Source organism: Agrobacterium tumefaciens (assembly GCF_031801495.1).
Taxonomy (GTDB): Bacteria; Pseudomonadota; Alphaproteobacteria; order Rhizobiales; family Rhizobiaceae; genus Agrobacterium; species Agrobacterium tumefaciens_K.
Genome location: NZ_JAOEGC010000002.1, coordinates 1697637 through 1752370 on the forward strand (window position 1 = coordinate 1697637; position 54734 = coordinate 1752370).

Below are 54734 nucleotides of genomic sequence, written 5' to 3' on the forward strand. Positions count from 1 at the left end.
CAAGGGGCAGCCGTCCTGCGAATTGGTCACGACATCGTAGCCGAACGGGTCGCCGGTCGTGCCGCTTTCAGCCTCATAAGCCGGCTTCTTGGATGCTTCACGGTATTGTGCGACGAATTCCTTGCTGAAAAGGCCAGCGAGCATGTCTTCGTCAAAAATGTATTTCCAGTCCTCCGCTTCTCCGGACCAGTTCTTGACGGTGATGTCCATGATCTTCTGCACCGGTTCGGTGGGGCTGGCCGCGAAAGCGCTGCTGGACATGAAAATTGCGGCGGTGGCGATGAAAGTGGTCCGCATGATGTGATCCCGGAATAGGCCCGTGTCGGGCGAAGCGATTCGCCTGACTGTATTGCGGCAATATGGTTTGGCAATGCTCAAAGCAGCAAAGGCGTTGCGCCAAAAAAGCGCTTCTCATGGCTTTGCCTAACGCGTGTGCGATGCTATAGCCGCACCGGATATTTTTTCCATATATCGGCGGCTTAATGCCGCAGCTTCGAAGGTGAGGAATTCATGGCAAAGATCAAGGTAGCCAATCCGGTCGTCGATCTCGACGGCGACGAAATGACCCGTATCATCTGGCAGCTCATCAAGGACAAGCTGATCCTGCCGTACCTCGATCTCGATATCGAATACTATGACCTCTCGGTTGAAAACCGCGACGCCACCAACGACCAGGTTACCGTCGATGCGGCACACGCGATCAAGAAGCATGGCGTCGGCATCAAGTGCGCGACGATCACGCCGGATGAAGCACGCGTCGAGGAATTCGGCCTGAAGCAGATGTGGAAGAGCCCGAACGGCACGATCCGCAACATTCTCGGCGGCGTCATTTTCCGCGAGCCGATCATCTGCAAGAACGTTCCGCGCCTCGTTCCCGGCTGGACGAAGCCGATCGTTGTCGGTCGTCACGCCTTCGGCGACCAGTACAAGGCAACCGATTTCAAATTCCCCGGCAAGGGCAAGCTGACGATCAAGTTCGTTGGTGAAGACGGTCAGGTCATCGAAAAGGACGTCTTCGACGCCCCGAGCGCCGGAGTTGCCCTGGCGATGTACAACCTCGACGAATCCATCCGCGAATTCGCCCGCGCCTCCATGAACTATGGTCTGATGCGCAAGTGGCCGGTTTACCTCTCCACGAAGAACACCATCCTGAAGGCTTACGACGGCCGCTTCAAGGATATCTTCGAGGAAGTCTACCAGACCGAGTTCAAGGCGAAGTTCGACGAGATCGGCATCATCTACGAACACCGCCTGATTGACGACATGGTTGCCTCCGCACTGAAGTGGTCCGGTGGCTACATCTGGGCCTGCAAGAACTACGACGGCGACGTGCAGTCCGACACGGTTGCTCAGGGCTTTGGTTCGCTCGGCCTAATGACCTCCGTTCTTCTGTCTCCGGATGGCCGCACGGTCGAAGCAGAAGCTGCACACGGCACGGTCACGCGCCACTACCGCCAGCACCAGAAGGGTCAGGAAACCTCCACGAACTCGATCGCTTCGATCTTCGCCTGGACCCGTGGCCTCGCGCATCGCGCCAAGCTGGACGATAACGCCGAACTGGCGAAGTTTGCAGCCACGCTGGAAGAAGTCTGCGTTGCAACCGTTGAGAGCGGCTTCATGACCAAGGACCTCGCGCTCCTCATCGGTCCGGATCAGCCGTGGCTCTCGACCACTGCCTTCCTCGACAAGATCGACGAAAATCTTCAGAAGGCCATGGCTGCCTGATCTGCCTGATCGCAAAGCATGAAAACCCGGCCTATGGCCGGGTTTTTTTATGTCTTCCGTGGTGCTTTACCCTTGGATATCCCAGCACGGAACACTGGTTACAACGCCGGGTTTCTTTTTCAATCACCATATCTTGATTAGACGTGACACTAGGCGCACACTCCGCAACCGATCGCGGCCGTATGCGAAGCTGACCACGAAAACAACAATAACCATCTGAATTCGAACTTCACCCAACTGGCCCGGTCAATAATGCCACCGCTATATCGGCCCCCGACACAAGTGCCGGTTGCCGAATTGCATGCTGCGTGGCTGAACGAGCTGGAGCGTCCATGCCTCCATCCGAGCCAATGGCGCTCTGAAGTGCGCTTCAGGAGGAGGAGCCATGAGCGAACTGATATTTTATACAAACCCCATGTCGCGCGGCCGCATTGCCCGCTGGATGCTTGAAGAAGTGGGGGTACCCTACAAGACGGAAATCCTCGGCTTCGAAACATCCATGAAATCGCCCGCCTATCGCCTGATAAATCCGATGACCAAGGTTCCGGCCATCAAACACGGTGATACGATCGTGACCGAAGCCGCCGCCATCTGTGCCTATCTGGCAGACGCCTTCCCCGGCGCCAATCTTGCGCCGACGCCGAAATCGCGCGGACTTTATTATCGCTGGCTTTTCTTCGCGGCAGGCCCGCTTGAAATGGCCGTCAGCATGAAAGCGCTGGGTTACGACGTGCCAAAAGAGAAAGTGCGGATGGTTGGCTGCGGCAACTATGACGACGTGATAAACACGCTCGAAAGAGCCGTCAGCGAAAACCGCTATGTGGCCGGTGACCATTTCTCCGCCGCGGATGTCTATGTCGGCTCACTCATCGCATGGGGCATGCAGTTCGGCTCCATCGAAAAACGTCCGCACTTCCTCGAGTATATCAGCCACCTCGGCGAACGGACGGCCTACAAACGCGCCCACCAGCTTGACGACGAGGCCGCCAGGGATTTGCAGACGGCGGGCTGACGCCTTTTCGGGAAAAACGAAGAGTTCTGAAAAACAAAAAAAGGCGGGTTTTCCCCGCCTTTTTCAATGAATGCGTCCCGATCAGGCCGCGAGGGCTGCCGCAACAGCCTCGATGGCTTCACCGGCCTTGGCGCCATCCGGGCCGCCAGCCTGCGCCATGTCCGGACGGCCACCGCCGCCCTTGCCGCCGAGAGCGGCTGACGCGGTGCGCACCAGATCAACCGCGCTGAAGCGCGACGTCAGATCTTCCGTGACGGCTGCGACCGCGCTTGCCTTGCCATCTTCAGAAACAGCAATCAACAGCACGACTCCGGAGCCAAGACCGCCCTTGGCTTCGTCAGCCAGACCCTTGAGATCCTTCGCATCGATGCCCGAAAGCGACTTGGCGAGGAACTTCACGCCACCGATTTCCTTCACATCGCCAGCCGAACCTTCCGCGGAGCCGCCACCCATGGCAAGCTTGCGGCGGGCTTCCGCCAGCTCACGCTCCAGCTTCTTGCGCTCATCCAGAAGGCCTTCGACACGCGACAGAACGTCCGCAGGCTGAACCTTGAGAGACGAAGCAAGCGCCTTCACGCGCTCATCCTGCTCCGCAAGATACGCCAGAGCGCCAGCCCCGGTCACGGCCTCGACACGGCGAACACCCGCACCGACCGCGCTTTCGCCCAGAACGCGCACCAGGCCAATCTGGCCGGTTGCCGAAACATGCGTGCCGCCGCAAAGCTCCACCGAATAAGGGCGGTTGGCCTTCGCGCCATGAATGCCGGTACCCATGGACACGACGCGGACCTCATCGCCATACTTTTCGCCGAACAAAGCCATCGCGCCCTCGGCAATCGCATCGTCAACACTCATCAGACGTGTAACGACCGGCGAGTTCTGAAGAATGATCTCGTTCGCCATGTCCTCAACGATCTTCAGTTCCTCAGCCGTCATCGGCTTCGGATGAGAGACGTCGAAGCGCAGACGCTCGGGCGCAACCAGCGAACCCTTCTGGGCAACGTGGGTGCCGAGAACTTCGCGCAGTGCCTCATGCAGAAGGTGGGTTGCAGAATGGTTTGCACGCAGGCGAGAACGGCGATCGTGATCAACCGTCAGCTGCACTGCGTCGCCGACCTTGAGGCCACCCTTGGAAACCGTGCCGACATGCACGAACAGACCCTCGCCCTTCTTCTGCGTATCGGAAACCGTGACAGCGCCGTTATCGGACGCGATAATGCCGGTATCGCCCATCTGGCCACCGGATTCACCGTAGAAAGGCGTCTGGTTGACGACGATCTGAACGCTTTCGCCTTCACCAGCAGCATCCACCGACTTGCCGTCCTTGACGATCGCCTGAACGACGCCTTCTGCCGTTTCGGTGTCGTAGCCGAGGAATTCGGTGGCGCCGTGCTTTTCCTTGAGTTCGAACCAGACGGTTTCGGTCGCCTTGTCGCCGGAGCCAGCCCAATGCGAGCGGGCTTCCGCCTTCTGGCGCTCCATGGCATCGGTAAAGCCGGCGATATCGACGCCGATTTCACGGGCGCGCAGGGCGTCCTGGGTCAGGTCGAGCGGGAAGCCATAGGTGTCGTAGAGCTTGAAGGCGGTCTCGCCGTCAAGCATACCACCCTTGGAAAGATCGGCCGTCGCATCGGAAAGCAGCGAGAGGCCGCGTTCCAGCGTCTTGCGGAACCGGGTTTCTTCCAGCTTCAGCGTCTCGGAAATCAGCGCTTCGGCGCGGACCAGCTCCGGATAGGCGCGGCCCATCTGCTGCACGAGCGCAGGCAACAGCTTCCAGATCAGCGGCTCACCCGAACCGAGCAGTTCCGCATGGCGCATGGCGCGGCGCATGATGCGGCGCAGAACGTAACCGCGACCTTCGTTCGACGGAAGAACACCATCGGCGATGAGGAAGGCGGACGAACGCAGGTGGTCAGCGATGACGCGGTGGCTGGCGCGCTTTTCGCCTTCCGCCGGAACACCAGTCGCCTCGACCGAAGCGGAAATCAGCGCACGGAACAGGTCGGTGTCATAGTTGTCATGCTTGCCCTGCAGCAGAGCGGAAATACGCTCCAGACCCATGCCGGTATCGATGGAGGGACGCGGCAGGTCGATACGTTCTTCCTTCGTCACCTGCTCGTACTGCATGAAGACGAGATTCCAGATTTCGATGAAACGGTCGCCATCCTCGTCCGGCGATCCGGGAGGCCCACCCCAGATGTGATCGCCGTGGTCGTAGAAGATTTCCGAACAGGGACCGCAGGGACCAGTATCGCCCATGGCCCAGAAATTGTCGCTGGTCGCTATGCGAATGATGCGATCATCGGAGAAACCGGCAATCTTCTTCCAGAGATTAAAGGCTTCGTCATCGGTGTGGTAGACCGTCACGAGAAGGCGGTTCTTGTCGATACCGAATTCGCCGGTGATCAGGTTCCAGGCGTGGCTGATAGCCTCTTCCTTGAAATAATCGCCGAAAGAGAAGTTGCCGAGCATCTCGAAGAAGGTGTGGTGACGCGCCGTGTAACCGACGTTGTCGAGGTCGTTATGCTTGCCGCCGGCACGAACGCACTTCTGCGAAGATGCAGCGGTCGAATAGGGACGGCTTTCAAGTCCGGTGAAGACGTTCTTGAACTGTACCATGCCCGCATTGGTGAACATCAGCGTGGGATCGTTGCGCGGCACCAGCGGACTGGATGGCACGATTTCGTGTCCATTCTTCTTGAAGTAGTCGAGAAACGTCGACCGAATTTCATTCACACCGCTCATGCCCACACACCGCTATAGCTGGAGTCCATCGTCGCCATCCATGGGGACGGCCATATTATAAAATCACTGGCTTTTATCGCCCGCTTTCCGCGCTGTCCAGCCGTTGAGCGGTGCCTTACGGCATCGAAGCGAAAAGTGTATCGGGTTTTCGGTCTATCCGAGGCTCGTGCCGCAGATAATGGAGGCATTTCCAACCGCCCAAAAAAACAGGGGCCACACGAAACATATCGCATGACCCCTGCTCTCAAAAGGAAATGAGAGGCCGAAATGATATCCGGCCGCCGTGCCTCATGCGTCCGGTTCTTCCCCGTCCGCATCCGCTTCAGGTCCGCCATTCTCAAGGAACCGATCCGCGATAAGGCCTGCGTTCTGACGCAGCGCCATCTCGATCTCGTTGGCAACCGCCGGATTGTCACGCAGGTAAGTCTTGGCGTTTTCGCGGCCCTGACCGAGACGCTGGCTGTTATAGGAGAACCAGGCGCCGGACTTTTCGACGATACCGGCTTTCACGCCGAGATCGACAAGCTCGCCGGTCTTGGACACGCCTTCGCCGTACATGATGTCGAATTCGACCTGCTTGAAGGGCGGCGCCATCTTGTTCTTGACGACCTTGACGCGGGTCTGGTTGCCGACGACCTCCTCGCGCTCCTTGACAGAGCCGATACGGCGGATGTCGAGACGAACAGATGCATAGAATTTCAGTGCGTTACCACCCGTCGTCGTTTCCGGCGAACCGAACATGACGCCGATCTTCATACGGATCTGGTTGATGAAGATCACCATGGTCTTCGACTTCGAAATGGAAGCCGTCAACTTGCGCAGCGCCTGGCTCATCAGACGCGCCTGAAGGCCCGGCAGGCTGTCGCCCATCTCACCTTCGATTTCCGCACGCGGCGTCAAAGCAGCAACGGAATCGACGACGAGAACGTCTACGGCACCGGAGCGCACCAGCGTATCGGTGATTTCAAGCGCCTGTTCGCCAGTATCCGGCTGCGAGATCAGAAGGTTTTGCAGATCGACGCCCAGCTTGCGGGCATAGACCGGATCGAGCGCATGCTCAGCGTCCACAAAGGCGCAGATGCCGCCCTTCTTCTGGGCTTCCGCGATGGTCTGCAACGCCAGCGTTGTCTTGCCCGAGCTTTCAGGCCCGTAAATTTCAATGATGCGCCCCTTCGGCAGACCGCCGATTCCGAGCGCGATATCCAGACTGAGCGAACCCGTCGAAACGGTTTCGACCTCAATCACATTTTCATTGGAACCGAGCTTCATGATCGATCCCTTGCCGAACGACCGTTCGATCTGGGAGAGCGCCGCTTCCAGTGCCTTGCTTTTATCCACCGATTTATCCTCTACGAGACGCAAAGAATTTTGTGCCATCTGAAACACCTTTAGGTTATTGAAGCCACGCAGGCAATGAAGCAGTATGGAAACGATATGTACCCTTTTTGTTCTCATCTTGCAAGATGACGTCAGCACATTGAAAACAAATAACGATAAGTCATTTGTTCTACCTTTGTTTTTCCGGAGGTTTCTCAGGTCGCGTTTCGGGGAAAATGATCCGGGAGACGATTTTTTCAGCCGAATCGGAGAAAGACTTCCGGTCTCCAGAGAAGGAAAGAAAAGTTGAAGAAAATACTGGTTCTGGGCGGCGCGCACATCGACAGGCGCGGCATGATCGAGGCGGAGACGACGCCCGGCGCAAGCAATCCCGGACACTGGATGGAAGAGGCGGGCGGCGGCGGCTTCAATGCGGCACGAAACCTGTCCCGCCTCGGCTTTGCGGTCCGTATCATCTCGCCGCGCGGTGGAGACGTGACCGGCGAGGCAGTGGCGGAAGCTGCGCGGCAGGCGGGTGTGAACGATACGCCCTTCGTTTTTCTCGATCGCCGCACGCCGAGCTACACCGCCATTCTGGAGCGAGACGGCAATCTGGTCATCGCCCTTGCCGACATGGACCTCTACAGGCTGTTCACCCCACGCCGCCTGCGCGTGCGCTCGGTGCGCGAAGCGATCCGCAACACCGACATCATCCTGTGCGACGCCAACCTGCCCGAAGACACGCTGACCGCAATCGGCCTTGCCGCCCGCGTCTGCGGCAAGATGCTCGCGGCCATCGCCATCTCGCCGGCCAAGGCGGTGAAGCTCAAACCCGCCTTCGCGGATATCGACATCCTGTTCATGAACGAGGCGGAAGCCCGCGCGCTGACCGGTGAAACGCCAGCGGATATTCGCGATTGGCCCGATATCCTCAGAAAGACTGGACTTCGCGGCGGCGTCGTCACCTGCGGCGCGAAGGAGGCCGTCGCCTTTGACCGGGATCATGTTGCCGTCCTCAAGCCTCCCCGCGTCGACGGCGTAAAGGACGTGACAGGCGCAGGCGATGCCATGGCATCCGGTTATCTATCCGCCATCGCCGAGGGTGCAACCCTTGGGGAAGCGCTGCGGTTTGGCGCAGCGGCTGCCGCCATCACCGTACAATCGCCCTTTGCCACCGCTCCGGACCTGTCAAAAGATGGCGTCGAGGCCATGTCGGGCCTTGTATCCGAAGCCGAAATACTGGCATGAACCCGCTTTTAAAGCATCAGGCCGAAACGTGTAATGGGTTTTGGGTCAATCCGATGCTCGAAAAGAGAGAGTAACGGAACCGATCCCGTTTTCTTTCCAACGCCCTAAAACCTGGAAGAGATCAACATGACCCGTCCAATCTCCCCGCTCCTTCCCATCGTCTATTCACAGGAAGTCGCTGCTGCCAAGCAACGCGGCGCGCCGATCGTGGCGCTCGAATCGACCATCATCACCCACGGCATGCCATACCCCGGCAATATCGAGATGGCTGAAAGCGTCGAGCAGCTCATCCGCGATCAGGGTGCCGTTCCGGCGACTATCGCCGTTATTCACGGTACGCTTCACATCGGGCTTGAGAAAGACCAGCTTGAAGCGCTTGCGAAAACAACAGATGCCATGAAGGTTTCGCGTGCCGATATCGCCTTTGCGATTGCCGAGCGACGCACCGGCGCAACCACGGTCGCCGCAACGATGATCGCCGCCGCTCGCGCCGGTATCAAGGTCTTTGCCACCGGCGGAATCGGCGGCGTGCACAAGGGTGCTGAGGAAAGCTTCGATATTTCCGCCGACCTGACCGAACTTGCGAAAACCGGCGTCATCGTTGTTTGCGCTGGCGCAAAGGCCATTCTCGACGTGCCGAAAACGCTGGAAGTTCTGGAAACCCAAGGCGTTCCGGTCGTGACGTTCGGTTCGGAAGAATTCCCGGCCTTCTGGTCGCGCTCTTCGGGTCTGAAAAGCCCGCTGTCGCTGAACAGCCCCGCAGCCATCGCGAACTTTCAGGCGACCCGCGAACAGCTGGGCATCGATGGCGGCATGCTGGTGGCAAATCCCGTTCCGGAAGAAGACGAAATCCCGGCCGAAGAGATGGAAATCTATATCAACCGCGCCATTTCCAACGCGGAACGCGAGGAAATTACCGGCAAGGAGGTCACGCCGTTCCTGCTGGGTGACATCTTCAAGATCACCGAAGGCCGCAGCCTCGTCACCAACATCGCGCTGGTGAAGAACAACGCCCGCCTCGCGGCTGAAATCGCCGTAGCGCTGAACTGAACTCCTCTCCGCAGTCATGCCCGGGCTCGACCCGGGCATCCCCCATAAGCAACGGCAATGGATCCTCGGCTCAAGGCCGAGGATAACGTCGAGATTGACGAACGACGACCAACCGAAAAGGCCCGGAAACATTTCGTTTCCGGGCCTTTTTCTGCTCTGGGGTCAGATCAGTTCTGCGCGACCGGCCTTACCAGCGGCGTAACGCGCCGAATGGTCACGCGACGGTTCTGCTGCTCGGCGCTGAGCGTCTGGACCTTCAGGAACCGTTCGCCATACCCCTGCGTCGCAAGGTTTTCCGGCGGGATGCCGTAAACATCGGTCAGCACGTTGGCGACGGAAGCCGCACGCTCGTCGGAAAGCACGAGGTTGCTTTCGTCCGAACCGACAGCATCCGTATGGCCTTCGATCAGGAAGGTTTCCGCCGGGTTCTTGTCCAGCGCCTTGTTGATCGCATCCGCCACCTTTCGCAGCGAACGGGCCTGCGCCATCGGAATTTCCGCACTGCCTGTCGCGAAGGTGATCGTATCGAGGTCGATACGACGCACCTTGTCACGGATACGGGCCGAATAGCGAACCTCATCCAGAGAATAGACACGCTCGACAGGCTCGACGGGCGGCTGTTCCAGGAAGCGATAATAATCGCGGTCCGGATCGCTGGACGTATCGATGATGTAATCGCGAACCGGAATGCGCAGGCGCATCGGCGGCAGATCGAGGCCCGGATCGCGGTAGACGTAATCGCGGTCGGGATCTTCCATCAGGTCCGGCGCGTAGAACAGCACATATTCGCGACCGCGGTCATCGATGCGCGAGCGCTGGATGACATCGCCGTAACGGTTGCGGATCGTCACCACCTGCGTTCCATCGCGACGCTCGACGGTTTCGCGAACACGGCCACCCGGCAGGCGTTCGTAATACGGCTCCCCGCCGTCGCGGATGAAGCGCTGGTTATCGTCACCACGCACCACGACACGATCACCGAATTGCAGGATGATCGGCGCATCGCGGTCACGGTCACGGCGACCGCCTTCGCGGGGCTGCCATTCCCGAACGCCATCCGGCCGCTCATATTGCGGGCGTTGATCGATGCGCTCACCCCGTTGCGAGGTGATTGCCTCCATGCGCACCGGCGGCGGCGGTGCGCCACCTTCAGGTCTGGCGGCGCGCTGCGCTTCGGCATCCGAAGTCGGAACCTTGTAATCGCCAGCCTGTTCGCGCTCGCGGCGGCGCTCCTCGCGGGCCTGGCGGTTGCCGGAACGCTCGACTTCCTTGTCGCTGTCGAGAACGGCGGCACCCTTGTCGACCGGCAGGATGACCGTATCGGCCGTCTTGGCCGGATCCTGAGCAATCGCCTTGGCCTTGTCGAGCTGCTCCTTGCTCATCGGCGGCGCTTCCGTCTGCGGTGTCGCCACCTGATCGGGAACAGTCTCACCCGCAGGCGCCTGTCCGGTCGTTGCACCATCCTGCGGCGCAGGCGTCTGCGCTTCGGGAGCCGGCGCTACAGGCCGGGCGTTGCCCTGACCTTCCGGCAGCGGCTGTTCCGAAGGCTGCTGGCCGGGTGCGGGATTTGGCTGGGCTTCCGGAGGACGCGGACGTGCAGGTGTCGGCGCTTCCGTCGGCACGGGTGCTTCCTTGGCTTCGGGCTCAGGAGCCGCTGGCTTTTCAGCCGGTTGCGCCTTCTGCTCCGGAACCTGTTCTTCTACAGGCGGCTTGCGGCGCTCCGCCGGTCTCTGTCGTGGCTCGGCATTTTCGGCGGCGGGCGCTGCAGGCTGTTCGGCGGCGGGCTCCTGTGCCCGTTCCTGTCTGCGTGGCCGCTGCTGTTCACCCTCGCCTTCGGGCTGCTGGGCGCGCTCGGGACGACGCGGACGTTCCTGCGGTTGCTGCCCTTCTGCAGGTGCCGCCTCCTGTGCCGGTTCACGGCGCGGGCGCTGTGGTCGCTGTTCGCCTTCACCATCCTGCTGCTGCGCACGTTCAGGACGGCGTGGGCGCTCCTGCTGCTGCTCAGCTGGCTGAGCCTCAGGCTGCGCTTCCCGCTGCCTCGGTTCAGGGCGCTGCTCTGCCTGCGGTTCCGGTGCGGGCTCGGCCTGACGCTGCTCCTGCTGTTGCGGCTGGGCTTCCTCAGCCTGCTGCCGCTTCTTGCGGATGATCTCTTCCGGGTTCTGCTCTTCGGCAGGCGCCTGCCCTTCCGCCTGCGCCAGAATGACTGGGCGGGCATTGACGGCCACACCCGAATGAGCATCGGCTCTTGCAACCCCGGCAAAACCGGCTGCCGCCGGCTCTACCGCGATTGCCAGCGACATCAGGGGAAAGACAACCCCGGTCAGCAGTTTGTTCTTGGTCAGCATAGGTGTTTCCTCATCTGCCTTCATTTTTAACGTCAGCTGTGCCGCGACGTTCTGGATCTGCTTGCCACGCAGGCGATTGACAACGCCATGGACGCGCTTCGGTTCCCATGATGGAGAAAGCCTTCTGTACCGGAAATGAACAGAACAAGGCGTTTTCGTGGAAGCACTGCGGCAGAAAAGGCGGCATAATTATTGCAGTTGCATTTTTTGACCAACCGGATGAATAATTGCCGGCGCGTTCGAGGCCGCAAACGAGATATCCCGTTCCGCCGCACCCGCGCGCAAAGGCGTCTGCAACTGAAGATAAAAAAACAGCCCGCAGATGAACGACCAAAAGAGAGGATCTAAATGCCTATTTCCACCCGTCTGCTCGCAGCCGCATCGATTGCCGCCATCTCGCTGTTTTCCGGCGCAGCACTGGCGCAGGACAAACTCGTCATCGGCACCGAAGGCGCTTACCCGCCCTTCAACAATCTTGAAGCCGACGGCACGCTGACCGGCTTCGACATCGACATCGCCAAAGCGCTGTGCGAGGAGATGAAGACCGAGTGCACCTTCGTGACCAACGACTGGGATGGCATCATCCCGGCCCTGCAGGCCAAGAAATTCGACGCCATCATCGCTTCGATGTCGATCACGCCCGAACGTCTCCAGAAGGTCGACTTCTCGAAGAAATACTACAACACCCCGCCGGCAATCGCCGTACCGAAGGATTCTGCCATCAAGTCCATCGAAGATCTGAAGGGCAAGTCGCTCGGTGCACAGGGATCCACCACGCACTCCAACTACGCTGAGAAGCATTTTCCGGACTCCGACCTGAAAATGTATCCGACTGCCGACGAGTACAAGCTCGACATCGCCAATGGCCGTATCGACGCCGTTATCGACGATATCGTCGTTCTCTCTGAGTGGCTGAAATCCGACGCAGGCACCTGCTGCAAGATCATGACGCCTCTGACGGTTGATCCTGAAATCAACGGCAACGGTGCAGGCATTGCCGTCCGCAAGGGTGAAACCGCTCTCGCCGACAAGTTCACGGCTGCCATTGCCGCGATCCGCGCCAACGGCAAATACCAGGAAATCAACAAAAAATACTTCGATTTCGACGTTTACGGCGAATAAGCCTCACGCGATGTGTTGAAATCTGATGGCGGAAGGCTTGCCCTTCCGCCATTTTTGTTTGAAAACGGGAGGATAACAATCACGGCGGCTTCAGACCGCAGGGGAAAATTGGCATGAGCGGAGCATTTTCCGCCATAGGTGTTTTCTGGACCTATGTCTCGACACTTCTCGACCCATTCTGCGGACCGGTCGGTATCTTTTCGCTTCTCGGAAACGGCACTCTCGTTGCATGTGGCGATGCTGGCTGGGGCGATGAAATTGCCTTCGGCGTCAAGGTTACGATTTCACTGGCGCTTGCCACCCTGCCGGTAGGCCTTGTCATCGGTTTCTTGATAGCACTTGCCGCACAGTCGGAAGAGAAGTCGCTACGTCTTGCAGCAGGCATCTACACCACGATTTTCCGCGGACTGCCCGAACTGCTGACGCTGTTCATCGTCTATTACGGCATCCAGATCCTGCTGCAGTCGCTTGCCGGCTATGTCGGCATCAGCGGCCCGGTCGAGATCAATGCCTTCATCGCCGGCATGATCGCGCTTTCCGTGGTCTTTTCGTCATACGCCTCGGAAGTTCTGCTGTCTGCCTTCAAGGCAATCCCAAAAGGCCAGTATGAGGCCGGGGCTGCGCTCGGCCTGTCACGGGGCCAGACCATGGTTCTCGTCATCATCCCGCAGCTTGTCAGGATCGCCCTGCCCGGCATGACCAACCTTTGGGTCATTCTGCTCAAGGATACCTCCTACGTGTCGATCATCGGCCTTGCCGATATCGTGCGCCAGACCGGCATTGCTGCCCGTGTCAGCAAGGAAGCCTTCTTCTTCTACGGCATCGCCTGCCTGCTTTATCTGACGCTCGCGCTGCTTTCCTCCTTCGGGATCGGCTTCATCGACCGCTGGTCGAAAAAGTCGGAGGTACGCCGATGAGCCATATTCAGGAACTCATTCCGCCGCGCCCCGCACCGCCAGCTGCCGAGAAGCCATTCAACCTGTCGCGCATCGTCGGCATCGCCGTTGTCGTCCTCTGGTTCCTGCTTGCCGTCGGCCTGATCCTCGCCATGATCGAAGGCTGGGACTGGGACAAGTTCCAACGCTACGGGCCACGCTACATCGACGGCCTCATCACGACCATCACGCTCGTCGGCAGCTCGGTCGTTCTCGGTGCGATCGTATCTGTGCCTATCGCCTTCGGCCGCTTGTCGGAAAACCGTGTCATCGGGGCAATCGCCTATGCCTATGTCTATGTTTTCCGCAGCACGCCTCTCTTGGCGCAGCTGTTCCTGATCTATTACGGCCTCGGCAGCTTCCGTCCGGAACTGGAAAGTGTCGGGTTGTGGTGGTTCTTCCGGGAAGCATGGTATTGCGGCCTGCTTTCGCTCACCCTCAACACGGCTGCCTACCAGGCAGAAATCCTGCGCGGTGCGATCCAGAGCGTACCGCGCGGCCAGCATGAAGGTGCAGACTCCCTCGGGCTTTCGAAATTCGTCACCTTCCGCAAGGTCATTCTTCCACAGGCGCTCATCGTGGCGTTGCGTCCCTACGGCAACGAAATCATCCTGATGATCAAGGGGTCCGCGGTTGTGTCCATCGTGACCGTCTTCGACCTGATGGGACAGACACGTTACGCCTTTTCGCGCACCTTCGACTATCAGACCTATCTCTGGGCCGCGATCTTCTATCTGGCGATCGTGGAAACGCTGCGCCACATCTGGGCATGGCTGGAAGCACGTCTGACACGCCACCTGAAACGCTAGGAAAGACGTTGGCAGCACTCACTGAGAAACGCTGCTAACATTATGAAAAATATAAATAATTTTTGATAGACCCTGCCATTGGTAAGGTTGGGTTAACCATGTCATGCTCCCATATCCGATACAGCGCGAATGCTGCAAATCGGCAATAACAAGAATGGGAACAGCTTTCATGAACAAAGACATGGAAATGATGCTGAAAGGCTATGGGATGACCACCGCCCAGATCCTCTATCGCATGCCGGATCATCCGCTGGTTCTCCAGAGCTACGTCTGGCAGCATTATGATCTGGCACCGGATTTCCCCGAAATGCGCGGCTTCCTGAGGTTCTGGCAGGAAAAGCTCGACGGCCCACTTCATTCGGTCCGCTACGTGCATCGCCAGCTCATTTCAGCGCAGGAATGGCGCGCGCTCAAAGGCGAGTTCATCATTCACTGAAGCGAGGCGCGCAAAAGTTTTGCGGTAACGACATGCGGCACGACGAACAACAAAGCGCGGGCCGCGCAACTCAAAGCGTGTCGCGTGCGGCACATTCATATTGCGCCCGCCACCGTTGCGGCTTACAGCAAACGTAAACCGAATACGTTGATGGATGCCGCACGATGACCAAGAACCAGAAAATTGACGAAGAGGCACTTGCCGAAGCCTACAATCGCGCCCTTGCGCTCGAAAAGGCCGGCGACGTGGACGCCGCCGTCAAGGCCTATGAAGAGGTTCTGGCAATCGACCCCGAGGATCACGGCGGCGCAGCAGTTCGCATCGCCGCCATGGGCCGTGGAGACGTTCCGCCAAAAGCGCCCGACGCCTATGTCGAAACGCTTTTCGACCAGCACGCGGAGGCTTTCGAGGATATTCTCGTCGAGCAACTCGGTTACGCCGTACCGATGATGGTGCGTCAGCGGCTCCAGACCCTCGAACTCGGCCCATTCAAGCGCCTTCTCGATCTGGGCTGCGGCACCGGCCTCACCGGCGAGGCGCTGCGCGACATGGCGGACGACATCACCGGGATCGACATTTCCGAGAACATGGTCGAGATCGCCCATGAAAAGGATGTCTACGAAACGCTCTATGTTGCGGAAGTTGAAGACTTCCTTGAAGACAACGACGACGAACCTTTCGACCTCATCACCGCCACTGATGTGCTGCCCTATCTTGGCGCACTCGAGCCGCTTTTCTTCGGCGCAGCCGAAAACATGACGCCGGGTGGCATCCTGGTATTTTCGTCCGAAACGCTCCCCGAAGCTGACCTCGCCGGCCGTCCCTATATGGTCGGCCCGAACCAGCGTTTTGCCCATGCCGAGAGCTACGTTCGCGAGAGACTGACGGCCACCGGCTTCGAGGTTGTCGAAGTAACCGACATCAACGTCCGCATGCAGGATGGAAACCCGACACCCGGCCATCTGGTCGTGGCAAAACTCAAGGGTTGAGAACAAAAAAAGCGCTCCCGAAACGGGAGCGCCACACCGGAATCGATATCTCAGCAAAACATCACAGCCCGCTGAATAGATTCCGCTTTTGTTAACGCCACATCAACTAGCCTTCGGACGCCAGACGATATCGGCGACATTCAGCTTCTTCGGCACGATCCTCAGATCGTAAAATTCATCGGCAAGCGCCTGCTGATAGGCAACCGCCTCATCCGGCACAGTTGAAACGCGGCCAAGGTCGGCACCCGGACGGGTCAGCGATACCTTGGTGACGTCTTCGGGTACGCCGGTAATGGCCGAAAGCGATTTCGCGGTCGCGCCGATATCGGCCTGCGCCTTGGCACCGACACTCGCCAGCTCCTTCAGAAGGGCCGGGATCAGATCCGGGTTCTGCTCCACGAAATCACCATTCGCGAGGAAATAACTCCACGGATCGACAATCCCTTCCGCTGTGGAAAGAACACGCGTCGTCGGCTCTTTTTCGGCAACGGCAAAATAGGGATCCCAGATTGACCACGCATCAATGCTGCCCGAGCGGAAAGCCGCTGCCGCATCCGGTGGAGCGAGATCGGCAGGCGTTATGTCAGCGAGTGTCAGCCCCGCCTTTCTGAGAGCCTTGACGGTGACGTTATGGGCGCTGGAGCCGCGCTTGAAGGCCACTTTCTTGCCCTTCAGGTCTTCCAGCGTCTTGATGGGCGAATCCTTCTGCACGAGGATGGCCGAGCCCCCGGCGGCCGCCTTGTAGGTGCCGACATACCGCAGGTTTCCGCCTGCCGCCTGCGCGAAGAGTGGCGGCACATCACCGGTCGGACCGATATCCAGCGCACCTGCGCCAAGCGCCTCCAGAAGCGGCGGCCCCGAGGAGAACTCGGACCATTTCACCTCGATACCCCGATCCTTCAGCAGCGCCTCCAGCGCGCCCTGGCTTTTCGCCAGTGCAATTACACCGTTTTTCTGCCAGCCGATCCTGAGCGTCGTTGTTGCCGCTGCCGCCCGCCTCACGTGAGGCATGAAGACCGCGCCGGTTGCACCTGCAATCAATCCCAATGTTCCGCGTCGTGTCAGCATAACGGATATCCTTCACAGTTAGAGCCATCACTGCTCAAAAGCGTAGATATTCGGGTGATTTTATCAAATTAGTGCTTTGCGCGGACGGCGCCCACAGAGAATTGAATGTGCGAATTTTGCAAAGTCGGAAGAATGGCGTTTCCTGTCTTTCACCACCTTGTTTTCCGCAGGCTGCGTTTGGAGCCGATTCACTCTCAAAAAAGTGGCCGGAACAAAAAATGCCCTCCCCGGAAAACCGGAAAGGGCATCGTAATTCGGCACTGATCCGCTCGTATCGGGATTTACTCTTCGCCGGACTTGGGATTGTCAAGAAGCATGTAGTCTAGCGGCAGTTCCGTTGTGTACTTGATCTGCTCCATGGCGAAGGCCGAGGAAACGTCACGGATTTCGATCTTGGCGATCATGCGCTTGTAGAACGCATCATAGGCACCGATGTCTGGCACGACGACACGCAGCAGATAGTCCACATCACCGCTCATGCGGTAGAACTCCACAACTTCTGGAAACTCGGAAACCACCTCGGAAAAGCGCTTCAGCCATTCGATGGAGTGGGACGCGGTACGGATGGAAACGAAAACGGTGACCTTGGTATTAACCTTGGCAGGGTCAAGCAGTGCCACACGACGTCGAATGACGCCGTCCTCTTCCATCTTCTGGATGCGCCGCCAACAGGGCGTCGTAGAAAGGCCGACCTTCTTCGCCAGATCGGCGACAGCCAACGTGGAATCTTCTTGCAAAATGCGCAAAATCTTACGGTCAAGGCGATCCAATGCGTCAATCCTCCTGAATTAATTTCCTTTCAATACACGATTTCAGAGATAAAAACAGAAAATTGTTTCACTCAATCAGGATTTTCACATTCCGTCGCAGAACCGGCAACAATTCCTGTTCGAACCAGGGATTCTTCTTCAACCAGCCCGTATTGCGCCAGCTTGGGTGCGGTAGAGCGAGGACGCTCGGACCGTCATTGGCGTGATAGTAAGTTCGCCAGGAACGAACGGTCTCCGTCATGGTCTTCATGCGTCGCGGTCCCAGATGCCAGCCTTGAGCATATTGGCCGACGGCCAGAACAAGCTCTATTTGCGGCATCGCGGCCATGACCTCGTTTCGCCATTGCAGCGCGCATTCGCGCCGTGGTGGCAGATCGCTTCCCTTGTCGTCATACCCCGGAAAACAGAACCCCATCGGCACGATGGCGAAATGCTGAGGATTGTAGAACGTCTCACGATCCACATTCAGCCATTGCCGCAGGCGATCACCCGATGCATCGTTGAACGGCAGTCCGCTTTCATGCACCCGCAGTCCCGGCGCCTGCCCTGCGATCAGAATACGCGCTGTCGCCGATATCACAGCAACCGGCCTCGGCTCATGCGGCAGGAGATCCGCCTCGCCTTTCATCGGGTTGTCGCGACAGATGCGACACGCGGCAATGCGACTGCGCAGATGCGTCAGCGTTTGCCTGTCGGGACAACCGGAAAACGCACCTTCAGCCATTTGTCCATCCAAGAAGATGCCGGATGATCGTCAGCATTCCGGCAGCAGGCGTATCGAGTTCGGCAGCGCGATGGTCGCGCCGCCAGTCCGCGGGCCTCTGAAAATCACCGGACCATATCCCCGCCCGCTCGTCCTGCGCCTTCCTCTGTTCGTCGGAAAACTGGAAGTACCCGGTCGCAACGGCATAACCAGCTTCCACCATCGCGGACGACACATCCCGGCCATCTGACGTACAGTAGACGAGAAGCCGCTCGTAGCGATCACGCGATCCGCCGGAACAACGCACCGTGGCGCCGTCGATGAGACTTTGCATGAAACGGCGCGCCTCGACGCCGCACGACCACACCTTTCCATCCCTTTCGCAGGATTGACGCAGTTCCGGCGCATCGATACCGAGCAAGCGGAAGCGTTCGCCACCACGCGACAACGTATCGCCATCGATTGCGAAAAAACGGCCGGAGTATGTCTCGCTGTTGATCTGATCGAGCCGCGCGGCAATCAGGATGCCGAGGATCATGGCCAGCAGGAAAAGTCCGCCGTCCCGGATAAGAGAGAAGCCTTTGCCTCCATTTCGTCTCATATAACAACAAACCCTTGTCAGAAATGGCAAACAAATCCTTTCACGGCAGCATCTTCTTAAGATTTTCCTCTTAGGCTGCAAGCGTTCATGTCACTTGCGTAGTCACAATGAGTAGAAGCGTCAGCACGTCCACCGACAAGATCATCGTCGACCGGTCGAAGAAGCACCGCAACAAGGCGGTGTTCGACACCGTGAAGGCGACGCGTGAGCGCCTGCAACAGGGCGCAGCGCCGGCCGACGCCTATGAGCGTGAAATGCTGACCATGCACGTCGCCGAGACCCTTCAGGGCGCGACGATCATGCCGCTGTTCATCGTGCTGGCCTCGATCATAGGCGTCTACATCACCCGCGACATCGGCCTCATCGCCTGGTCGCTTCTGGCGCTCAGCGCCCATGCCGTATCGCTGATACTGGTGAAAAGAGCGTCCCGGCAGGAAATCACCACGGAAAATCTGCCTCGCTGGCGCAACCTTTTCCTCGGCTCGCAGATCGTCATCGGCTGCGTATGGGCGATGTTCTCCCTCGTCGAACCGGAATCGAGCGATCCGAGCCTCATGCTGTTCTACAAGGGATCGACCCTGCTGATCGCGCTTTCGCTCACGGCAATGGTCGGCTTCATGTTGCGCCGCGCAACCTTCATGACCTTCCTGCCTGTCCTGGCCGCGCTGTCGGTAACGGCGGCAATATCGCGCAATCCGTTCGATCTCGGCCTCGCACTGATGTTCGGCATGGCCATCCTGTTTTGCCACCGCATCACCAGCAGACTCTACAAATCGAGCGTCAAGCTGCTCTCCTTCCAGACGGAAAAGGACGATCTGATAGCCGAACTGGAAGTGGCCAATTCGGTTTCCGACGAAGCCCGTCGCCGCGCCGAAGAGGCCAATCTCGCCAAGTCGCGTTTTCTTGCATCCATGTCGCATGAACTGCGCACGCCACTGAACGCCATCCTCGGCTTCTCGGAGGTCATGGCGTCGGAAGTGCTCGGTCCGCTCAACAACCCGCTCTATAAGGAATATTCCGGCGATATTCATCGCTCCGGTCAGCACCTGCTGAACCTCATCAACGAAATCCTAGACCTGTCGCGGATCGAAGCGGGCCGTTACGACCTCAACGAGGAATCAGTTTCGCTGCTCGAAATCGCCGAGGATTGCATCGGTATGATCCAGCTGCGCGCCCGTACCAAGAACATCAAGATTGCGCAGCAGTTCGAAAACAGCATGCCACAGGTGTGGGTCGACGAAAAATCGATACGGCAGGTGGTGCTGAATCTCTTGTCCAACGCCGTGAAATTCACGCCGCAGGGCGGCGAGATTCTCGTCAAGGCGGGCTGGACGGCGGGCGGCGGGCAATATGTCTCGATCAGGGATAACGGCCCCGGGATTCCCGAGGATGAAATCCCGGTCGTGCTCTCCGCCTTCGGCCAGGGATCGATCGCGATCAAGAGCGCCGAACAGGGTACCGGTCTCGGCCTACCGATCGTTCAGGCGATCCTGGCCAAGCACGATGGCCAGTTCATCCTGAAATCGAAACTGCGCGAAGGAACGGAAGGCATTGCCATCCTGCCGGCAAAACGCGTGCTGCAGAGCCTGCCCGCAGTCGAGGAAACCCATGCGGTTCAGCCGCGCAGGCGCTCGTTCGCGTAAATAGTAAGATTAGAAGAACAGCGAAACCGTCAGCGAATAGAGCATGAAAAGCCCGTTCGCGACCAGAAGGCAGAACACCGCGAAGGAGCCGAGATCCTTCGCATGCCGCCCGACGGACGAGCGCTCGGGAGAAATACGGTCGATGACCTCTTCGATGGCCGTATTCAGTGCTTCCACGGCAAATAGCAGAAGCATCAGAAGAGCGAAAACGAGGTAGTGGACCAACGGTGCTCCGACAAGCGCAAGCAGCACCAGACCCGCGCCGAACGCAAGAACCTCATGCCGGAAGGCCGCTTCCTGCCACAGGCGCTGAAGGCCCTGCGCCGAGTAACGGGCGGCTGCAAACAGATGCCGCAAGCCTTTTTCCTTGCGGAAAACCGGCCCCTGCTCCGGCGGTTGCGACATCGCGTCCATGCTCATCCTCAGTGGTTGACGCGGGTATCGACGCCCGCAGCCTCGAAGGTTGCCATGCCGGAGTGGCAGGCGGCGGCGGACTTAACGATGCCTGCAGCAAGGGCTGCCCCCGTTCCTTCGCCAAGCCGCATGCCAAGCGCCAGAAGCGGCGTCTTACCCAGTTTTTCGATGGCGGCGAGATGACCCGGCTCGCCCGAAACATGGCCGATCAGGCAATGATCAAGGGCGGACGGATTGGCAGCCTTGAGAAGAGCGGCAGCCGCCGTTGCGACGTAACCGTCGATCAGCACGGGAATGCGCTGCACGCGCGCGGCAAGGATCGCACCGGCAATCGCCGCAATCTCGCGACCACCGAGGCGGCGCATGATTTCGAGCGGATCGGAAAGATGATCCTTGTGGAATTCGACAGCGGCCTTCACAGCGGCAATCTTGCGGGCCAGCACGTCACCTTCGGAACCCGTGCCGGGGCCGGTCCACTCTTCCGCCGTGCCGCCGTAAAGCGCCAGATTGATGGCGGCCGCGACCGTTGTGTTGCCAATACCCATTTCACCGACGCAGAGCAGATCCGTACCACCTGCGATCGCTTCCATGCCGAAAGCCATGGTCGCAGCGCAGTCACGCTCGGAAAGTGCTGCCTCGCAGGTAATGTCGCCGGTCGGATAATCGAGCGCGAGGTCGAAGATCTTCAGCCCGAGATCGTTGGTGACACAGATCTGGTTGATCGCCGCGCCACCCGCTGCAAAGTTTTCCACCATCTGCTGCGTAACGGAGGTCGGATAAGGCGAGATGCCGTGGCGCGTGACGCCATGGTTGCCAGCGAAGATCGCGACGAGCGGACGGGTGACTGCCGGGGCGCGACCGGACCAGGCGGCCAGCCACATGGCGATTTCTTCCAGACGGCCGAGAGAGCCCGCAGGCTTCGTCAGCTGCGCGTTGCGCTCCTTGGCAGCGACCAGCGCATGCGTATCGGGTCCAGGAAGCTCGCGCAGCAGCGCGCGGAAATCATCGAAGGGCATTCCGCTCATGCTCATGATATCGGTCTCTTTCGTGCATCGTGCTCGTGCGCCAGAGAACTTGTGTTTTCCGGCAAATCGGTCTTTGTTGCGCCTCTCATAATCGCGGACGCGTTGCGGAACAACCGGAAATGCGCGCGAAACAGCGGAGATAGCATGAAGGCCGGGGATTTTATTACAGATGTCATGCGCTCCGTGGCCTTTCTCAGCCGTCTGCCGGTTTCCTCCCGTTTTTTCGAGGATGACGATGGCTCGATGCGCCGGACGGCGCGCGCCTTTCCAGCTGCGGGTCTGCTGATCGCCCTTCCCTCCGCCGCAATCATCGCCGTACTCGGACATTTCAACGCCGATCCGGATATGACGGGATGGATCGCCGTCGCCATGATGGCGCTTGTCACCGGGGCGCTGCATGAGGATGGACTGGCCGACACGGCCGATGGATTCGGCAGCGGCAAACCAGCGGAGAAGACGCTGGAAATCATGAAAGACAGCCGCATCGGCACCTATGGCGCCATCGCGCTGATCCTCTCCTTCGCCGTGCGTGCGACTGCTCTCAGCGCGCTTATTGCTGTTCTGCCCGCCAAAACCGCAGCCGCATGCCTGATTGCCGCTGCGGTTGCAAGCCGAGCTCTCATGGTCTGGCACTGGCAGGCAGTGCCTCCTGCCCGAACGTGCGGTGTTGCCGCATCCGTTGGTCAACCGCATGCGATCGAACGCAACGTCGCGCTCGCCACCGGTCTTTTCCTGACGGCGATGTTTACGCTTCACACTCTGCCGCTGCTGCCATTAGTCATTGTGATTGCGGCGGCCTGCGGCGCCGTATGGGGGCTTAACCGGCTATGCCTCCGGAAAATCGGCGGCCATACCGGCGATACCATCGGGGCCTGCCAGCAGATCACGGAGATCGTGATTCTGGTCACCCTTGCCATCGCAATCTGATCTTCTGATATAGACCTCATGGAAACACCGTGTCGCCATATCTGTCTTCTGGATGCAACAGGCCAACTCTGCGTTGGTTGCGGACGCACGCTTGCGGAAATAGGCGGCTGGGCGAGTTACAGCGACGCGGAGCGCGATGCGGTAATGTCAGCACTTCCCACCCGGCTGGCCGCTCTTGAAACCATTGCTACCGAGGAGAACGGAACCGCATGAACAGGCTCACATTCATTCTTCTCGTACTTGCGGTGGGCCTTGGTCTTCTTCTCATCAATCACGACAGCGGCAGAACCTTCGGCATCAGCAACGAGCAGTTCGGCCAGATGGTCTATCTAGTACCGATAGCGGCACTTCTCTCTGCCGGTATTCTTGCGGGGCGCAGAGGAAGCGTAGCGTCAGTCATCCGGCAACTGGCGGTTTGGCTCGTCATCATTCTCGGCTTCGCAGCGGTATACCTTTACCGCTACGACCTTCAGACGTTCGGCAACCGTCTGGTCGGCGGGCTCATACCCGGACGCGCCGTGGTGGTGACGACAGCTGACGGCACGCAGGAGATCGTGCTGCACAAGTCCATGAGTGGGCATTTCGAAGCCGACGTCATGGTCGACGGCAAGACGATCCATATGCTGGTCGACACCGGAGCAAGCTCCATCGTGCTCGCCAATGCCGACGCTGCGGCAATCGGGGTCGACACGGCGAAGCTTCGTTATACCGTGCCGGTCATGACCGCGAACGGCCGCACATCGGCAGCGGCCGTCACCCTGTCGGAAATCGGCATCGGCCCGATCATGCGGCGGAACATTCCGGCTCTCGTCACCCAGGAAGGCCAGCTCGACCAGAGCCTGCTCGGCATGAGCTTCCTGTCAACGCTCGGCTCGCTTCAGATGCAGACCGATGAGTTACGTCTGAGGGACCGGTAAGGTCGCCTGGCAGACCAGCATCACATGTTACTGAACTGTGCTGCGCGCGGCCCTGCCAGAACGACTTCCCAAGCGGATTTATTGCCATATTTCTGGCGTGCTATGTACGTGTAACCTGTGCGGTTCCATGGCTTGATCGATCCGCTCATATTATCGAGAACGTACTCTCCGTCGGACAGACGAACCAGCAGGACGGCGTGATTGTTGCCGCTACGATCAAGCACGACCGAAACGGACATTTTGTTTGACGGAAAACCCGCGTCCAGCAATGCCTTGGTCTTGGCCATGGCATAGTCCTCGCAGTCGCCACGTCCGTCCTTCGGAAGCGACCAGTAATTGCTGCGACCGTAAACGACCGCATCGTCTACCGGGCGGATGGCGCTGTTGACCTTGCGGTTGACCTCGGTAAGCAGCTTAAGCGCCTGCTCGTCACTGAATTTGGCGCCAGCCTTGGCCGAGCATAACCATCCGTAACGCTGACAGGCGGAGGAAAAACCCTCCGGGGCGGAAATGGAGCGGGTTACCGGAAGCTCGCCGGCAGAAGCGTTCGTGCCAAGCGCCATCGCGCCCAGAAGAGCGAATGCAAAAACAGAAATCTTCATGATTACGTCAGTTCCTTCAAAGTGGCCTTGTGATCCAGAGGCAGACTTCATGCCACCCTGTTCACGTATTTAAAGTTTAGGCATTGACTGAAGGTGACCCGACGTCACGTCGTACTCGAACTAAAAAACACCCCTGAAATGCGCCTAAGGCTCACCTCATGGCATGATTAGCCCAAAATTTCAAAAAAAAATTAACATAGCCCGCCTGGATGTGTGCCAAATCGAGAAAATGGGCAGACGCAACAAATATTCCAGAGCAAGTGGGAGGAGGATTAAAGAACAAAGAATCGATAGGATTTTAGAAAAAAATCCTAAAATTAAATAATACTTTCGAGCAATACACAATAATACATAATTAAATAGGATTAAAGTCAAGGATTAACTGCAGAATATCCACAAAACACCGATATATTGTGAATAAAGTCTCATTAATATAGCCTGAAGAATACAGTTAAAACTGCCAATAAGGGAGGAAACCCATGAGCAGTAAGATGACAACTGTGTTCTCATGTATTGCAATCTTGCTCTCCAGCACAACCATGGGAACTGCGCAGACGCGTTTGCAAAGATGCGAATTCGTCACGCCCGGCACTCTTGAAGCTCTGCTCTGCAGGCCAACAGCCTCCATACCCAGATTGGATGGAGCCAACCCTGGCGACAACGACAGGAACAGCGGTGACGTAGAAACAAGCAGTTCGGGTGGCTCAACCAGCAACCCGGGCGGAGGAACGACTGATCCCGGCGGCGGCGGCGGTGGCGGCGGCGGCGGTGGCGGCGGCGGCGGCGGTGGCGGCGGCGGCGGAGGCCATGGCGGTGGCGGCGGCCACGGCGGTGGCGGCGGCCACGGCGGTGGCGGAGGTCACGGCGGTGGCGGAGGCCATGGCGGTGGCGGCGGCCACGGCGGTGGCGGAGGTCACGGCGGTGGCGGAGGCCATGGCGGTGGCGGCGGCCACGGCGGCGGTGGCCATGGCGGTGGCGGCGGCCACGGTGATGGCGGTGGCCATGGCGGTGGCGGAGGCCACGGCGGTGGCGGCCATGGCGGTGGCGGAGGCCACGGCGGTGGCGGAGGCCACGGCGGTGGCGGCCATGGCGGTGGCGGAGGCCACGGCGGTGGCGGCCATGGCGGTGGCGGAGGTCACGGTGACGGCGGTGGCTATGGCGGTGGCGGAGGTCACGGTGATGGCGGTGGCGGAGGTCACGGTGATGGCGGTGGCTATGGCGGTGGCGGAGGTCGCGGTGAAGGTGGCGGCCACGGTCATGGTCACGGTGGTGGCCGTGGTGGCGATAATGATGGCGGCTATGGTGGCGGTTACGGCAAAGATAGCGACTGATCGCCTTATTCTTATCAAAACTGGCGGCCGAGAGGCCGCCAGTTTCCGTTTTATAAAAGTACTCAGCCCCGAACGCGGATTGGTCAGTTGCGCAGACGATACCCGGTCTTGAACATCCAGCCGACAACACCGAGGCACGCCGCAAGGAATAGGGCAATCATCAGCAGACTGAAAACCGGATCGACATCGGCAATGCCGTAGAAGCTCCAGCGGAAACCGCTGATGAGATAGAGCACCGGGTTGAAGTGGCTGACCGTCTGCCAGAAAGGCGGCAGCATATCGATGGAATAGAAACTGCCGCCAAGGAACGTCAGAGGCGGCACGACCAGCATCGGAATGAGATTGAGCTGTTCGAAGTTCGTCGCCCAGATGCCGATGATGAAGCCGAACAGGCTGAAGCTTACCGCTGTCAGCACGAAGAACAGCACCATCATGAACGGATGCTCGATGCTGATATCCACGAAGAATGAAGCGGTTACGAGGATGATGGTCCCGATCATAAGCCCCTTGGTGGCCGCCGCCCCGACATACCCGGCGACGATCTCCGTCATCGCCACCGGCGCCGAGAGGATTTCATAAACCGTACCGGTGAATTTCGGAAAGTAGATACCGAACGAACCGTTGCTGATGCACTGTGTCAGAAGCGTCAGCATGATGAGGCCAGGCGTGATGAAGGAGCCGTAGGAAACGCCGCCAACCTCCTGAATCCGCGAACCGATCGCCGTTCCGAAAACGATGAAGTAAAGCGAGGTGGAGATGACGGGAGACACGACGCTTTGCAACAAGGTACGCCGTGTGCGCGCCATTTCGAAGAGATAGATCGACTTGATTGCCTGGAAATTCATTTCTGGCCTCCGACGAGCGAGACGAAGATATCCTCAAGCGAGCTTTGCCGCGTCGATATATCCTTGAAGTGGATACCCTCCGCCGAAAGCGCGCTGAGCAGATCGGCAATACGGCCCTGCTCGCCATTACCCTCGATTTCATAAGTAATGGTGGAACGATCTTCGGAAAGCGTCAGATCGAAGCCCGAAAGACTGGGAGGAAGCTTGTCGAGCGGCTGGCTAAGTTCGAGGAAAAGCTGCTTGCGACCCAGCTTTCTCATCAGGGTCGTCTTGTCCTCCACCAGCAGAAGCTCACCACCGTTGATGACACCAACGCGATCGGCGATCTCCTCCGCCTCCTCGATGTAGTGGGTCGTCAGAATGATCGTCACGCCCTTGGCGCGCAGATCCTCGACCACCTTCCACATGTCACGACGCAAGGCGACATCCACGCCTGCCGTCGGCTCGTCGAGGAACAGGACCTTCGGCTCGTGCGCCAGCGCCTTTGCGATCAGCACGCGCCGTTTCATCCCGCCGGAAAGCTGCCGCAGCATGTTGTCCTTCTTGTCCCAAAGCGACAGCGACTTCAGGATATGTTCGATCAGTTCGGGGTTCTTCCGCTGTCCATGCAGGCCACGCGAAAAGCTGACCGTGTTCCAGACCGTCTCGAACTGATCCGTCGTCAGTTCCTGCGGCACGAGGCCGATCAAGGCCCGCGTCTGCCGGAAATCCTTCACGACATCATGCCCTCCGACGAACACGGAACCATCACCGGGATTGACGAGGCCGCAGATGATGGAGATCAGTGTCGTCTTGCCGGCACCGTTGGGTCCAAGCAGCGCAAGAATTTCACCCTCCCGGATATCGAGGCTGATACCCTTGAGTGCCTGAAAGCCGTTCGCGTAGGATTTCGTCAGGTTTCGGATCGAAACAATGGCATTCATGGCGAAACTTTCGAAAATTCGATAGATATGCCAGCCATATAGGCCGTTGACGGCACGAACGCCACCCCAACCGCATTAAACACTGTGTTCCGTTAGCGCGGAAAATCAGCCGTAGACGCTGTAGAAGAACTGCGCCGACACGAACACGAGAAACAGGCCGAATGCACGCTCAAGCTGCTGCTTGCTCAGCGCATGCGCAAGCCGTGCCCCGTAAGGCGCGACGATCAGCGTGATCGGGATCAGCAGGATGACGGCAATCCAGTTGATGAAACCGGTAGAAAACGGCGGAAGGCCTGCATCGCCCCATCCCGCCCAGATGTAACCGGCAAGTCCGGGCAGCGAGATGAGAACGCCGACACCGGACGACGTTGCGACCGCCTGATGAATGGAGCGGCCGTAGAGGGTCATGAATGTATTGTTCATCACCCCGCCTCCGACACCCATCAGCCCCGAGAACAGGCCAATACCCATACCAACAATAAAACGGGTGGGGTTGCCGGGCAGATCCGAACCGAGATGCCAGCTTGCACGGTTGAAGATCATCCGGAACGCAAGAACGAGCGCGATGAAAGCGAAGATCAGCCGAAGCGCGACGCTGGACGCGTAGGCCGCAACCACCGATGCGAGGATCGTACCCAGCGGCACGGCAACGATCCAGCCTCTCAGCAATGCGAGATCAACAGCACCCTTCTGCCGATGCGTCAGGAAGGAGCGAATGGAGGTTGGCACAATGATGGCCAGCGATGTCCCGAGCGAAAGATGCATCCGCACGTCTTCCGGCACCTCGAGAATTCCGAAGACGTGATAAAACACCGGCACCAGCACGGCACCGCCACCGATGCCGAACAATCCGGCCAGCAGACCCGCAATGATACCCGCCCCTGCAAGAGCGGCTGCGAACAGTGCTATTTCCGAAATTGGCGGCATGAAATCGATTGACCCCGGTCTGTCACGAACGTGTGATGGTGATACCCTATGAGAATGTTACGGCAAGCCTCATCGTGAGCCTGCCGGTACGGCCAATGCACATTTGTGAAACGGCTTCGAAACGGCCGCCGCCGCCTTCGAAGCCTGGATTTCATGTATTCTGTTTTATTCTGCCTTCGGGACCGCACACACCCCGCGTCGTTGTCCCGTTTTCACCGGCCTTCGGGCCGGTTTTTTCTTCGTCAGCTTCCCCGTCTGCGCTCAGTCGCAGTGACGGTAGCCGGATTTGCGGGTGCGCAGATCGAAATGGAAGTGGTTCCAGTGATTGGGATCGCTGCCCGGGCCAAGTACGGTCGAAAAATATTTGCAGCTGTCTGTCCGGACTGCCTTCAGAAGCGCCTTTTCGCGGAAAGCGAAGAAATTCTTTTTCCGGACATCGATTTCCTTACCGTTTTTCAGGGTGATCGTGCCGATATCGATGGCATTTCCACGCGCATGTTCGGACCAGGGGTTGCTGGAACGGGAGTTCATTTTACGGCAGGAATAGCCACCCATCGGCGTGATCCGCTCTACCCCGGAAAGGTACCGGAAGCGCGACGACGGCACGAGCTCGAACTTGACCCATTTGGCAAAGGCGAGCGTCACCTGGCAGTTGAGCTTGACCGCCGGACGGACTGCGACGCCACTGGCCAGACCGCTGAGCTCGATGGGATAATCAATGCCGCAGGTCGGGCCATCCGCAATCCGCGCCACATCTCGGAAAGCGACGCCCAGACGGCGAAGCTCGGCACGGCAGGCAACCTCGGAAGACGGCATCATGCCGGGCGGCATGCCCTGACGGCTGCTTTGCCCTGCACCGCCCCTCATCGGATCATTGGGCATCAGCATGGCAACTTCCTCGACCGGCTGGCCGCGCGAACCACCGGCAGGCGGTGGCGGTATCAGCCGGGACTGGCCGACCGGCTGCTGCTGGCGCGCCGGGGATCGAAGCGTGGGGTTATCGGTGCCTATACCGTCCACCACAGGCTGGGCCGACGCGCCTTCTGCGATATCCGCATCCTGCTCCTCGGCCAATCCGCGAACCGGTTCCACGCCCAGCATGGAATCCATGTTCACGCCACCCTGGCCTTCAGCGATCTGATCGGCGACAGGCTGACGCGCCATACCCTGATCTTGAAGGCTCTGCCCTTGAAAATTCTTGCCGCTCGCTGCCATGCGCGCCTGATGCTGGCCGTCGAGTGTGGAATAACTTCCCTGCGGCGCCTGAAGCAAGGGATCGTGCGAGGCATAAGGGTCCGGCATCGGTTGGGAAACGGCGGAATAGTCGCCCATCTGCCCGGTCATCTGATCGGTCTGGCGAACGGCACCGGGCGGTGCGCTGTAGGGCTGTTGCTGCCGTGAAGAACCTATCGCGCCGACGCGGGTCGTGCCATCCACGTCCGCAGGAGGAACAAGCCCCTCGGCAGAACACGACACCATCACCGTCGAAATCATCAGCAACGTCACGAAACGACGCGGAAGGGAAGCATACGCCATACCAGAACCTGTACCTTCAGCGGCCTCTGGAGCGCCGTGCATTCTTCCGAACACACGAGGGACGATCCAGAACTTGAACCTGTGCATCGTTCATCCTGAAAATCGGCGACGATTTTCAGGCGGATGCGCGAGAGCGGCAATACAGGGAAAATTTTAATAAAACGCGGTAAACGAAGTCTTATCGCGACGTTAAAAGCCCCGAAAATCCGTTAACTGCCTGCTTGAAATGACAAAAGGCGCGGCCAGAACCGCGCCTTTCCTATTTTTCGAAGGCCTTGATTAGGCCGCACGGGACATCGAGCGGCCTGCCTGTTGCCCAAGTTCAAAACGCGACAGCAGCGCCTGCAGCTGGCGGCTTTCTTCGGCAAGCGTCTGGCTGGCGGCGGTGGTTTCCTCAACCATTGCCGCGTTCTGCTGGGTCATCTGGTCCATGTGATTCACGGAGGTGTTGATCTCGTGCAGACCCGTCGCCTGCTCACGCGCCGCCGTGGCGATGGAGTTGACGTGGCCATCGACGCGATTGACCAGACCAACGATCTCATCCAGCGCGTCGCCCGTCGAGCGCACGAGACGCACGCCGCTGCCGACTTCCTCCGCCGAACTGTTGATCAACGACTTGATCTCCTTTGCAGCGTTGGCAGAGCGCTGCGCCAGTTCGCGCACCTCCTGCGCTACCACAGCAAAACCGCGCCCCGCCTCACCCGCGCGCGCCGCCTCGACACCGGCATTGAGTGCCAGAAGATTGGTCTGGAACGCAATCTCATCGATCACCGAAATGATCTGCCCGATCCTTTTCGACGAATCCTCGATACGTCCCATGGCAGCAACGGCATCGCGAACGATCTCGCCGGAACGTCCGGCGCTCGTTTTCGTATCACCGACCATCTGGCGTGCCTCATTGGCCCGCTCGGAGGCAGTACGCACCGTCGCCGTGATCTCATCGAGCGCGGCTGCAGTCTGCTCCAGCGCCGCAGCCTGCTGTTCTGTCCGACGTGACAGGTTGCCGGTCGCCTCACTGATATCCGAAGCGCTGTCGTTGACAACATGGCTGGTTCGACTGATCGCTTCGATGACCTGATGGAGGGCACCAACCGCGCGATTAAAATCCACACGCAGCTTTTCGTACTCGGCGCCGATATCGGAGATTTCCACCGTCAGATCACCATTCGCAAGGTTTTCTAGCGCGTGGCCAAGCTGACCCATGGCGTAGTCCTGCCGCTCGGAGGCAGAGCGCAACGTCTGTTCGTTGCCGCGACGCGTTTCTTCCAGCGCGCGCTGCTGTTCGGCTTCCCGCACCTGCAGGGCACTGCGCTCGTTGACGGAATCGCGCAGCACAAGAAGGGTTTTCGCCATTGCGCCGATTTCGTTCGTCCGATCTGCAAACGGCACCTCCGCTTTACCGTCCCCATCCGCAATACGGTTCATGCTCTGCTTGATCCGCTCGATCGGCTTGACGACACCGCGGATCGTGGCCGTGGCTGCACCAATCACCAGCAGTCCGCCGACGAGGCAGATTGCGGCGTTCAGATAGGCGTCCCTCCAGAAAACCGCCTTGAGATCGTCCACATAGACACCCGTGCCAACTACCCAGCCCCACGGCGCAAAACCGGCGACGTGCGAGAACTTCTCGACCGGCTCCGGCTCACCCGGCTTCGGCCAGTAATAATCGACAAAACCCTGCCCCCCGGCCTTGACTGTATTGACGAACTCCACGAACAGCGCCTTGCCGTTAGGATCCTTGTTGCCGGAAAGATCGGTGCCGTTCATTTCCGGTTTGATCGGGTGCATCACCATCCTGGGATGCATGTCGTTGATCCAGAAATAGCCGCTGCCATTCCCATATCGCATCGCTGCAATCGTGGCCTTGGCCTGTTGCTGCGCTGCCTCCCGCGTAAGGCTTCCGCCCTGCTCCATGCGATAATACTGGTCGAGAATGGCAATGGCCGTGTGGTTCATCGCCTCCAACCCTGCTTTACGTTCCCGCTCCATTCCCCGGTAACTTTCCAACAGGCTGAACGTAAGAGCAGTCGCCAATATCACCAGAAACAGCGCGACAAGCGCATAGAGACGCACAGATATCTTGGTGTTTTTCATGTGTTCGACCGCCTATAGTTGTAATTTAGCCAGCCAAATATAAAAGCGAAGAATTGATTATTATTAAATATAGCCATCATACCTTAGTATTGTTGCCTCAATACATGGAAAAATAGCTACCGCAACGCAGCAACACGCTGGAGATGTACGGAAAATTTCAAACCGAGAGGGTTCCGTCTGTTTTTTAAAGACGCCTTTAACGTTGATGCCTTTATGCTGTTTCTTGAATTTTCAGCATTGAGAGGCGAGCCATGGCGAGGCCGAATTTCCGCTTTACCCATTACGATCTGAAGGAACTGCGTGCGGGAACGATCATCGAAATATCATTGTCGGCGGTCAACAACGTACGCCTCATGACTGGCGCGAACTTTCAACGTTTCACCGAACTCCTCGATTTCAAGTATCTTGGCGGCGTCGCCAAAAAATCGCCGATCCGCATTACCATCCCCGAAACACTGCATTGGCATCTGGTGGTCGATGCCGAAGGCCACAGCGGATTGGCGGAATCTTCCGTCAAGATGCTGCCGGCACCGGCGGCAGCCATGCCTCAGCGAAAGGCATCCTAGCGCTCCACAGCGCATGCGGGATGCATCCGGAAAAGAATCTGAAAACAGGCAGATACGCCCGCTTTTGGAATCTGCCTGTGAAACGGATGATTCTTTTTGTGAAGAGCAGCGCCTAGCGCTGCCCTCTCTCCCGCCGAAGCTTCGCCCACCAGTCGAGCCTTTTGCGGATTTCACGCTCGAACCCACGATCCGGCGGATCGTAAAACGTGGTGCGCCCCATCTTTTCGGGGAAATAATCTTGCCCTGAGAAGGCATCCGGCTCGTCGTGGTCGTAACGATAACCGTCACCGTACCCCTCGCCCTTCATCAACTTCGTCGGCGCGTTCAGAATATGCTTGGGCGGGACCAGCGAGCCGTTTTCCTTGGCGGCGCGCATGGCCGCTTTGAAGGCGGTATAGACGGCATTCGATTTCGGTGCGGTCGCGAGATAAACGCAGGCCTGCGCAAGCGCCAGCTCCCCTTCCGGCGACCCCAGATAATCATAGGCATCCTTGGCAGCATTGCAGACCGTCAGCGCCTGCGGGTCGGCAAGCCCGATATCCTCGACTGCCATCCTGACCAGCCGCCGCCCGATGTAGAGTGGATCTTCACCCGCATCGAACATGCGGCAAAGATAATAGAGCGCCGCATCGGGATCCGAGCCGCGCACGGATTTATGCAGTGCCGAGATCAGATTGTAGTGACCGTCCTGGCTCTTGTCGTACACCGGAGCACGCCGCTGCACGATACGCGTCAGCCCTTCGGTGTCGAACGTTTCGTCCTTGCGCGCCGCCCGCCACACCTCTTCGGCCAGCGTCAGCACCGCACGGCCATCGCCATCCGCCATACGGATCAGGCTGGCGCGCGCATCGTCGGTCAGCGGCAGCGGCTTTCCCTCTGCCTGCTCGGCGCGCTTCAGCAGTTCCCCGAGGCTTTCCTCGTCATGCGAGTGGAACGTCAGAACCCTCGCTCGCGACAAAAGAGCGGCATTCAATTCGAAAGAGGGGTTTTCAGTCGTCGCACCGACGAGGATGATGGTCCCGTCTTCCATCACTGGAAGGAAGCTATCCTGCTGCGCCCGGTTAAAACGATGAATCTCGTCGACGAACAGCAGCGTCTGCCGCCCGCTCATGCGCCGGGCGCGCGCCGCTTCAAAGACCTTCTTGAGGTCTGCCACACCGGAAAAAATCGCGGAAATCTGTTCGAATGCAAGGCCCGCCTCACCCGAAAGCAGCCGGGCAACCGTTGTCTTGCCCGTGCCGGGCGGCCCCCAGAAGATCATCGAGCCAAGCGAGCCGCTGTCGATCATGCGACGTAGAGCGCCCTCTTCACCCGTCAGGTGTGACTGGCCCGTCACCTCCGCCAGCGTCGTCGGACGCAGACGGTCTGCAAGAGGCCGCCTTTTGGCGACCTCGGCTGGAACCTTTGGGGCGAAGAGATCGTCACTCATCGAAGGAACTGTCTGATACGCTGGCCATCCCGCAGGATTTCCACGCGCCAGAAGCCCGGATTGTCATCGAGCGCCTTTGCAATGGCTGCGCTGGACGCAATGTCCTCGCCATTCAGCGACAGGATGATGTCCTTCGGCTGGAAGCCGACGCGGAACGCCGGCGAACCGCGTTTCACGTCGACGATCACCACGCCCGTCACCTGGCTCGGCATACGCAGTTCATCCGCCAGCTTTGGCGAGAGGTTGGCGACGCTAGCGCCAGCAAATGGGTTACGGCCTTCGATCAACCGCTCGTCACGCGGCGCGGTTTCCGGCGCCGTGTCGAGAGCGATGGTGACTTTCTTGGCCTGCCCCTTGTCCATGACCGTCAGCTCGGCGGATTTGCCGATGCCCGCCGTCGTCAGGCGGTAGCCCAGCGCATCCGGGTGCTCCACCTCGAAGCCGTTGACGGCCGTGATGACCTGCCCCGGCTCGATACCCGCCTTCTCGGCAGGACCGCCCTTGACGACGCTGACCACAAGCGCGCCTCTGGCGCGGTCAAGACCAAGCGCTTCCGCCACATCCGACGTGACAGGATCGAAAGTCGCGCCGATATAGGGCCGCTGGAAGCTCGCATCACCCTTTTCAGCTGCCGCAATGAACACCCGGACCAGATTGGCGGGAATGGCAAAACCGATGCCGTTGGAACCGCCACCCTTGGAGAAGATCGCCGTATTGATGCCGATCAGCTCACCGGTCATGTTCATCAACGCACCGCCGGAATTGCCGGGGTTGATGGACGCATCGGTCTGGATGAAGAAGCCGAAATCACCCTGCACCACCTGATTGCGCGCTAGCGCCGAAACGATGCCGCTGGTAACCGTCTGGCCGACACCGAACGGGTTGCCGATGGCAAGCACCAGATCACCGACCTCCACCGCATCCGAATTGCCAAGCGGCAGCATCGGGAACTGTTCCTTGGCATCGATCTGCAACACGGCAAGATCGAGCCGGTCGTCTTTCAGCAGAACCTTGGACGGGAATTCCCGTCCGTCCGCCAGAGCGACCTTGATGTCGTCGGCACCCTCGATGACGTGATTGTTCGTCACGACAAGACCGCCCGCCGTCACGATCACGCCGGAACCGAGCGAGGATTGTTTTTCCGTGCGGTTCGGCAACTGCTGGCCGAAGAACTGTTCGAAGAACGGATCGCCTGCAAACGGCGAAAGGCGGCGCTGAACGACGCGCTCGGCATAGACATTCACCACCGCGCCCGCCGTCCGCTTGACGAGCGGCGCAAAGGACAGCTGCATTTCCGTGTGGCTGGTCGGTACGGTCTTGTTGTCCTGAGCACCGGCCGCGGCAGGCAGAAGGAGAAGTGCTGCAAGAACACCGCTGGACAGACATTTCAACACGCTCTGCATGTGATTCCTCATCGTCATCAATATGATGGAGTTATAACTCCTGACCCTATAAATGAAAGCGCGGCAAGATGATGGCCTGAGCTTTCTGGAACACGCGGGTGGAACCAAGCGCGACCTTCAGGCTTTTGCGACCTGACAACTATCAGGGATAACAAACAGCATGACGTTCAGATCCACTCTTCTTGCTCTTTCCGTCGCAACGATGGCCATCGCCGCGACGACGCCCGTTCATGCCGCCAGCTTCGACTGCGAGAAGCCGGACCTAGCAGCCGATGAAAAGGCGATCTGCGACAATCGCGTGCTCAACGATCTGGACGTCAAAATGGTGACGACCTTCGATATTCTGACGCAGCTGATGGCCATGGGCGCTCGCGACACGCTGCGCGAAGAGCAAAGCCAGTGGCTGAAGAAACGTCAGGAGTGTGGTCCTGACGCCACGTGCCTGACGGGAGCCTATCATGAGCGCATGAAAAAGCTCGGCGAGGCCTTCGAGAACATCTCGCGGCCCCTTTGAATCCCTGCCCCTGGTAATCAGGCAGCGCGGATGATGTTTTCCATCAGCCCATGCAACTGGTCGCGATAACCGGTTCTGGCGGAAGGCGCGTCCTCCCGCGAGGTCATAACCACCGACAGCTTTTTCGCGGGCACGATGTAAAGCATCTGCCCACCGTAGCCCCACGCGTAATAGACCCGCTCACCCGCCATATCCTTGATGAACCAGCAATAACCGTAACCATCACCGTTGAAGACGGAATTGGTACGCTGCTGCCAGGACTGGTCGATCCATTCCTGGGAAATGAGGCGCTCACCGTCCGCCGTGACACCGCCTCGTCTGTAAAGCTCGCCAAAGGCCAGAAGTGATCGCGCCGTCATCGCCATCTGGTTGCCGCCGAGATAGATACCCTGCGGATCCCGATCCCACGCGCCAATGGAGAAACCTTTCAAAGGACGAAACCAGTCTCTTGCCAGAGAGAGCGTGGAACGTCCTGACGCCTTGGTCAAAATGGCTGAGAGGAGATGGGTAGAACCAGTGGAATAGAGCATGCCGCCGCCCGGCTCCCCTGCAAAACCGGAACCAAGCGCCGTCTTCACCCAGTCACGGCTGGCGACCCAGCGGCCATAATTCGGTCCCGACATACGTTCCAGACCGGATTGCATGGACAGCAGGTTTCCAATGGTGACCCTTTCGAGCCGCGGATCGGGATTCGGCGGAAAGCTGCTGCGCAGCACCGTCGCAATCGGCTGATCGGTGCTTTGAAGGATTTTTCGCTCGATCGCCAGGCCGACCAGAGCCGAAACGATGGACTTCGACGCCGACTTGATGTTCGTGGACCCATTGAGCGCGGCGCCATGATAGGCGCGGCCGGCAATCTCGCGCCCGTCGACGCTGACGACGACGGTCTTCAGGCTGGAAAGCCCATCGGCCCCTCCAAGCACAACATCGAACCGGTCATCTCCCCCGCTGGTCTGGGCGCGGGCAATGGAAGCAAAAGGCAAAGTGCCGAGAATGGCGAGCGCTGTTCGTCTTTTCATGATGGCAACATAAGAACGGATGGACTTCGAAAAAGCTTTGACGGCAGCACATCACTCCAAAGTGACCAGCACCAATCCGCCTGTCTTGGCAACTTACCGAACATTTTCAGAATTTTAGTGCCAACTTCGGATTCAGATCCCTAAAAACTTGAATCGTTTTCTGAGACAACGCCTTCCGACAAAAAAGCCGCCCCAGAGGGCGGCTTCGCTTTGCGTTAAAGGTGGAGAACCATCACTCCGCGTCAGGAAGAATACGCACGGCGCCCTTGTCAGCACTGGAAGCGAAAGCCGCGTAAGCCTTCAGAGCCGTCGTGACATTGCGCTTGCGGATTTCTGCTGGCTTCCAGCCGAGCTGATCCTGCTCGGCACGGCGTGCTGCAAGTTCGGCATCCGAAACCTTGAGGTTGATCGTGCGGTTGGGAATGTCGATTTCGATAGTATCACCCTGACGAACCAGGCCGATGGCTCCACCCTGCGCCGCTTCAGGCGAGGCGTGACCGATGGAAAGACCGGACGTGCCACCGGAGAAGCGACCATCGGTGATGAGCGCGCAAGCCTTGCCCAATCCCTTCGACTTCAGATAGCTGGTCGGATAGAGCATTTCCTGCATGCCCGGCCCACCCTTCGGTCCTTCGTAACGAATGACGACGACATCGCCTTCTTTCACTTCATTGGAAAGAATGCCCTTAACAGCAGCGTCCTGGCTTTCATAAACCACAGCCGTTCCGTTGAATTTGAGGATCGACTCGTCCACACCCGCCGTCTTCACGATGCAGCCGTCCAGCGCGATGTTGCCGTACAGAACAGCCAGACCGCCATCCTTGGAGAACGGCTTTTCAACGGAGCGGATAACGCCGTTGTCGCTGTCCGTATCCAGATCGTCCCAGCGCGAAGACTGGCTGAAGGCAACCTGCGTCGGCACGCCACCCGGTGCCGCCTTGAAGAATTCACGAACGGTTTCCGAATTGGTGCGGGTGATATCCCAACGGTCGATGGCGTCGCCCAGCGTTGCTTCGTGGACCGTGTAGCAATCACGGTTGATGAGACCGCCGCGGTCAAGTTCACCCAGAATACGCATGATCCCGCCTGCACGGTGCACGTCTTCCATGTGCACGTCCTGCTTGGCGGGCGCGACTTTGGAAAGGCACGGCACCTTGCGTGACAGGCGGTCGATATCTTCCATGGTGAAATCGACGCCGCCTTCATGGGCCGCGGCCAGAATGTGCAGAACCGTGTTGGTCGAACCGCCCATCGCGATATCCAGCGACATGGCGTTTTCGAATGCGGCCTTGGAGGCGATGCTGCGCGGCAGGACAGTCTCGTCATCCTGTTCGTAATAACGACGGGCCAGATCAACGATCAGATGGCCAGCCTCGACGAACAGACGCTTGCGATCCGAATGCGTGGCGAGCGTCGAGCCATTGCCCGGCAGCGAAAGGCCGAGCGCCTCGGTCAGACAGTTCATGGAATTGGCCGTGAACATGCCCGAGCAGGAACCGCAGGTCGGGCAGGCGGAACGCTCGATGATCTGCACCTCCTCGTCCGAAACCTTGTCGTCGGCGGCGGCAACCATGGCGTCGACCAGATCGAGCGCGACCTTCTTGCCGTGAAGTACGACCTTGCCGGCTTCCATCGGTCCACCCGAAACGAATACGGCCGGAATATTGAGGCGCATGGCGGCGCTCAGCATGCCGGGTGTGATCTTGTCGCAGTTGGAAATGCACACCATCGCGTCTGCACAGTGGGCATTCACCATGTACTCGACACTGTCGGAAATGATTTCGCGCGACGGCAGCGAATAGAGCATGCCGTCATGGCCCATCGCGATGCCGTCATCCACGGCGATCGTGTTGAATTCCTTGGCAACGCCGCCAGCAGCTTCGATCTCGCGCGCCACGAGCTGGCCCAGGTCTTTCAGGTGAACGTGACCCGGCACGAACTGGGTGAAAGAGTTCACAACCGCGATGATCGGCTTCCCGAAATCGCCGTCCTTCATGCCGGTGGCGCGCCAAAGGCCGCGGGCACCGGCCATGTTACGGCCGTGGGTTGTCGTTCTGGAGCGATAAACTGGCATGGTGTTGTCCTCGATCTGTTGGCAAAGGGCTAACCCCGCTATACGAGGCACCTTCCCTTCCCGTTTGCCGTTTTTCTAGCGTAAACCGCAGGCCCTGTCACTGTCACCTTCGGGCAAAACAGTACGGTTCGGTACGGTACGCACGACTATCGTCCTGCAATCCACACAGATGACATCACGAATCCGCGATTTTTGGGGTCTGCCTGCGGTTTTTGTGACGCGCCTTGAAACATCTCTGTGCAACAGCCGTATTCATTATCATAATCGATTTATCGTCGGCACGCCCGGCTTTTATGGAGGTTCACATGCCCGCCTATCGTCCCCCTCGCATTGCACCCAGCGAGATCACGCCAAAAGGCATCTATCTTTCGCGACGGTCCTTTCTGGGAACTGCGGCGGGCCTGGCGGCTGTTGGCCTTACCGGGCGGGAAGCCATCGCTGCACCGCTTGCGGCAAAACCGGGTCCCTACAAGCTGGACGAGAAGCTGACACCGCTGGACGCGGTCACGAGCTACAACAACTTCTATGAATTCGGCGTCGGCAAATCCGATCCGAAGGAATATTCCGGCGACTTCAAGCCGACTCCGTGGACGGTGAAGGTGGATGGCCTTGTCGGCAAGCCGCAGGAATTCGGCATAGAGGAACTGCTGAAATATCCTCTGGAAGAGCGCACCTACCGTATGCGCTGTGTAGAGGGCTGGTCGATGGCTATTCCGTGGATCGGTTTTCCGCTGGCAGCATTGCTGGATAAGGTCGAGCCGCTCGGCAGCGCAAAATATGTTGCTTTTGAAACCGTTGTCAGGCCCGAGGAAATGCCGGGCCAGCGTGGTCTGTTCCAGCCTCTGAAATGGCCTTACGTCGAAGGCCTGCGGCTGGATGAGGCCCGCCATCCGCTGACCATTCTTGCGCTCGGCCTGTACGGCGAAACATTGCCCAACCAGAACGGCGCGCCGATCCGCCTCGTCGTTCCGTGGAAATACGGCTTCAAGGGCATCAAATCCATCGTGCGCATCTCTCTGGTGGAAAAGCAGCCGGAAACCACCTGGAAAAACTCCAATGCCCGCGAATACGGCTTCTATTCAAACGTCAATCCACATGTGGATCACCCACGGTGGAGCCAGGCGACTGAGCAGCGCATCGGCGAAGGCGGGTTTTTCGGCGTGGAAAACCGCCCTACCCTGATGTTCAACGGGTATGAAGAGGTCGCCAGCCTTTATACGGGCATGGACCTGAAAGCGAACTACTGAACATGGCTTTCGCTCTGTCTTTACCATCCCTGCCGAAACGCTACCAGCCAGCGGCAATCTGGTCGCTATACGTCATCGGCCTTGCCCCCGGCGTCTGGTATTTTTACCTCGCCGCAACCGGCGGCCTCGGCTTCAACCCGGTCAAGGAGTTCGAGCACCTGCTCGGCATATGGGCGCTGCGCTTTCTCTGTCTGGGGCTGTGTGTGACGCCGTTGCGTGACCTCTTCAACATCAACCTCATCGCCTACCGGCGCGCACTGGGGCTGATCGCCTTTTATTATGTACTGGCGCATTTCACCGTCTATCTGGTGCTCGACCGCGGCCTGATCTTCAGTTCCATCGTCGGGGATATTCTCAAGCGCCCCTATATCATGCTCGGCATGGCCGGGCTTGCCATGCTCGTCCCGCTGGCTCTGACTTCCAACCGCTGGTCGATCCGCAAGCTCGGCAACCGATGGAACTCGCTGCACAAACTTGTCTATCCGATCCTGCTGGCGGCTGTTCTGCATTTCGTTCTGGCGCGAAAATCCATCACGCTCGAACCGGCATTCTACATCGGCGTCGTGGTCATCCTGCTTGGCTATCGGTTGGTGCGGCCAACCCTCATGGCAAGGAAACGGGCAAAGAAGGCCGCGAGACCAATACCCGCGAGATAACAGGCAATATTCCACAGAGAGAAGACACGGCCGAGCAACAGCGCTCCGGCCGTTGTCGCGCGAAACGCATCCAGTGCCGGAAAATGCACGAGGCGGATCGATTCGACGGTGATGGCCACTGACACGGCCGCCGGGAAGGCAAGCGCATGGCGTTTACGTGGCAAGACCGCCGCAATGCCCAGATAGACCATCGATCCCCAGAGGATCGATCCTCCATACTTCACGACAATGAACGGCAGACCGATACTGTAGCCGTATCCACGCAGCATGAGCCCCGTGAAAATCACGCAGCAGGCGCCAACGAAGTGCCAGAAATGCCATGCAGGAACCAGGTTTAAGCGTTCGGTCATCGTGGCGCTTTATTCCCGCTTTGCTATAGATATGCAACATCTTCATTTTTGACGTGCAGAAGGATTACCCGTTGAGCGACCCAGCCTATCCAGCAAGCCGCCTTTCGGTCATCGATTCCCTGCTCTGCGATTATCAGCCATGGGGCAAGCTGACGGGCATCAGGCGTTTCATCGTCGAGTTCCTCTATTTCGGCATAAAGGAAGCGCGGGCCTGCATGTTTGCCGGACTGTTTTTCCTCTCGATCTTCCTTGTCCCCCGCGAAGGACTCTTCGGATTACCCCGCTACGACGTGCTGCTTGTCATCGCGCTCGGCATTCAGTTCTTCATGATCTGGAGCAAACTGGAAACGCTGGATGAGGCCAAGGCCATCCTGCTGTTTCATATCGTCGGTTTCGCGCTCGAAGTCTTCAAGACGTCGGGTAGCATCCAGTCCTGGTCCTATCCGGATTTTGCCTATTCGAAGGTGTTGGGCGTGCCGCTGTTTTCGGGTTTCATGTATGCGGCCGTCGGCAGCTATATCATTCAGGCGTGGCGCCTGCTGGATGTACGGATCCGCCACCACCCGCCCTACTGGATGGCAACGCTGATCGGCATTGCCATTTACGCCAACTTCTTCACACATCACTTTATCGGCGACTATCGCTGGTACGTCGCCGCCTGTGCGCTCGGCCTCTACGCCCGCGCCACGGTGATCTATCGCCCCTATGATACAGACCGGAGAATGCCGCTGCTGCTGTCGTTCATTCTCATCGGCTTCTTTGTCTGGCTCGCAGAAAACATCTCCACATTTTTCGGCATCTGGAAATACCCGAACCAGCTCGGGGCGTGGTCTGCCGTTCACATCGGCAAATGGAGTTCCTGGTCGCTCCTGGTCGTCATGACATTCGCGATCGTGTCACACCTGAAACATATCAAGAGACGCATCCACGTCCCTGAATAGGCCACGGCTCGGATTGTCACTCCTGACGGCTGTAGGCGCGATGGACATCAGAAAAGCACTCCTCGCCTTCCACACAGCAAACAAAAAAGCCGGGTGATCGCTCACCCGGCCTTTTATTGAACGACGCTGGAAGCGTCATAACTTATGCGGCTTCAGCAGCTTCAGCTTCAGCAGCGACGCGAGCCTTGTCGGCTGCGCCCTTGGCGTCGACGTCGCGCTCGACGAATTCAACAACTGCGAGAGCAGCGTTGTCGCCCTGGCGGAAGCCAGCCTTCATGATACGCAGGTAGCCGCCGTTGCGGTTTGCGTAACGAGCTGCGATCGCGTCGAACAGCTTGCGAACGGCGTCCTGATCCTTGATCTGCGAGATCGCCTGACGACGAGCGTGCAGGTCGCCGCGCTTGCCGAGGGTCACGAGCTTCTCAACGATCGGGCGAATTTCCTTCGCCTTCGGAAGCGTGGTTACGATCTGCTCATGGGTGATGAGCGAAGCAGCCATGTTGGCAAACATTGCCTTGCGGTGGCTGGCGGTTCTATTGAGCTTGCGGCCTGAATTTCCGTGGCGCATTGCTATTCTCCTTTAGTGCAGGTTTCCTGTTAGGACCTGCCGTTTCCTGGCACATGCAGGTGACTTACCTGCTGTTTGACGGGGAAAGGCAGTCTTTAAAGGGTCTGCCTTTTTGCTTGTTAGTACTGGTCTTCGTAACGCTTGGCGAGATCTTCGATGTTCTCTGGCGGCCATGCCGGCACTTCCATGCCGAGGTGCAGACCCATGGAAGCGAGAACTTCCTTGATTTCGTTAAGCGACTTGCGACCGAAGTTCGGAGTGCGAAGCATTTCGGCCTCGGTCTTCTGGATCAGGTCGCCGATGTAGACGATGTTGTCGTTCTTCAGGCAGTTTGCCGAACGAACGGACAGCTCGAGCTCGTCGACCTTCTTGAGAAGCGCCGGGTTGAACGCGAGTTCGGTAACCGATTCTTCTTCTGCTTCCTTCTGCGGCTCGTCGAAATTGACGAAGACGCCAAGCTGGTCCTGAAGGATACGAGCGGCGAAGGCAACGGCGTCTTCGCCGGAAACCGAACCGTTGGTCTCGATCGTCATGATCAGCTTGTCATAGTCGAGAACCTGGCCTTCACGGGTGTTTTCCACCTTGTAGGACACTTTCTTGACCGGAGAATAGAGGCTGTCCACCGGAATGAGGCCGATCGGGGCATCTTCCGCGCGGTTGCGCTCTGCCGGCACGTAACCCTTGCCGTTGTTGACGGTGAATTCCATGCGGATTTCAGCGCCATCGTCGAGCGTGCAGATAACGTGGTCCGGGTTGAGGATCTCGATGTCGCCTACCGTCTGGATATCACCAGCGGTCACGGCACCCGGACCCTGCTTGCGCACGACCATGCGCTTGGAATCGTCACCATCCATCTTGATGGCGATTTCCTTGATGTTGAGCACGATATCCGTCACATCTTCCCGTACGCCGGGGATGGAGGAGAACTCATGCAGAACGCCGTCGATCTGCACAGCGGTGACAGCAGCGCCGCGCAGCGAGGACAGCAGAACGCGGCGAAGCGCGTTGCCGAGCGTAAGACCGAAACCACGCTCCAGCGGCTCGGCAACAAGCGTTGCCTTGGTGCGGCTGGACGAGGTGAACTCGACCTTGTTCGGCTTGATAAGTTCCTGCCAGTTCTTCTGAATCATCTTTAAACCTTCCGTTCGCCGCCACCATCCAATCGTGACGGACCGAGCATGAAAACATCGAGAGGAACCGAAAAAGGTTCATCGATGGGTTCTTGAGCGCAAGTCCGCCGATCGAAATCAGCGCGCACACGCCAGATACACGAAAATTCCGCCAGACCGAAAGGCAAGGCGGAATTTCCGAACCACGGTCGCGTCAGACGCGGCGCTTCTTGCGCGGACGGCAACCGTTGTGCGGGATCGGCGTCACGTCGCGAATGGAAGTAATCATGAAACCGGCAGCCTGCAGAGCGCGAAGTGCCGATTCACGACCCGAACCCGGACCGCAAACTTCGACTTCAAGCGACTTCATGCCGTGTTCCTGAGCCTTCTTCGCGCAATCTTCAGCAGCGATCTGGGCAGCGAACGGGGTCGACTTACGCGAACCCTTGAAGCCCTTTGCACCAGCTGACGACCAGGCGATAGCATTGCCCTGCGCGTCAGTGATGGTGATCATCGTGTTGTTGAAGGTCGAGTTGACGTGCGCAACGCCAGACGTGATATTTTTGCGTTCGCGACGACGGACGCGTGCGGCTTCCTTGGCCATGGTATACCTTTCGTTGATCTCTTCACCGCCGTAACACCAGCGGCTACACCGGCAATCCACCCGTCAACGGGCTTTTCGCCAAACTCAGAAAGGCTGGCGCGGACTGCACCAGCCTCCCCTTCCGGAAAACCGGAAAATTACTTCTTCTTACCAGCGATAGCCTTCGCCGGACCCTTGCGGGTGCGGGCGTTGGTGTGCGTGCGCTGACCGCGGACCGGAAGGCCACGACGATGACGCAGGCCGCGGTAGCAACCGAGGTCCATCAGACGCTTGATGTTCATCGAAGTCTCGCGACGCAGGTCGCCTTCAACCTGGTAATCGCGGTCGATTGCTTCGCGGATCTGAAGAACTTCAGCGTCCGTCAGCTGATGAACGCGCTTGTCAGCCGGAAGGCCAACCTTGTCCATGATTTCCTGTGCGAATTTCGGACCAATCCCATGAATGTAGGTCAGCGCAATAACAACGCGCTTCGCAGTCGGGATATTGACGCCAGCGATACGTGCCACGTCTCTTCTCCTTGGTTCCAGTTGCCATCCGGCAAGTGGTGATTCCATTTGAGCGGCACGAAAGACCGCCAGTTAAAATTGGTGTCCGTGACAAGTCAAAACGACCGAACCCGGATTTCCCTTCCCTTTGGGAAATCCGCGCCAGTCGCTTGGGTTGTCGCGAGTTGGCGCGGTGTTTAACGGAATCAGCGCAAAAAAGCAACCAGCCCCGCCAAGATTCTTTTTTTGACCACAAGGATCGATCCGCCGTATCAGGCAGATGCTTTTTCGAGAGCACCTTCGATGGCGTGCGTCACGGCATCAACATCCGCCATGCCGTCCAGCGTCACCAGCTGCCCCTGCTCGCTGTAATACTGCGACAGCGGCGCCGTCTTTTCGCGATACTCGGTCAGACGCTTGCGGAAGGACTCCGGATTGTCGTCCGAACGAACTGTTCCGCCTGCGGCGATGGTTTCTGCCACGCGGTTTTCGATTCGGCGAATCAACGCCTCCTCATCCACCTTCAACTCGATGACGGCATCGAGAGCGAGATTGTTGCTGCGCATGTTGTCCGCAAGCGCCTTGGCCTGCGGCACGGTGCGCGGATAGCCGTCGAGAATAAATCCCTTCGCACAGTCCGCGCCGACGATTCGTTCGGAAACGATTTGATTGACGATATCATCAGAAACCAGCCCGCCCGCATCCATGACGGCTTTGGCGCGTTTGCCTATCTCTGTACCTGCGCTGACGGCAGCGCGAAGCATGTCACCGGTAGAAAGCTGCGGAATCCCATACTTGTCGGTCAAGCGCTTTGCCTGGGTTCCTTTGCCCGCACCCGGCGGACCCAAAAATATCAGTCTCATCGTCCCCTCTTTCCTCCACGCAACTTCGATTTCTTGATCAGCCCCTCGTACTGCTGGGCAATCAGGTGACCCTGAATCTGCGCAACGGTGTCTAGCGTTACACTGACTACGATCAAAAGCGAAGTACCACCAAGGGCTAATGGTATACCCGTCCGAGCGATAAGTGTCTCAGGAAGGATACATACGAAGACCAGATAAATCGCACCGATGACGGTGATGCGAGTCAGAACGTAATCGATGTATTCCGCGGTACGGTCGCCAGGACGAATGCCAGGAATGAAGCCGCCATGCTTTTTCAGATTGTCGGCCGTGTCCTTCGGATTGAAGACGATGGCCGTATAGAAGAACGCGAAGAAAGCGATCAGAAGGCCGTACAGCGCCATGAACAGCGGCTGACCATGTTGGAGGGCGGCGATTATGGACGTTGCCCATGTCGGCAGGCTGGTATTGCCAGCGAAGCCTGCAGCCGTCGCTGGCAGAAGCAGCAGCGAGGATGCGAAGATCGCCGGAATGACACCCGCGGTGTTCAGCTTGAGCGGCAGATGCGACGTATCGCCCTGGAACATGCGGTTGCCAACCTGACGCTTCGGATATTGGATCAGAAGACGACGCTGCGCACGCTCCACGAACACGATCAGGGCGATGACAAGGATCGCGACCACGACAACGAGGAGAATGAGCGTGGTGGACAGCGCGCCCGTACGGCCGAGTTCCAGCGTACCGGCCAGAGCCGTCGGCAGACCAGCAGCGATACCGGCGAAGATGATCAGCGAAATACCGTTGCCGATACCGCGCGAGGTGATCTGCTCGCCGAGCCACATCAGGAACATCGTGCCGCCGAGCAGGGTGATGACCGTCGAGACACGGAAGAACCAGCCCGGATCGATGACAAGGCCGCTACCGCTCTCAAGACCCACGGCAATGCCATAGGCCTGAAGCGTGCCAAGCAGCACCGTGCCATAACGGGTGTACTGGTTGATGATCTTGCGTCCGGCTTCGCCTTCCTTCTTCAACGCTTCGAGCGAGGGCACGACGGACGTCATGAGCTGCACGATGATCGAAGCGGAGATGTAAGGCATGATGCCGAGGGCGAAAATCGCCATGCGCTCGACAGCGCCACCCGCAAACATGTTGAAAAGACCGAGAATACCGTTGGCCTGGCCACGGAAGGCCTGCGCATAGGCTTCTGGGTTCAAGCCCGGAAGCGGAATATGGGTACCGAGACGGTAGACGAGAAGTGCGGCAAGTGTAAACCAGAGACGCTTTTTCAGATCCTCCGCCTTAGCGAAGGTCGAAAAATTCAGGTTCGAAGCCAGTTGTTCCGCTGCTGAAGCCATAAATTTCTCCGAAGGACCTCTGCCTACCGGTAACAACCGGCACATGCGGAAAGGTCTAAAAGATACTGGTCAAAAACCGGGCTTCGGACGAACGCGGCTTTCCGCCGCCATCATGCCTCACCCTGTTTTCGTGTGTCTATCCCCTCCCCTGCGGGAGATCAAGACCGTGAGGCTCTCATATAGGAGCGCAAACGCCCGGAGTGAAACACACCGGGCGCCTGAAGTTCAAAATATTACTCGGCTGCTTCTGCTGCAACGACGAGAAGCTTGACGGAACCGCCAGCCTTTTCGATCTTTTCGATCGCAGGCTTGGAAGCGCCAGCAACTTCGAAGGCAACCTTTGCCTTCAGTTCGCCGTCAGCGAGAATGCGAACGCCGTCCTTTTCACGACGGATAACGCCAGCAGCCTTGAGAGCGGCTGCGTCGACCGTTGCGGAGGCGTCGAGCTTCTTGGCGTCGATAGCCGTCTGGATGCGACCGAGCGATACGACAACATATTCGGAAGCGAAGATGTTGTTGAAACCGCGCTTCGGCAAACGACGGTAGATTGGCATCTGACCGCCTTCGAAGCCGTTGATAGCAACGCCCGAACGAGCCTTCTGACCCTTAACACCGCGACCACCGGTCTTGCCCTTGCCGGAACCGATACCGCGACCTACGCGGATACGGTCCTTGGAGGAGCCTTCGTTGTCTCTGATTTCATTGAGTTTCATGATAGGTTACTCCGTCTCACTTCTCGTCAACGACGCGAACGAGATGCTGGACCGCACGGATCATGCCGCGAACCGCCGGAGTATCTTCCAGGGTGCGCTGACGGTGCATCTTGTTGAGACCCAGACCGACCAGCGTCTGACGCTGGATTGCCGGGCGGCGGATAGGGCTGCCGATCTGTTCGACCGTAACAGTCTTCTTGGCTTCAGTAGTCTTCTTGGCCATGATCCAGCTCCTTATTCTTCAGAAGCGTTGCCGGAAGCGGCACGACGAGCCTGAAGGGTCGCATACTTCAGACCGCGCTGTGCAGCGATGTCCTTCGGATGAACCTGATGCTTCAGAGCGTCAAACGTAGCGCGAACCATGTTGTACGGGTTCGAAGAACCGGTCGACTTGGCAACAACGTCGTGAACGCCGAGCGTTTCGAAAACAGCGCGCATCGGGCCACCGGCGATGATACCGGTACCGGCCTTTGCGGAGCGCAGCAGAACCTTGCCGGCGCCGTGACGGCCATTCACGTCGTGATGAAGCGTACGGCCATCGCGCAGCGGTACGAAGATCAGATCGCGCTTTGCGCTTTCAGTTGCCTTGCGGATAGCTTCCGGAACTTCACGAGCCTTGCCGTGACCGAAGCCAACGCGGCCCTTCTGGTCGCCAACGACGACGAGAGCGGCAAAACCGAAGCGACGGCCGCCCTTCACAACTTTTGCAACGCGGTTGATCGCGACCAGCTTGTCGACGAATTCGCTATCACGCTCTTCGCGGTTCTGGCGATCTTCGCGAGAACCTCTTTTATCCTGTGCCATTGTCCTTGTCCTTTTTCTTTTGCGGGTGGAACGGCAAACGAGAAGAGGACCACCGGCTTCATCGCTGAAACCCGCATGGTCCGGTGAAAATCCGCCCGGATAAAACCGGGCGGACAAAAGATCAGAAGTTCAGACCGCCTTCGCGGGCAGCCTCTGCCAGGGCCTTTACGCGGCCGTGATAGATGAACGCGCCACGGTCGAATACGACATCCTTGACGCCTGCCTTGGCGGCGCGCTCTGCAACGAGCTTGCCGACAACCGATGCTGCTGCAACGTCAGCGCCGGTCTTCAGCGAACCGCGCAGATCGGCTTCGAGCGTGGAGGCAGACGCAAGGGTCTTGCCAGCAACGTCATCGATGATCTGGGCGTAGATGTTCTTCGACGAGCGATGAACCGACAGGCGCGGGCGGCCGTTGGCAACCGCCTTGAGCTGGCGGCGCACACGGCTCGCGCGACGTGCAAGTGCTTCTTTCCTGCTAGCCATTTCGCGTGATCCTTACTTCTTCTTGCCTTCTTTGCGGACAATACGCTCTTCAGCGTACTTGACGCCCTTGCCCTTGTAGGGCTCGGGGCCGCGGTATTCGCGGATTTCCGCTGCAACCTGTCCGACCTGCTGCTTGTTGATGCCGGAAATGATGATTTCCGTCGGCTTCGGCACGGCAATGGTGATGCCCTGCGGCGGCTCGTAAACAACGTCGTGGCTGAAGCCGAGTGCGAGCTGCAGGTTCTTGCCCTGCATCGCGGCACGGTAACCGACGCCGTTGATTTCGAGCTTGCGCTCGTAGCCGTCCTTGACGCCCTTGAAGATGTTCTCGATCATCGTGCGGGACATGCCCCACTTCGAACGAGCTTCCTTCGAAGCGTTAGCCGGCGTTACCGAAACGCCGTTATCTTCGAGCTTGAGCTGGATGTCGTCGTTTGCGACGAAAAACAGTTCGCCCTTCGGGCCCTTGGCGGTGACCTTCTGGCCATCGACATTGGCCGTCACACCCGCGGGAACCGGAACGGGCTTTTTACCGATACGAGACATTTTTCAATCCTGTCTGTTCGCTATGGAGATCCTTGCGCGGCCTTAGAAGACCGAGCAAAGAACCTCGCCACCAACGTTCTGTTCGCGAGCCTGGTGATCAGCCATCACACCCTTCGGAGTCGAAAGGATGGTGATGCCGAGACCGTTCGCGACCTGCGGAATAGACTTTACCGAGACATAAACTCGGCGGCCCGGCTTGGAAACGCGGCCGATCTCACGGATCACGGATGCGCCTTCGTAGTACTTCAGTTCGATGTTGAACTCGGACTTGCCGTTTTCGAAATCGACCTTGGAATAACCGCGAATGTAGCCCTCAGACTGCAGCACGTCGAGAACGCGTGCGCGGAGGCTGGAGGCAGGCGTGCTTACCGAAGACTTGCGGCGAGCAGCACCATTGCGGATGCGGGTGAGCATATCACCCAAAGGATCAGTCATGGTCATGTGCCCGTCTCCTTACCAGCTCGACTTGACAACGCCCGGCACCTTGCCGGAATTGCCCAGCTCACGAAGCGCAATACGCGACATCTTGAGCTTGCGATAGAACGCGCGCGGACGGCCCGTTACTTCGCAGCGGTTACGGATGCGCGTCTTCGAGCCGTCACGCGGCAGCGAAGCGAGCTTCAGGGTGGCCTGGAACCGCTCTTCGATCGGAAGGGACTGGTTCATGACAATAGCCTTGAGGGCGGCACGCTTGCCAGCCTGGGAGGCTACCGTCTTGCGGCGGCGCTTGTTCTTTTCAACTGCGCTTGTTTTCGCCATATCGGAGTTCCTTTTCTACGCTCGTCGTTACGGTTAGTGACGGAACGGGAAGTTGAACTCTGTCAGAAGAGCCCGTGCTTCGTCGTCCGAAGTCGCCGTCGTGCAAACGATGATGTCCATGCCCCACATCTGATCAACCTTATCGTAGTTGATCTCAGGGAACACAATGTGCTCCTTGATGCCCATGGCGAAGTTGCCACGGCCGTCAAAGCTCTTCGGGTTCAGGCCCCGGAAGTCGCGAACGCGCGGCAGCGCGATGTTGACCAGACGATCAAGGAATTCGTACATGCGCGCGCCACGAAGGGTAACCTTCGCACCGATCGGCATGCCTTCGCGAACCTTGAAGCCCGCGATGGAGTTGCGAGCCTTGGTCACAACCGGCTTCTGACCGGCAATAGCGGCCAGATCGGCAGCAGCAACAGTCGGCTTCTTGGAGTCGGCAGTCGCCTCGCCCACGCCCATGTTGATGACGATCTTGTCAAGCTTCGGGATCATCATAACGTTAGCGTAGGAGAACTTCTCCTGCATGGCGCCACGGATACGCGAAACGTATTCCGTCTTGAGACGCGGTTCGTACTTGGTCTCAGCCATCGATGACTTCTCCCGAACGCTTGGCCACACGGACCTTCTTGCCTTCTACAACCGTGAAGCCAACGCGGGTCGGCTTGCCATCCTTATCGACGATGGCAATGTTGGAGATGTGCAAGGATGCTTCCTTGTTGATGATGCCGGCTTCCTGGCTCTGGGTCTGGCGCTGGTGACGCTTCACCATGTTGACGCCACTCACGACAGCCCGGTCTTCTTTCGGCAAAACCTGGATCACTTCGCCGGTACGGCCCTTGTCCTTACCGGTCAATACGACAACTTTGTCGCCTTTACGAATCTTCTGCATCGCAATTGCCCCTTACAGTACTTCTGGAGCCAGCGAGATGATCTTCATGTGGTTCTTGGCGCGAAGTTCACGCGGAACCGGTCCGAAGATACGGGTGCCGATCGGCTCTTTCTTGTTGTCGATAAGAACAGCTGCGTTGTTATCGAAACGGATGACGCTGCCGTCAGCGCGGCGGATGTCCTTGGCGGTACGTACAACAACCGCCTTCATCACGTCGCCCTTCTTGACGCGGCCGCGCGGAATAGCTTCCTTGATGGAAACGACAATGATGTCGCCAACAGAAGCATACTTGCGCTTCGAGCCGCCCAGCACCTTGATGCACATGACACGACGTGCGCCGGAATTATCCGCCACGTCGAGGTTTGTTTGCATCTGAATCATGTCAGGTCGCCTTCTTGTTGTTACCAGAACGGTTGGGCAAACTCTTACGAGCAAGCCCCCTGCCCCAGCTTATGAATATCTGTTTGTTTGCGCGGAAATGTCGTGACAGGGTGGTTTCCCTAAGGACCTTCCGTGCGCATCAAAGCAAAAGACGCCCGTGACACGAGCGTCCTTGCGGTGCTTCATACAGATTTTCGCGCCGAATACAAGTGAGTCGGCGCGATTCTGTTGAAATTAAGCGTGGGCGGAAACGACCGTCCAGCGCTTGTCCTTGGAGATCGGTGCGCATTCCTCGATGGAAACGACATCGCCGACCTTATACTGGTTGTTTTCGTCGTGCGCCTTGTACTTCTTCGAACGGCGAACGGTCTTCTGGAGCAGCGGGTGAGCGAAACGACGCTCAACGCGGACCACGACGGTCTTCTCGTTCTTGTCGGAAACGACGACGCCTTGCAGGATGCGTTTGGGCATATTGTTCTTCCCTTAGGCCTTGGCTTCTGCTGCCTTTTGGGCAGCAATGGTTTTGACGCGGGCGATGTCCTTGCGGACTTCGTTGATGCGCGAGGACTTTTCCAGCTGGCCGGTTGCCTTCTGGAAGCGCAGGTTGAACTGCTCCTTCTTCAGGTCAGCGAGCTTGTCCTTGAGCTGATCGGCGCTGAGGCCGCGAACGTCTTCGGCTTTCATGTGCCTTGCTCCTTACTCTGCGATGCGCTGTACGAAGCGCGTCTTCACCGAGAGCTTGGCAGCGCCGAGACGAAGCGCCTCGCGGGCGATCTCCTCGGACACACCGTCGATCTCGAACATCATACGACCGGGCTTGACTTTGCATGCCCAGTAATCGACCGAACCCTTGCCCTTACCCATACGAACTTCGGTCGGCTTAGCCGTGACCGGAACGTCAGGGAATACACGGATCCAAACACGACCTGCGCGCTTCATGTAACGCGTGATCGCGCGGCGGGCCGCTTCGATCTCGCGTGCATTAACGCGGTTCGGTTCCTGCGACTTCAAGCCGAATTCACCGAATGCGAGGTCAAAGCCGCCCTTGGCGACGCCCTTGATGCGTCCCTTGAACTGCTTGCGGTACTTAGTACGCTTTGGCTGCAACATTTTCTTACTTCTCCGAGCTTATCTTTCGCCAGCGTTTATCAAGCGTTTTCGCGACGACGATCGGAACGATCGCCACGCTCGCGGCTTGCCGGACCCTGGGCATCGCCTTCGAGCGCGCGACGCTCGGAAGCCATCGGATCGTGCTCAAGGATTTCGCCCTTGAAGATCCAGACCTTGATGCCGCAGATACCGAAAGCGGTTTCTGCTTCAGCTGTGCCGTAATCGATGTCCGCACGCAGCGTGTGCAGCGGAACGCGACCTTCGCGGTACCATTCGGTACGAGCGATTTCTGCACCACCGAGACGGCCGCCGCAGGTGATCTTGATGCCTTCGGCGCCAAGACGCATTGCGGACTGAACAGCGCGCTTCATCGCGCGGCGGAAAGCCACGCGGCGCTCGAGCTGCTGGGCGATCGACTGTGCAACGAGCGTTGCGTCGACTTCAGGCTTACGCACTTCAACAATGTTGAGGTGCGTTTCGGAGTCGGTCATCGAAGCGATCTTCTTGCGAAGCTTCTCGATGTCAGCACCCTTCTTGCCGATGATCAGACCCGGACGAGCCGAGTGAATGGTCACGCGGCACTTCTTGTGCGGGCGTTCGATGACGACCTTGGCAATACCAGCCTGCTTGAGTTCCTTGACCAGGTAAGCCCGGATAGCAAGGTCTTCATGCAGCAGCTTGCCGTATTCAGCGGTGTCAGCGTACCAGCGGCTGTCCCAGGTACGGTTGATGCCGAGGCGGAAGCCGATTGGATTGATTTTCTGACCCATTATGCGGCCTCCCCTTTTTCCTCGACTTCACGAACAACGATCGTGAGGTGAGCGAACGGCTTCTCAATGCGGGATGCACGACCACGGCCACGAGCGTGGAAACGCTTCATGGTAATGGACTTGCCAACATAAGCCTCGGCGACGACGAGAGCGTCGACGTCGAGGTCATGGTTGTTTTCCGCATTGGCAATTGCAGACTCGAGCGTCTTCTTGACGGTGCCTGCAATGCGCTTGCGGGAGAATTCGAGCTCAGCGAGAGCGCGATCAACCTTCTTGCCACGGATAAGAGCGGCAACCAGGTTCAGTTTCTGGGGGCTGACGCGAAGCGTACGGGCAACGGCCTGAGCCTCGTTGTCCTTCAGCCGGCGTTCGGTCTTAGCCTTCGCCATGATTACTTCCTCTTTGCCTTCTTGTCCGCGCCGTGACCGTAATAGGTACGGGTCGGAGAGAATTCACCGAACTTGTGACCGACCATGTCTTCGTTGACGGAGACGGGCACATGCTTGCTGCCGTTGTACACGCCGAAAGTCAGACCGACGAACTGCGGCAGGATCGTGGAGCGACGGCTCCAGATCTTGATTACTTCGTTGCGTCCGCCTTCGCGCACCTTCTCAGCTTTTTTGAGAAGATAGCCGTCAACAAACGGACCTTTCCATACTGAACGAGCCATTAGTGACTTCCTCTCTTACTTCTTACGCTGATGGCGCGAGCGCATGATGAACTTGTCGGTCGACTTGTTCGAACGGGTACGCTTGCCCTTCGTGGGCTTGCCCCACGGAGTTACCGGGTGACGACCACCCGACGTACGACCTTCACCACCACCGTGCGGGTGGTCGACCGGGTTCATGACGACGCCGCGAACGTGCGGACGCTTGCCGCGCCAACGCGAACGACCGGCCTTGCCGTCGTTGATGTTGGCGTGATCGGCGTTCGAAACAGCACCGATCGATGCGAGGCACGAGCCATGCACCAGACGCTGTTCGCCAGAGTTGAGACGCAGGATTGCCATGCCGGCATCGCGACCAACGAGCTGAACGTACGTGCCGGCGGA

63 protein-coding genes (2 of these 63 cut by a window edge) are annotated in these 54734 nt (G+C 58.6%); 19 read left to right on the forward strand and 44 right to left on the reverse strand.

From position 1 onward, the window contains the following. Nucleotides 1–297, reverse strand: the 5' portion of a protein-coding gene (locus N7578_RS17675) for a hypothetical protein (protein ID WP_311111560.1). The gene continues 234 nt to the left of window position 1, outside the view; only the first 297 of its 531 coding nucleotides appear in the window; it begins with the start codon at nucleotides 295–297; the stop codon falls past the left edge of the window. A 213-nt stretch (nucleotides 298–510) separates the two neighbouring features. On the opposite strand from N7578_RS17675, the gene N7578_RS17680 reads away from it, so the two are divergent. Further along, a complete protein-coding gene (locus tag N7578_RS17680) occupies nucleotides 511–1725 on the forward strand; it encodes an NADP-dependent isocitrate dehydrogenase (RefSeq protein WP_311111561.1) in 1215 nt (404 codons plus the stop codon). Nucleotides 1726–2110: 385 nt separating this feature from the next. Beyond that, complete coding sequence (locus N7578_RS17685; protein ID WP_311111562.1) at nucleotides 2111–2737, forward strand: glutathione S-transferase family protein; 627 nt, start codon at nucleotides 2111–2113, stop codon at nucleotides 2735–2737. Between the two features lie 81 nt (nucleotides 2738–2818). On the opposite strand, the gene alaS is transcribed toward N7578_RS17685, so the two are convergent. Together alaS and recA are read right to left on the reverse strand one after the other, a co-directional pair. Beyond that, the gene (alaS, locus tag N7578_RS17690; protein WP_311111563.1) at nucleotides 2819–5482 is read right to left on the reverse strand and encodes an alanine--tRNA ligase; all 2664 of its coding nucleotides are present in this window, start codon (nucleotides 5480–5482) and stop codon (nucleotides 2819–2821) included. A gap of 288 nt (nucleotides 5483–5770) precedes the next feature. Then, nucleotides 5771–6859 carry a recombinase RecA gene (recA, locus tag N7578_RS17695; RefSeq protein WP_311111564.1) on the reverse strand — a complete coding sequence of 363 codons (1089 nt, stop codon included), beginning with the start codon at nucleotides 6857–6859 and terminating at the stop codon, nucleotides 5771–5773. A 246-nt stretch (nucleotides 6860–7105) separates the two neighbouring features. On the opposite strand from recA, the gene N7578_RS17700 reads away from it, so the two are divergent. Further along, entirely contained in the window at nucleotides 7106–8047 is a 942-nt protein-coding gene (locus N7578_RS17700) for a carbohydrate kinase family protein (RefSeq protein ID WP_311111565.1), read from the forward strand. Nucleotides 8048–8173: 126 nt separating this feature from the next. Next, nucleotides 8174–9097, forward strand: coding sequence for a pseudouridine-5'-phosphate glycosidase (locus tag N7578_RS17705; protein WP_311111566.1), 924 nt, complete (start codon nucleotides 8174–8176; stop codon nucleotides 9095–9097). 167 nt (nucleotides 9098–9264) lie between these two features. Here N7578_RS17705 and N7578_RS17710 read toward each other — a convergent pair whose 3' ends face one another. Further along, nucleotides 9265–11442: an OmpA family protein gene (locus N7578_RS17710; protein WP_311111567.1), complete on the reverse strand. Its 2178-nt coding sequence runs from the start codon at nucleotides 11440–11442 to the stop codon at nucleotides 9265–9267. Nucleotides 11443–11790: 348 nt separating this feature from the next. On the opposite strand from N7578_RS17710, the gene N7578_RS17715 reads away from it, so the two are divergent. From N7578_RS17715 to N7578_RS17735, 5 genes are all read left to right on the forward strand, one after another. Then, entirely contained in the window at nucleotides 11791–12564 is a 774-nt protein-coding gene (locus N7578_RS17715) for an ABC transporter substrate-binding protein (RefSeq protein ID WP_311111568.1), read from the forward strand. A 113-nt stretch (nucleotides 12565–12677) separates the two neighbouring features. Then, nucleotides 12678–13481, forward strand: coding sequence for an ABC transporter permease (locus N7578_RS17720; RefSeq protein ID WP_311111569.1), 804 nt, complete (start codon nucleotides 12678–12680; stop codon nucleotides 13479–13481). Further along, a complete protein-coding gene (locus tag N7578_RS17725) occupies nucleotides 13478–14308 on the forward strand; it encodes an ABC transporter permease (protein ID WP_311111570.1) in 831 nt (276 codons plus the stop codon). Before N7578_RS17720 ends, N7578_RS17725 begins: the two co-directional genes overlap by 4 nt. 169 nt (nucleotides 14309–14477) lie before the next feature. Further along, on the forward strand, nucleotides 14478–14744 hold the full coding sequence (locus N7578_RS17730) for an usg protein (RefSeq protein WP_311111571.1): 267 nt from the start codon (nucleotides 14478–14480) through the stop codon (nucleotides 14742–14744). Between the two features lie 164 nt (nucleotides 14745–14908). Further along, nucleotides 14909–15733 carry a class I SAM-dependent methyltransferase gene (locus tag N7578_RS17735; RefSeq protein ID WP_311111572.1) on the forward strand — a complete coding sequence of 275 codons (825 nt, stop codon included), beginning with the start codon at nucleotides 14909–14911 and terminating at the stop codon, nucleotides 15731–15733. 102 nt (nucleotides 15734–15835) lie between these two features. Here the strand turns inward: N7578_RS17735 and N7578_RS17740 are convergent, their stop codons facing one another. The 4 genes from N7578_RS17740 to N7578_RS17755 all read right to left on the reverse strand — a co-directional run bounded on the left by N7578_RS17740 (nucleotide 15836) and on the right by N7578_RS17755 (nucleotide 18875). Then, a complete protein-coding gene (locus N7578_RS17740; protein WP_311111573.1) occupies nucleotides 15836–16801 on the reverse strand; it encodes an aliphatic sulfonate ABC transporter substrate-binding protein in 966 nt (321 codons plus the stop codon). 281 nt (nucleotides 16802–17082) lie between these two features. Continuing rightward, nucleotides 17083–17571, reverse strand: a complete 489-nt coding sequence (locus N7578_RS17745) for an Lrp/AsnC family transcriptional regulator (protein WP_311111574.1) — start codon at nucleotides 17569–17571, stop codon at nucleotides 17083–17085. Between the two features lie 67 nt (nucleotides 17572–17638). Further along, entirely contained in the window at nucleotides 17639–18295 is a 657-nt protein-coding gene (locus tag N7578_RS17750) for a uracil-DNA glycosylase family protein (RefSeq protein ID WP_311111575.1), read from the reverse strand. After that, entirely contained in the window at nucleotides 18288–18875 is a 588-nt protein-coding gene (locus tag N7578_RS17755) for a thermonuclease family protein (RefSeq protein WP_311111576.1), read from the reverse strand. Before N7578_RS17755 ends, N7578_RS17750 begins: the two co-directional genes overlap by 8 nt. Before the next feature lie 107 nt (nucleotides 18876–18982). Here N7578_RS17755 and N7578_RS17760 point away from each other — a divergent pair, with 107 nt between their 5' ends. Beyond that, complete coding sequence (locus tag N7578_RS17760) at nucleotides 18983–20518, forward strand: HAMP domain-containing sensor histidine kinase (protein WP_311111577.1); 1536 nt, start codon at nucleotides 18983–18985, stop codon at nucleotides 20516–20518. A 9-nt stretch (nucleotides 20519–20527) separates the two neighbouring features. On the opposite strand, the gene N7578_RS17765 is transcribed toward N7578_RS17760, so the two are convergent. Beyond that, a complete protein-coding gene (locus N7578_RS17765; protein ID WP_311111578.1) occupies nucleotides 20528–20932 on the reverse strand; it encodes a diacylglycerol kinase in 405 nt (134 codons plus the stop codon). A gap of 8 nt (nucleotides 20933–20940) precedes the next feature. After that, nucleotides 20941–21963 (reverse strand): nicotinate-nucleotide--dimethylbenzimidazole phosphoribosyltransferase, encoded by a 1023-nt coding sequence (gene cobT / locus N7578_RS17770; protein ID WP_311111579.1) that lies wholly within the window; start codon nucleotides 21961–21963, stop codon nucleotides 20941–20943. Nucleotides 21964–22101: 138 nt separating this feature from the next. On the opposite strand from cobT, the gene N7578_RS17775 reads away from it, so the two are divergent. The 3 genes from N7578_RS17775 to N7578_RS17785 are packed head-to-tail and all read left to right on the forward strand — an operon-like array spanning nucleotide 22102 to nucleotide 23801. Then, on the forward strand, nucleotides 22102–22884 hold the full coding sequence (locus N7578_RS17775) for an adenosylcobinamide-GDP ribazoletransferase (protein WP_311111580.1): 783 nt from the start codon (nucleotides 22102–22104) through the stop codon (nucleotides 22882–22884). 18 nt (nucleotides 22885–22902) lie between these two features. Further along, entirely contained in the window at nucleotides 22903–23097 is a 195-nt protein-coding gene (locus tag N7578_RS17780; protein WP_311111581.1) for a DUF1289 domain-containing protein, read from the forward strand. Further along, the gene (locus N7578_RS17785) at nucleotides 23094–23801 is read left to right on the forward strand and encodes a TIGR02281 family clan AA aspartic protease (protein ID WP_311111582.1); all 708 of its coding nucleotides are present in this window, start codon (nucleotides 23094–23096) and stop codon (nucleotides 23799–23801) included. The genes N7578_RS17780 and N7578_RS17785 overlap by 4 nt, the downstream gene beginning before the upstream one ends. 20 nt (nucleotides 23802–23821) lie before the next feature. Here the strand turns inward: N7578_RS17785 and N7578_RS17790 are convergent, their stop codons facing one another. Next, complete coding sequence (locus N7578_RS17790; protein ID WP_311111583.1) at nucleotides 23822–24403, reverse strand: transglutaminase-like cysteine peptidase; 582 nt, start codon at nucleotides 24401–24403, stop codon at nucleotides 23822–23824. A 479-nt stretch (nucleotides 24404–24882) separates the two neighbouring features. Between N7578_RS17790 and N7578_RS17795 the strand changes: the two genes are divergently transcribed. Then, entirely contained in the window at nucleotides 24883–25734 is an 852-nt protein-coding gene (locus N7578_RS17795; protein WP_311111584.1) for a hypothetical protein, read from the forward strand. An 83-nt stretch (nucleotides 25735–25817) separates the two neighbouring features. On the opposite strand, the gene N7578_RS17800 is transcribed toward N7578_RS17795, so the two are convergent. The 5 genes from N7578_RS17800 to N7578_RS17820 form a co-directional block, all read right to left on the reverse strand. After that, a complete protein-coding gene (locus N7578_RS17800) occupies nucleotides 25818–26579 on the reverse strand; it encodes an ABC transporter permease (RefSeq protein ID WP_311111585.1) in 762 nt (253 codons plus the stop codon). Continuing rightward, the gene (locus N7578_RS17805) at nucleotides 26576–27502 is read right to left on the reverse strand and encodes an ABC transporter ATP-binding protein (RefSeq protein WP_311111586.1); all 927 of its coding nucleotides are present in this window, start codon (nucleotides 27500–27502) and stop codon (nucleotides 26576–26578) included. The genes N7578_RS17800 and N7578_RS17805 overlap by 4 nt, the downstream gene beginning before the upstream one ends. 105 nt (nucleotides 27503–27607) lie before the next feature. Further along, complete coding sequence (locus tag N7578_RS17810) at nucleotides 27608–28429, reverse strand: sulfite exporter TauE/SafE family protein (protein WP_311111587.1); 822 nt, start codon at nucleotides 28427–28429, stop codon at nucleotides 27608–27610. Nucleotides 28430–28690: 261 nt separating this feature from the next. Beyond that, nucleotides 28691–29965, reverse strand: a complete 1275-nt coding sequence (locus tag N7578_RS17815; protein ID WP_311112550.1) for an extensin family protein — start codon at nucleotides 29963–29965, stop codon at nucleotides 28691–28693. Nucleotides 29966–30244: 279 nt separating this feature from the next. After that, nucleotides 30245–32059 carry a methyl-accepting chemotaxis protein gene (locus N7578_RS17820; protein ID WP_311111588.1) on the reverse strand — a complete coding sequence of 605 codons (1815 nt, stop codon included), beginning with the start codon at nucleotides 32057–32059 and terminating at the stop codon, nucleotides 30245–30247. Between the two features lie 251 nt (nucleotides 32060–32310). Between N7578_RS17820 and N7578_RS17825 the strand changes: the two genes are divergently transcribed. After that, nucleotides 32311–32625, forward strand: coding sequence for a DUF1883 domain-containing protein (locus N7578_RS17825; protein ID WP_311111589.1), 315 nt, complete (start codon nucleotides 32311–32313; stop codon nucleotides 32623–32625). Between the two features lie 112 nt (nucleotides 32626–32737). Here the strand turns inward: N7578_RS17825 and N7578_RS17830 are convergent, their stop codons facing one another. Together N7578_RS17830 and N7578_RS17835 are read right to left on the reverse strand one after the other, a co-directional pair. Beyond that, entirely contained in the window at nucleotides 32738–34054 is a 1317-nt protein-coding gene (locus N7578_RS17830) for a replication-associated recombination protein A (RefSeq protein WP_311111590.1), read from the reverse strand. Further along, complete coding sequence (locus N7578_RS17835) at nucleotides 34051–35457, reverse strand: DegQ family serine endoprotease (RefSeq protein WP_311111591.1); 1407 nt, start codon at nucleotides 35455–35457, stop codon at nucleotides 34051–34053. The genes N7578_RS17830 and N7578_RS17835 overlap by 4 nt, the downstream gene beginning before the upstream one ends. Before the next feature lie 160 nt (nucleotides 35458–35617). On the opposite strand from N7578_RS17835, the gene N7578_RS17840 reads away from it, so the two are divergent. Beyond that, nucleotides 35618–35971, forward strand: a complete 354-nt coding sequence (locus N7578_RS17840; RefSeq protein WP_422646712.1) for a lysozyme inhibitor LprI family protein — start codon at nucleotides 35618–35620, stop codon at nucleotides 35969–35971. 17 nt (nucleotides 35972–35988) lie between these two features. On the opposite strand, the gene N7578_RS17845 is transcribed toward N7578_RS17840, so the two are convergent. After that, on the reverse strand, nucleotides 35989–36990 hold the full coding sequence (locus N7578_RS17845; RefSeq protein WP_311111592.1) for a serine hydrolase: 1002 nt from the start codon (nucleotides 36988–36990) through the stop codon (nucleotides 35989–35991). Nucleotides 36991–37222: 232 nt separating this feature from the next. Then, nucleotides 37223–39064 (reverse strand): dihydroxy-acid dehydratase, encoded by a 1842-nt coding sequence (gene ilvD / locus N7578_RS17850; RefSeq protein WP_311111593.1) that lies wholly within the window; start codon nucleotides 39062–39064, stop codon nucleotides 37223–37225. A 305-nt stretch (nucleotides 39065–39369) separates the two neighbouring features. Between ilvD and msrP the strand changes: the two genes are divergently transcribed. Then, nucleotides 39370–40311, forward strand: a complete 942-nt coding sequence (gene msrP, locus N7578_RS17855) for a protein-methionine-sulfoxide reductase catalytic subunit MsrP (RefSeq protein ID WP_311111594.1) — start codon at nucleotides 39370–39372, stop codon at nucleotides 40309–40311. Nucleotides 40312–40313: 2 nt separating this feature from the next. Beyond that, nucleotides 40314–40967, forward strand: a complete 654-nt coding sequence (gene msrQ, locus N7578_RS17860) for a protein-methionine-sulfoxide reductase heme-binding subunit MsrQ (protein ID WP_311111595.1) — start codon at nucleotides 40314–40316, stop codon at nucleotides 40965–40967. Here msrQ and N7578_RS17865 read toward each other — a convergent pair. Then, nucleotides 40892–41317: a DUF2809 domain-containing protein gene (locus N7578_RS17865; RefSeq protein WP_422646713.1), complete on the reverse strand. Its 426-nt coding sequence runs from the start codon at nucleotides 41315–41317 to the stop codon at nucleotides 40892–40894. The two genes, msrQ and N7578_RS17865, sit on opposite strands and share 76 nt — an antisense overlap. A gap of 71 nt (nucleotides 41318–41388) precedes the next feature. Between N7578_RS17865 and N7578_RS17870 the strand changes: the two genes are divergently transcribed. After that, nucleotides 41389–42258 (forward strand): DUF817 domain-containing protein, encoded by an 870-nt coding sequence (locus N7578_RS17870; RefSeq protein WP_311111596.1) that lies wholly within the window; start codon nucleotides 41389–41391, stop codon nucleotides 42256–42258. 142 nt (nucleotides 42259–42400) lie between these two features. Here the strand turns inward: N7578_RS17870 and rplQ are convergent, their stop codons facing one another. The 23 genes from rplQ to rplB form a co-directional block, all read right to left on the reverse strand. Continuing rightward, the gene (rplQ, locus tag N7578_RS17875; RefSeq protein WP_311111597.1) at nucleotides 42401–42826 is read right to left on the reverse strand and encodes a 50S ribosomal protein L17; all 426 of its coding nucleotides are present in this window, start codon (nucleotides 42824–42826) and stop codon (nucleotides 42401–42403) included. A gap of 119 nt (nucleotides 42827–42945) precedes the next feature. Further along, nucleotides 42946–43956, reverse strand: a complete 1011-nt coding sequence (locus N7578_RS17880; RefSeq protein ID WP_003495228.1) for a DNA-directed RNA polymerase subunit alpha — start codon at nucleotides 43954–43956, stop codon at nucleotides 42946–42948. Between the two features lie 193 nt (nucleotides 43957–44149). Further along, nucleotides 44150–44539 (reverse strand): 30S ribosomal protein S11, encoded by a 390-nt coding sequence (gene rpsK, locus N7578_RS17885; protein WP_003495225.1) that lies wholly within the window; start codon nucleotides 44537–44539, stop codon nucleotides 44150–44152. Between the two features lie 137 nt (nucleotides 44540–44676). Continuing rightward, nucleotides 44677–45045 carry a 30S ribosomal protein S13 gene (gene rpsM, locus N7578_RS17890; protein ID WP_003516122.1) on the reverse strand — a complete coding sequence of 123 codons (369 nt, stop codon included), beginning with the start codon at nucleotides 45043–45045 and terminating at the stop codon, nucleotides 44677–44679. A 251-nt stretch (nucleotides 45046–45296) separates the two neighbouring features. Further along, a complete protein-coding gene (locus N7578_RS17895) occupies nucleotides 45297–45887 on the reverse strand; it encodes an adenylate kinase (protein WP_311111598.1) in 591 nt (196 codons plus the stop codon). Then, on the reverse strand, nucleotides 45884–47224 hold the full coding sequence (gene secY, locus N7578_RS17900) for a preprotein translocase subunit SecY (protein ID WP_311111599.1): 1341 nt from the start codon (nucleotides 47222–47224) through the stop codon (nucleotides 45884–45886). Before secY ends, N7578_RS17895 begins: the two co-directional genes overlap by 4 nt. A gap of 233 nt (nucleotides 47225–47457) precedes the next feature. After that, nucleotides 47458–47937 (reverse strand): 50S ribosomal protein L15, encoded by a 480-nt coding sequence (gene rplO / locus N7578_RS17905; RefSeq protein ID WP_311111600.1) that lies wholly within the window; start codon nucleotides 47935–47937, stop codon nucleotides 47458–47460. A gap of 16 nt (nucleotides 47938–47953) precedes the next feature. Then, a complete protein-coding gene (gene rpmD, locus N7578_RS17910) occupies nucleotides 47954–48160 on the reverse strand; it encodes a 50S ribosomal protein L30 (protein ID WP_003495212.1) in 207 nt (68 codons plus the stop codon). Nucleotides 48161–48171: 11 nt separating this feature from the next. Next, on the reverse strand, nucleotides 48172–48741 hold the full coding sequence (gene rpsE, locus N7578_RS17915) for a 30S ribosomal protein S5 (RefSeq protein ID WP_035224070.1): 570 nt from the start codon (nucleotides 48739–48741) through the stop codon (nucleotides 48172–48174). Between the two features lie 121 nt (nucleotides 48742–48862). Then, nucleotides 48863–49225, reverse strand: coding sequence for a 50S ribosomal protein L18 (rplR, locus tag N7578_RS17920; protein ID WP_311111601.1), 363 nt, complete (start codon nucleotides 49223–49225; stop codon nucleotides 48863–48865). Nucleotides 49226–49237: 12 nt separating this feature from the next. Next, nucleotides 49238–49771, reverse strand: a complete 534-nt coding sequence (rplF, locus tag N7578_RS17925; protein ID WP_311111602.1) for a 50S ribosomal protein L6 — start codon at nucleotides 49769–49771, stop codon at nucleotides 49238–49240. 42 nt (nucleotides 49772–49813) lie between these two features. Beyond that, the gene (gene rpsH, locus N7578_RS17930) at nucleotides 49814–50212 is read right to left on the reverse strand and encodes a 30S ribosomal protein S8 (protein ID WP_138790870.1); all 399 of its coding nucleotides are present in this window, start codon (nucleotides 50210–50212) and stop codon (nucleotides 49814–49816) included. A 12-nt stretch (nucleotides 50213–50224) separates the two neighbouring features. Next, nucleotides 50225–50530, reverse strand: a complete 306-nt coding sequence (gene rpsN / locus N7578_RS17935; protein WP_138790871.1) for a 30S ribosomal protein S14 — start codon at nucleotides 50528–50530, stop codon at nucleotides 50225–50227. 33 nt (nucleotides 50531–50563) lie between these two features. Further along, the gene (gene rplE / locus N7578_RS17940; RefSeq protein WP_311111603.1) at nucleotides 50564–51121 is read right to left on the reverse strand and encodes a 50S ribosomal protein L5; all 558 of its coding nucleotides are present in this window, start codon (nucleotides 51119–51121) and stop codon (nucleotides 50564–50566) included. Then, nucleotides 51114–51422, reverse strand: a complete 309-nt coding sequence (rplX, locus tag N7578_RS17945) for a 50S ribosomal protein L24 (protein WP_311111604.1) — start codon at nucleotides 51420–51422, stop codon at nucleotides 51114–51116. The genes rplE and rplX overlap by 8 nt, the downstream gene beginning before the upstream one ends. A 12-nt stretch (nucleotides 51423–51434) precedes the next feature. After that, complete coding sequence (gene rplN, locus N7578_RS17950) at nucleotides 51435–51803, reverse strand: 50S ribosomal protein L14 (protein WP_003495199.1); 369 nt, start codon at nucleotides 51801–51803, stop codon at nucleotides 51435–51437. A 234-nt stretch (nucleotides 51804–52037) separates the two neighbouring features. After that, a complete protein-coding gene (gene rpsQ, locus N7578_RS17955; RefSeq protein ID WP_045017083.1) occupies nucleotides 52038–52274 on the reverse strand; it encodes a 30S ribosomal protein S17 in 237 nt (78 codons plus the stop codon). A gap of 12 nt (nucleotides 52275–52286) precedes the next feature. After that, nucleotides 52287–52487 (reverse strand): 50S ribosomal protein L29, encoded by a 201-nt coding sequence (rpmC, locus tag N7578_RS17960; RefSeq protein ID WP_311111605.1) that lies wholly within the window; start codon nucleotides 52485–52487, stop codon nucleotides 52287–52289. 12 nt (nucleotides 52488–52499) lie between these two features. Next, the gene (rplP, locus tag N7578_RS17965; protein ID WP_003495190.1) at nucleotides 52500–52913 is read right to left on the reverse strand and encodes a 50S ribosomal protein L16; all 414 of its coding nucleotides are present in this window, start codon (nucleotides 52911–52913) and stop codon (nucleotides 52500–52502) included. 38 nt (nucleotides 52914–52951) lie between these two features. Further along, nucleotides 52952–53683 carry a 30S ribosomal protein S3 gene (gene rpsC, locus N7578_RS17970; protein ID WP_311111606.1) on the reverse strand — a complete coding sequence of 244 codons (732 nt, stop codon included), beginning with the start codon at nucleotides 53681–53683 and terminating at the stop codon, nucleotides 52952–52954. Next, nucleotides 53683–54072 carry a 50S ribosomal protein L22 gene (rplV, locus tag N7578_RS17975; protein WP_003521005.1) on the reverse strand — a complete coding sequence of 130 codons (390 nt, stop codon included), beginning with the start codon at nucleotides 54070–54072 and terminating at the stop codon, nucleotides 53683–53685. The genes rpsC and rplV overlap by 1 nt, the downstream gene beginning before the upstream one ends. 2 nt (nucleotides 54073–54074) lie before the next feature. After that, nucleotides 54075–54353 carry a 30S ribosomal protein S19 gene (gene rpsS / locus N7578_RS17980; protein WP_075627127.1) on the reverse strand — a complete coding sequence of 93 codons (279 nt, stop codon included), beginning with the start codon at nucleotides 54351–54353 and terminating at the stop codon, nucleotides 54075–54077. A gap of 15 nt (nucleotides 54354–54368) precedes the next feature. Continuing rightward, nucleotides 54369–54734, reverse strand: partial view of a 50S ribosomal protein L2 gene (gene rplB / locus N7578_RS17985; protein WP_311111607.1) — the 3' portion only. 471 nt of this gene lie beyond the right edge of the window; only the last 366 of its 837 coding nucleotides appear in the window; its start codon lies off the right edge, out of view; its stop codon occupies nucleotides 54369–54371.

Bases quoted from the DNA above. Each gene is read 5' to 3' on its own strand.
- N7578_RS17680 (WP_311111561.1), top strand. From the start codon at position 511: ATGGCAAAGATCAAGGTAGCCAATCCGGTCGTCGATCTCGACGGCGAC.
- N7578_RS17685 (WP_311111562.1), top strand. From the start codon at position 2,111: ATGAGCGAACTGATATTTTATACAAACCCCATGTCGCGCGGCCGCATT.
- alaS (WP_311111563.1), bottom strand. From the start codon at position 5,482: ATGAGCGGTGTGAATGAAATTCGGTCGACGTTTCTCGACTACTTCAAG.
- recA (WP_311111564.1), bottom strand. From the start codon at position 6,859: ATGGCACAAAATTCTTTGCGTCTCGTAGAGGATAAATCGGTGGATAAA.
- N7578_RS17705 (WP_311111566.1), top strand. From the start codon at position 8,174: ATGACCCGTCCAATCTCCCCGCTCCTTCCCATCGTCTATTCACAGGAA.
- N7578_RS17710 (WP_311111567.1), bottom strand. From the start codon at position 11,442: ATGCTGACCAAGAACAAACTGCTGACCGGGGTTGTCTTTCCCCTGATG.
- N7578_RS17715 (WP_311111568.1), top strand. From the start codon at position 11,791: ATGCCTATTTCCACCCGTCTGCTCGCAGCCGCATCGATTGCCGCCATC.
- N7578_RS17720 (WP_311111569.1), top strand. From the start codon at position 12,678: ATGAGCGGAGCATTTTCCGCCATAGGTGTTTTCTGGACCTATGTCTCG.
- N7578_RS17725 (WP_311111570.1), top strand. From the start codon at position 13,478: ATGAGCCATATTCAGGAACTCATTCCGCCGCGCCCCGCACCGCCAGCT.
- N7578_RS17730 (WP_311111571.1), top strand. From the start codon at position 14,478: ATGAACAAAGACATGGAAATGATGCTGAAAGGCTATGGGATGACCACC.
- N7578_RS17735 (WP_311111572.1), top strand. From the start codon at position 14,909: ATGACCAAGAACCAGAAAATTGACGAAGAGGCACTTGCCGAAGCCTAC.
- N7578_RS17740 (WP_311111573.1), bottom strand. From the start codon at position 16,801: ATGCTGACACGACGCGGAACATTGGGATTGATTGCAGGTGCAACCGGC.
- N7578_RS17750 (WP_311111575.1), bottom strand. From the start codon at position 18,295: ATGGCTGAAGGTGCGTTTTCCGGTTGTCCCGACAGGCAAACGCTGACG.
- N7578_RS17755 (WP_311111576.1), bottom strand. From the start codon at position 18,875: ATGAGACGAAATGGAGGCAAAGGCTTCTCTCTTATCCGGGACGGCGGA.
- N7578_RS17760 (WP_311111577.1), top strand. From the start codon at position 18,983: ATGAGTAGAAGCGTCAGCACGTCCACCGACAAGATCATCGTCGACCGG.
- N7578_RS17765 (WP_311111578.1), bottom strand. From the start codon at position 20,932: ATGGACGCGATGTCGCAACCGCCGGAGCAGGGGCCGGTTTTCCGCAAG.
- cobT (WP_311111579.1), bottom strand. From the start codon at position 21,963: ATGAGCATGAGCGGAATGCCCTTCGATGATTTCCGCGCGCTGCTGCGC.
- N7578_RS17775 (WP_311111580.1), top strand. From the start codon at position 22,102: ATGAAGGCCGGGGATTTTATTACAGATGTCATGCGCTCCGTGGCCTTT.
- N7578_RS17780 (WP_311111581.1), top strand. From the start codon at position 22,903: ATGGAAACACCGTGTCGCCATATCTGTCTTCTGGATGCAACAGGCCAA.
- N7578_RS17785 (WP_311111582.1), top strand. From the start codon at position 23,094: ATGAACAGGCTCACATTCATTCTTCTCGTACTTGCGGTGGGCCTTGGT.
- N7578_RS17790 (WP_311111583.1), bottom strand. From the start codon at position 24,403: ATGAAGATTTCTGTTTTTGCATTCGCTCTTCTGGGCGCGATGGCGCTT.
- N7578_RS17795 (WP_311111584.1), top strand. From the start codon at position 24,883: ATGAGCAGTAAGATGACAACTGTGTTCTCATGTATTGCAATCTTGCTC.
- N7578_RS17800 (WP_311111585.1), bottom strand. From the start codon at position 26,579: ATGAATTTCCAGGCAATCAAGTCGATCTATCTCTTCGAAATGGCGCGC.
- N7578_RS17805 (WP_311111586.1), bottom strand. From the start codon at position 27,502: ATGAATGCCATTGTTTCGATCCGAAACCTGACGAAATCCTACGCGAAC.
- N7578_RS17810 (WP_311111587.1), bottom strand. From the start codon at position 28,429: ATGCCGCCAATTTCGGAAATAGCACTGTTCGCAGCCGCTCTTGCAGGG.
- N7578_RS17815 (WP_311112550.1), bottom strand. From the start codon at position 29,965: ATGGCGTATGCTTCCCTTCCGCGTCGTTTCGTGACGTTGCTGATGATT.
- N7578_RS17820 (WP_311111588.1), bottom strand. From the start codon at position 32,059: ATGAAAAACACCAAGATATCTGTGCGTCTCTATGCGCTTGTCGCGCTG.
- N7578_RS17825 (WP_311111589.1), top strand. From the start codon at position 32,311: ATGGCGAGGCCGAATTTCCGCTTTACCCATTACGATCTGAAGGAACTG.
- N7578_RS17830 (WP_311111590.1), bottom strand. From the start codon at position 34,054: ATGAGTGACGATCTCTTCGCCCCAAAGGTTCCAGCCGAGGTCGCCAAA.
- N7578_RS17835 (WP_311111591.1), bottom strand. From the start codon at position 35,457: ATGCAGAGCGTGTTGAAATGTCTGTCCAGCGGTGTTCTTGCAGCACTT.
- N7578_RS17840 (WP_422646712.1), top strand. From the start codon at position 35,618: ATGACGTTCAGATCCACTCTTCTTGCTCTTTCCGTCGCAACGATGGCC.
- N7578_RS17845 (WP_311111592.1), bottom strand. From the start codon at position 36,990: ATGAAAAGACGAACAGCGCTCGCCATTCTCGGCACTTTGCCTTTTGCT.
- ilvD (WP_311111593.1), bottom strand. From the start codon at position 39,064: ATGCCAGTTTATCGCTCCAGAACGACAACCCACGGCCGTAACATGGCC.
- msrP (WP_311111594.1), top strand. From the start codon at position 39,370: ATGCCCGCCTATCGTCCCCCTCGCATTGCACCCAGCGAGATCACGCCA.
- msrQ (WP_311111595.1), top strand. From the start codon at position 40,314: ATGGCTTTCGCTCTGTCTTTACCATCCCTGCCGAAACGCTACCAGCCA.
- N7578_RS17865 (WP_422646713.1), bottom strand. From the start codon at position 41,317: ATGACCGAACGCTTAAACCTGGTTCCTGCATGGCATTTCTGGCACTTC.
- rplQ (WP_311111597.1), bottom strand. From the start codon at position 42,826: ATGCGCCACGGAAATTCAGGCCGCAAGCTCAATAGAACCGCCAGCCAC.
- N7578_RS17880 (WP_003495228.1), bottom strand. From the start codon at position 43,956: ATGATTCAGAAGAACTGGCAGGAACTTATCAAGCCGAACAAGGTCGAG.
- rpsK (WP_003495225.1), bottom strand. From the start codon at position 44,539: ATGGCCAAGGAAGCCGCACGCGTCCGTCGTCGCGAACGCAAAAATATC.
- N7578_RS17895 (WP_311111598.1), bottom strand. From the start codon at position 45,887: ATGAGACTGATATTTTTGGGTCCGCCGGGTGCGGGCAAAGGAACCCAG.
- secY (WP_311111599.1), bottom strand. From the start codon at position 47,224: ATGGCTTCAGCAGCGGAACAACTGGCTTCGAACCTGAATTTTTCGACC.
- rplO (WP_311111600.1), bottom strand. From the start codon at position 47,937: ATGAAACTCAATGAAATCAGAGACAACGAAGGCTCCTCCAAGGACCGT.
- rpmD (WP_003495212.1), bottom strand. From the start codon at position 48,160: ATGGCCAAGAAGACTACTGAAGCCAAGAAGACTGTTACGGTCGAACAG.
- rpsE (WP_035224070.1), bottom strand. From the start codon at position 48,741: ATGGCACAGGATAAAAGAGGTTCTCGCGAAGATCGCCAGAACCGCGAA.
- rplR (WP_311111601.1), bottom strand. From the start codon at position 49,225: ATGGCTAGCAGGAAAGAAGCACTTGCACGTCGCGCGAGCCGTGTGCGC.
- rplF (WP_311111602.1), bottom strand. From the start codon at position 49,771: ATGTCTCGTATCGGTAAAAAGCCCGTTCCGGTTCCCGCGGGTGTGACG.
- rpsH (WP_138790870.1), bottom strand. From the start codon at position 50,212: ATGACCATGACTGATCCTTTGGGTGATATGCTCACCCGCATCCGCAAT.
- rpsN (WP_138790871.1), bottom strand. From the start codon at position 50,530: ATGGCGAAAACAAGCGCAGTTGAAAAGAACAAGCGCCGCCGCAAGACG.
- rplE (WP_311111603.1), bottom strand. From the start codon at position 51,121: ATGGCTGAGACCAAGTACGAACCGCGTCTCAAGACGGAATACGTTTCG.
- rplX (WP_311111604.1), bottom strand. From the start codon at position 51,422: ATGCAGAAGATTCGTAAAGGCGACAAAGTTGTCGTATTGACCGGTAAG.
- rplN (WP_003495199.1), bottom strand. From the start codon at position 51,803: ATGATTCAGATGCAAACAAACCTCGACGTGGCGGATAATTCCGGCGCA.
- rpsQ (WP_045017083.1), bottom strand. From the start codon at position 52,274: ATGCCCAAACGCATCCTGCAAGGCGTCGTCGTTTCCGACAAGAACGAG.
- rpmC (WP_311111605.1), bottom strand. From the start codon at position 52,487: ATGAAAGCCGAAGACGTTCGCGGCCTCAGCGCCGATCAGCTCAAGGAC.
- rplP (WP_003495190.1), bottom strand. From the start codon at position 52,913: ATGTTGCAGCCAAAGCGTACTAAGTACCGCAAGCAGTTCAAGGGACGC.
- rpsC (WP_311111606.1), bottom strand. From the start codon at position 53,683: ATGGGTCAGAAAATCAATCCAATCGGCTTCCGCCTCGGCATCAACCGT.
- rplV (WP_003521005.1), bottom strand. From the start codon at position 54,072: ATGGCGAAGGCTAAGACCGAACGCCGGCTGAAGGACAACGAGGCTCAG.
- rpsS (WP_075627127.1), bottom strand. From the start codon at position 54,353: ATGGCTCGTTCAGTATGGAAAGGTCCGTTTGTTGACGGCTATCTTCTC.